Below are 57,671 nucleotides of genomic sequence, written 5' to 3'. Positions count from 1 at the left end.
TAAACAGCGTCAGATTTGACTCGAATCGTCAGCTAACAATCAACTGAGATGATAGCGGGCGTACGCTATACATCTACTGTCGAGTTACCTTGGTGTCGATTAAAAATCAACCGATTAAAATAATTAACATTACACTGGCTTCGCTATGAAACTCTCTCAACTCCAACCAGGTCAGAAGGGTACTATTTCTGGCTTTGGTTCACTGTCTAAAGACATAAGAAAAAAGCTCATGATTATGGGGCTTTTGCCTCAAACAGAGGTAACAATTATCAGACGAGCACCAATGGGTGATCCTATACAGGTAGAAGTTCGTGACGTTTCTTTGGCTGTTAGAGTGAATATTGCTGAATTAATTTCGGTCGAGGTGGCGTAATGGAATATAGAGTACTCACCGTTGGTAATCCCAATAGCGGAAAAACGACTTTATTCAATGGTCTAACTGGTTCGAAGCAACAGGTAGGTAACTGGGCAGGAGTGACTGTTGAGAAAAAAACTGGACGATACACTCATTCAGGGGATCAATTCCTGTTAACAGATTTACCAGGTATCTATGCGTTGGATAGTGGAAATGATGCAAACAGTATTGATGAATCAATAGCATCAAGAGCCGTTTTAACACATCCGACAGATTTGATAGTGAATGTTGTCGATGTAACTTGCCTTGAAAGAAGTCTCTATATGACCTTGCAATTGCGTGAGCTTGGTCGACCAATGATTGTTATTTTGAATAAAATGGATGCTCTGAGACGTGAAGGTCAGAAGATTGATGTGCAAAAGCTTGAGGTCATATTGGGTTGTCCGGTATTTGCAATATCAGCAAACAACAAAGAGCAAGTCCAGTTACTTAAAGAGAAAATTCATAAGTCTCTCATACAAGGCATCGCAGCAAATGAATTGCGTTTGGATTATGGAAAAGATTTAGAAAGTGCGATTAATACTTTACTACCTAGTTTTGGCAAGGAGTCAGAGGTCGTACCCCGCGCGCTGGCGATTCGAGCTCTAGAAAATGATTTATTAGTCATAAATTCGTTGTCGCCTAAAGAGAGAGCCTTGGTTGAGCAAGTTAGAAGTTCACTTACGTTGGATATCGATTTAACTGTTGCAGATGTAAAGTACACATATCTCCATCAGCAGTGTAAAAGAGTCAGGCGCACAGAGGGTAGGCTGAGTCGTAGCTTTACTGAGCGAGTAGACAATATTATTCTCAATAAGTGGGTGGGCATTCCATTCTTCTTTTGCATCATGTATCTGATGTTTATGTTTGCGATTAATGTTGGTAGTGCTTTTATTGATTTTTTTGATATCAGTGTTGGCGCAGTTCTTGTTGATGGTGGACATTACTTATTGGATGAGCATTTACCTATTTGGCTTGTCACTCTTCTTGCCGATGGTATTGGAGGTGGTATACAGACAGTTGCTACCTTTATACCTGTCATCGCATGTTTATATCTGTTTCTCGCGGTACTTGAAAGCTCTGGCTACATGTCTCGGGCTGCGTTTGTGCTAGATAAGGTTATGCAGAAAGTTGGTTTACCTGGTAAGGCTTTTGTGCCTTTGGTCTTGGGTTTCGGCTGTAATGTACCTTCTATCATGGCAACTCGGACTTTAGATCAAGAAAGAGAACGAAAACTCGCGGCCTCTATGGCTCCCTTTATGTCATGTGGGGCCCGTCTGCCTGTATATGCACTCTTTGCAGCAGCGTTCTTCCCCCAAAATGGGCAAAACATAGTATTCGCACTCTACTTATTAGGTATTGTTGCAGCTGTATTTACAGGCCTTATTTTGAAAAAAACCATTTATCCCGGGTCAAGTGACAGTTTAGTCATGGAAATGCCAGACTACGAGTTACCTACGGTTCGTAATGTCATTATTAAGATGTGGCAAAAACTCAAGCGGTTTGTGCTTGGTGCTGGTAAAACCATTGTGCTTGTTGTTACCTTACTGAGCTTTTTCAATTCACTGGGTATTGACGGAACTTTTGGTAATGAAAATAGTGAAAAATCTGTGCTCTCCAAAACTGCTCAAATAGTGACGCCAATTTTTGCGCCGATTGGTATAAAGGAAGATAACTGGCCCGCAACTGTGGGTATAATTACCGGTATTTTTGCAAAAGAGGCCGTCGTTGGTACGCTAAACAGCCTGTATGCTCAGGCAAGTGATGGCGATCAAGACTACGATTTGTGGGGTAGTTTAAAAGATGCTGTGATGTCTATTCCTGAAAACTTAGCTGATTTGAGTTATTCGGACCCACTGGGCATTGAAGTTGGTGATCTGACAGATGCCCAAGCCGTCGCTGAAGACCAAGAAGTAGACACTACAATATTTGGTAATATAAAAAGCTATTTTGTTTCGGGTAATGCGGCATTTGCTTACCTGATATTTATCCTATTGTATACACCGTGTGTTGCTGCAATGGGAGCGTATGTGCGAGAGTTTGGGGCAAGATATGCTCGTTTTATTGCAGTCTGGACAATGGGACTTGCCTATGCCGGAGCAACACTGTACTACCAAGCGACTCATTTTATGCTCTCACCCTTAACCAGTGCTACGTGGATCTTGGGAATTATAGGGCTCGGGATCGCCACATTTTTAGCTCTTCGAGCTGAAGGTAAAAGGCAACAAAATACCTTTCAGGAGCAAGGAATATGATCCTAACTGAGTTAAAACAATACATTGCGAGTAAAGTATGCGTGTCACGCAAAGAACTTGCCCGAGAGTTTGGCCTTAGTGAGGATGGTGTTGATGCTATGATGTCCGTCTGGATAAAGAAAGGCTCGATCTCTCGGCTAGTGGATACTGACCAAAGAGACCGAGTGAAGAGGGTTCGCTATACATTGGTAGCAGATAATGCCATTGCGCTAACCGTCAGTATGTAAACACGCTTGGCATCGCTTTTGGTATACCTATATATCGAGCGATGTCACTCTCCGCCTTGTCCTAGGCCAAGCAGTTTTATACCAATACATAGAAGTAAGATAGCTAAGGGAAGAATAAGTATTTCCCAAGATAATTGGTCGAACTCTATCAATACTAGCTCAAGAAATTTTACGAATAGGATAACGATGATCACTTCGGTTAACTTATTCTTGAGATGCCCCATATTTGGAGTTTTCACCCAACTTAATACGCTCTTAGTGTTATCTTCAGAACCATTTTTTATAAATAAAGTGAAGATGCCATGAGCGAAGATAAATAGAACTAAAGCAACGAGAAAGGTATCTAAAGATTTGGTGATATAACTAATTGCGATGTCGGCACTATCTAAATGTTTAAGTTGTGGCGATGGCGCTTGGTCAAATAGAAAAACAGCGAAGGCTGAGTATGACTTCTCTGCACCAATGACAAATAGGAGTGCTGAGCCTGCGAGAGAACAAATAATTGCAATCCAACTGATGTAACGAAAATAATAAAATGTACTTTGACTCATAAACTTTCCTCTAATTCTAAGCCAGCAATTCTAGGGGAAAATTTGTTGCGTGATAATGGGTATTTTTAAAAAAGACTATTACATTGTCAGGGTATATACCCAAGTAACCTCAAGATGCTAGGTTCAGCGAGACTGGCTTGCTTGACAGGCAAGGCAACGATTTGAAAATCTAGTCATCTAAATTGAAAATCGGTAACGACGTATGTAAAGCAAGACAACTCGCCCTTCGGGAGCGTGCCACAGCGTCGATTTCATCGTCAACTAACTTGGTAAGAATCGACTATTACGCTGCGTTATTTTCCTTGAACTCAACACTGTGGCATCGCTCTGAATACTGCATTTTGAAGTCACTTGGGTATACCCAAGTTAACTAGGAGTTGCTTGAGGAGGATTTCTACATTTAACTCGATTAAGCTGGAGTAAAAATGTTACTGAGAGAGAGTAAGCTAGAAACTTGGGCTTGCATTCTTTTTTGTTCTTCTTCCGTTCTGAATTCCCCTTTTGTATTACCCCAAATAGGTCTAGGCCAGGCCATATCATTAATGTGGCGGGCAATGTGATGGATATGTAGCTGTGGAACTAGGTTGCCGAGTGCCCCTAAATTGATTTTATCCGGCTGAAAGAGAGCTTCTAATGCTTGGCTAATAGCCTGAGATTCAATTAAAAATTGCTGTTGTTCTTGCATGGGCAAGTGATGTAGTTCTTTCATTTCTGAGCGCTTTGGAACCAGAATGATCCAGGGGGCTACATTGTCTCTATGAAGGAGAACCAAACATAATGGGAAATGTCCAATAATCGTTGTATCTTTGGCGAGTTGTGGGTGGAGCTGAAAACTCATAACTGGTCCTCTTTGTATAAAAAAGGTTGGTCTAAAAACCAACCTTTTAGGTAGGATAGTACTATTGGGTTACATACGTTCCAAAGTTTCGATACCGAGTAAATCTAAGCCTTGTTTTATTGTCTTTGCGGTTAAGGCTGCTAGCTTTAAACGACTTTGCTTGATTGACTCATCTTCATTATTGAGTATTGGACAAGCTTCGTAGAAGCTAGAGAACTGCCCTGCCAACTCAAATAAATAGGTACATAAAACGTGAGGTAAGCCTTCACTTGCTACTGCCTTAACGGCTTCCTCAAACTGTAGAAGTTTGGTAATGAGTGCTTTTTCTTTTTCATCCACAATTTTTATGTCGCCTTGCAAAGAGTCCATAGAAATTTCGGCTTTAGCAAAGATTGATGCTACGCGAGTATAGGCATACTGCATGTAAGGTGCTGTATTTCCCTCAAAAGCTAGCATATTGTCCCAATCAAAAACATAGTCCGTTGTTCTATGCTTTGATAGGTCTGCGTATTTAACCGCTGCCATAGCAACCGTGTTTGCGATAGCTGTTTTTTCTTCGGCACTGAGTTGGGGATTTTTTGATTCAATCAGTTTTGCTGCACGCTCTTCTGCTTCATCTAACAGGTCTGTCAGTTTGACTGAGCCGCCAGCACGAGTTTTGAAAGGCTTACCATCTTTACCCAGCATCATACCAAAAGCATGGTGTTCTAATGTTACATTTTCGGGGATATAACCTGCTTTACGCACGATAGTCCAAGCTTGCATTAAATGCTGGTGCTGACGAGAGTCTATGAAATACAGCACTCTATTGGCACCTAATGTCTCATAACGGTATTTCGCACATGCAATATCGGTCGTTGTGTATAGGAACCCACCGTCGCTTTTTTGCACTATGACGCCCATTGGTTCGCCATCTTTGTTTTTGAATTCATCAAGGAAAACAACTTGTGCGCCCTCATCCTCCTCAACTAATCCTTTTTTCTTCAAGTCAGCAACAATACCACCGAGCATGTCGTTATACATACTCTCTCCCATGACATCATCGCGACTGAGAGAAACATTCAGGCGGTCATAGTTACGTTGGTTTTGGATCATGGTGATATCAACCAGCTTTTTCCACATACCAGCGCAGTATTCATCACCACTTTGCAGTTTTACAACATAGTTCCTTGCTTTAGTTGCAAAGGCTTCATCTTCATCAAAGAGTTTTTTTGAATCACGATAGAATGCTTCGAGGTCAGAGAGCTCCATTGAAACTTCACCAGACTCTTGCTGGACACGCTCTAAGTTGGCAATGAGCATGCCAAATTGAGTTCCCCAGTCGCCAATATGATTGGCTCTAATTACTTTGTGCCCTAGAAACTCCAACGTGCGAGTGACAGCGTCTCCAATTACAGTGGAGCGGATATGATGAACCGCCATTTCTTTGGCGACATTAGGTGCTGAATAGTCTGTAACAACCGTCTGCTGTTTCTCTTTGTCAATACCGAGTCTATCATCGCTTAGAGCATAGTCCGCTTGTGTGGCAAGAAACTCCTCACTCAAAAAGATATTAATGAAGCCGGGGCCTGCAATTTCAGTTTTACTTGCAATACCGTCAAGTTTTAGTTCGTCGATGACTTTCTGTGCGAACTCGCGAGGGTTCATTCCCAACTTTTTGGCGACGCCCATTACGCCATTTGCTTGATAATCACCAAACTGAGGCTTTGCTGATTGACGAACAGCAGCAGGGCTGCCTGCAGGTGCACCAGCGGCTTCTAGAGCCTGAGAAACTTTATCGTTGATAAGTGCTTGGATGTTCAAACGTATTTCCTTCAATATCTTTGGAGTCAAAAGCTATGCAGAATTTTGTGCTTGACTCGAAACGTCATAAAGCACCGAGAGTCCAAATAGGAACTTCACGCATACTGTATTGATTTGATAAATTTTCGTACATGATAACAACTTTAGAGCTCGCCTTGTAGAGAGGAGATAATAAATTTTCTACTTTTGGAGTAGCCTGTTGTTAATATACCCAGGCAACCTTAAAATGCGAAGTTCAGCGAGGATGATCGCCCAAACGTGGTAAGAGTACACAATTTCGCTACGTTGTTTTCCTTGCACTCAACGCTGTGGCATCGCTCTGAATCCCGTATCTTGAGGTCACTTGGGTATATGATAGAAAATTCAATATTTTGGAAAAATAAAAATGCAAACTAAGCTGAGTTTAAAGGGGTTGGCCCCCCAACAAATGACGCAAAAGCTAGATGGTTTTATGCAAAAAATTAAGCAGCTTAGCGATTTGATCTCGTTAGATTTGACGACATTTCAGGCTGATCACATTGCTTTACGGATCAATGAACAAGATTTGGCAATCTGTGCTCATCGTGAGTGGCAAAAGCATGGGACAGTTATCTCAAATGCTTGTATAAATGGCCGTCCAATCATTGTACTTTTATTTGATGAGGCCTTGCTCTGGGGCGACTGGCACATTGAGTGCCTTGAGCTTCCTTATCCAATAGAAGGAAAGCACTATCCTGAGCAAACATGGGAACATGTTGAGTTTGTCATCCCCTCATCAGCCCAAACCGCTGATGAATACCTTGAAGACTTACAAACAAAGTTGCCTAATTTTGCAAAACAATACCACTCATTATCGGAGCTTGGAGTGGAGATCAAACTCTCGAGCCCTAAAGCTGAGGGTGAAAGAATATCCAACCCAACCATTGCGTTTAAGTGGGATAATATTTGTATAAAACTTCACCCTCATTCACTTAGAGAGATTATTGAATCTGAACAGTTAGGGTAATTTTGGTATCAATTAGCCGAGCTCAATATCCCTTGGTCTAAGTTGAAACTCGTCTATGGAACCAATTTGAATTCCAATATCGAGATTTTTTTCTTCTTGGTGAGAGTTTCCTTTGCTGTGCATGATAAGTCTGTTGGCTGTTCTTGGTTTCAGTTCATCGATAACAAATCGGATCATATCAGCACGGGAGAGATTCTTGAGTTCTTCCAAAACTTTTTCTTTTTGGTCAAAGAAGTGATCTTTATTTCCGATAGCAACCCACAGCCTTTGAGCTCGACCTCTAAGGGTTTTATCTGGAACTGAAATCTGATTCCAGAGGCCTTTTTTGCTGCTGTGCCACTGATATTCGTCTAACTCCATCAGTACCAGGTGAAATGCGTTGAGAAATTCATCAATGGATGCCATCAAATTAATCGGCGCAACTTTGGGAGACTGCACGTAAAGCACGATACCTGGGTGACGATTGAGAGGGAGGTTACCAGTTCCAACCATATAGCCTAGCTGTTGTTTAGTCCGAATTTCGTGAAAAAATGTCGCAGACATTAAGTGATTGGCTAGTGAGTAAAGTGCAATACTCCGCGGGCTTGTGTCGTCACATTGATAATAAACAACCGTTGCAGAGTCATCTTGTTCACATCGAACTTCATGTTCAAACGTCCCATTTTTACCAAGCATAATAAGAGGCCTTAAAGCTTCTTCATAGCGTTGATTTTTTACTCTCAGCGCATCCTTTATCATTGTGCCCAACGAAAGTGCGTCCGACTGTGTCCAGTCACCGAATACAAACATCTCAACATGAAGGGTTGCGAGTACATTTGACACGAAACTGGCGAGTTCATCAACTTCAATCATTTCCAGTTCCTTTACCAGAGTGGAGTATGGAGGATTGTTGGGCTGTAAAATACCCGTCAATGCGCTGAATAGCTGAGATAGTGGACGGTCTTGAGCTGAGTTTTTCCAGTTCCTCATTAATTGATTTTTTATATTTTCAAAGCGTGTGGGATCAAAGTCTCTTTGATTAAAGCGATCTAATATTGTTTTTATTAATTTTTCCTGCTTTTGAGTAAATCCTGATACCGTCAATGTGACACCACCTTGATGCGTATACATGGTGTATCCCATGCCCGCTATCTCGGCTTGGTAAGTATCTACGGAAAGGCTATCAAGAAACATCTCTACGCATAAGCGAGTTTTTACAATATTACTGGGATTGGAAACTGCATATGGACTATCTATAGCAATATACACGACACCTTTTGGGACTCTAAACTCGTTATCCTGCATATGCCAAAGTTTAAACCCTGGTAACTCATCGATTACTGTCGGGGTTGGGTTTAAAGTCTCAAGAGGTTTTGCCTTTAATACATTGCAAATAAAAGGATTTGCCTCGGGTAATTGTAATTCAAGGTCACTTGAGTGAGTGTAATTCTTAATTTGGGAAGCGGTAATTTTGCTTACTGAATAGGGCGTATCGTACCATTTTGCTTGGTTTGAGTAATGTTGTCCCTTTGAGAGTAAAGTTAGGCGCATGTTGGACGGATTGAAAAAGTCTAGCAGTGAACGAATCTGTTCCTCATCGAATTCCATCATCATGTAATCGCCATAGATTATGTCCTCAGAGCTGTAGTGTTGCATATTGACGACGAGGTGGCTCACCAAATCTAAAGCATTCGCTGGCTCTCTGAATTGAAATGCAGCCTCAAGAACCGACTTTTTTTCTTGGTATCTCCACTCTTCGACTCCAGACGTTTTTATCAGGCTAATAAAGTTAAAAATAGCCTGTACAATGCTGTCAACAAAAGCGAGACCATCTAGAGTGAGTGTGCAATTAATTGTAAACTCGCGGTAATTACTTCCGCTTGTTCCTCCCCCAGCCGACAAAGAGGTGATCCAGCCTTTTTCTTTAAGAGCAAGCATAAGACTTCCTTTACCTTCGTAACCGAGTAGGTGGGCAATATAAGATAACGGCTTAGAGCGATAGTACTTGTCGATGCTCGGTAGTGGGAAAGTAACGATAAGTTTGCGGATTTCTTTTAGTGGTTCAACTGCAACAAATATAGGAGTGGAGTTTGAGTCTTTGTATGGAACCTTGATGACTTTCCCTGCTGCACTTTTATTAGAAATGGCAGAGAAAAGTTCGTCAGCCCATTTCTCAAGCTCATTGAGAGTTTGAGGACCTAATAAAACCAATGTCATAATGTCGGATGAATACTGACTGGAATAAAACTCAACAATTTCTGGTCTGATTGATTCACCGCTTCGATCGCCCAGTGTTTCCATATTACCAACAGAAAATTTGCTGAAAGGATGAGCTGGATTAATCACTTCTTTGTGAACCTGATAAAGCCTGCGAGAGTCCTCTTTGTATTTCAGGCGGTATTCTGACTCAACCGCTTGGCGCTCTTTATCAAGTGCTTCAGGGTTAAACAATGGGGAAATAAAAAATTGGCTAAACCTATCAAGTCCACGATAGAAAGCATTTGGTAATATATCAAAGAAATAGCAAGTATGTTCTGTTCCCGTCCAAGCATTATTCTGTCCCCCATGTTGACTAACGTAATTTTGAAAGTCACCTACTTCGGGGTATTTCTCTGTTCCAAGGAACAGCATATGCTCGAGAAAATGTGACAAACCTTGGCGATCGGTGGGATCGTCAAAGTGGCCAACATTTACGGCCACAGCAGCGGCAGACTTTTTGGCAGTATGGTCATGAACCAGTAACACTCTCAGACCATTAGATAGCGTAATATGTCGGTATTGGTTGGTATCGTTAGGGCTGATGTGCACGGAACATCTCCGAAATTAAGTATGTAGTCAATAGATAATAGTGTAATTATGACGGAGATAGACTCGACATCAAACTATCTATCTGACAAATATGTGAAAAAAATTAAGTATCACGCCAAAATCCTTGATGGAAGCCTTTGAGGGGAGTGCGATTGTGTGATATTTAAGGTTGGTAGGATAGAACCCTCTAAAATAAGTTACGGTTTTTGCTGATAGTTGATTGGTAGATGAATCTAAATAGCCCTGAAGAACCCTCTGACTCATCTTTATTCCAAAGGAACAGTAATGAAAGTTTTTATAATGCGACATGGTGAAGCACAGCAATTTGCCAGTAGCGATTCAGATAGACAACTGACGTTTAAAGGTAGGCAGAGATCCCAAGAGATAGCCAGAGAATGCTCGGAGTTAGGGTACGTACATTTTGACCGAGTCTTGGTTAGTCCTTACATTAGAGCGCAGCAAACTTGGCACGAAATTTCTGCATATTTATCGGTTGGACATTATGAGACATGTGAGGATATCACCCCCTACGGTGATGCCGAGCAAGTCGTGAGTTATATAAGTGCACTCGCTGATTTACATAATGTGCAAACTCTGTTGATCGTATCTCACTTACCACTCGTTGGTTATATCGCTGCTGAACTTATCGCAGATATTTCACCACCGATGTTTTCAACGTCAGGGTTGATGGGTATTGAGTATTGCCCTGACAAACAAAAGGGCCATATCATTGCGGAAATGAATGTCTAATGGGCTCAAGCTATCTCCAAGCGCTTGTCTGAGTTGTCGCCTTGATAAGGCTGATTCTTTGAAATTGTAAATGAGTGATAAAGTCCGAAAAGTGAAAGAGCCTACCCTTTACGATGACATAACTGAGTTAATTCTGTCGTCAACCTCCTAAGAAGAGGTCTAGTCAATATCGTTATTTTTCCTGAACCCAGAATCTGGAAGTCTCTTGGACAGGTATGCCATAAATTTGACGGCTTTGATGGACTGGATATTGCATCTCCGGTCGTCAACGGATTTTGTTAGAAGATTTGAACGCGTATTTGACTATGAAATTCTCCATCCCATTTGCTAATAAATTACCACCCATTCCACAGAGGGCGATGCCAGCTGTAGGCGCGCCCATTATGGTACTGGCGACATTGGCGATGGTTATTTTACCAATCCCAGCGTTCCTACTCGATTTATTCTTCACTTTTAACATCGCATTAGCGATGGTTGTCCTACTTGTCACTGTTTACACAAGAAGACCTCTGGATTTCGCAGCTTTTCCCACTGTGCTACTGATTTCCACGCTACTTCGGCTTGCTTTAAATGTGGCTTCTACTCGTGTTGTTTTACTTTATGGTCATGAAGGCTCAGGTTCAGCCGGTAAGGTTATTGAAGCTTTCGGAAGCGTCGTTATCGGCGGGAATTACGCGGTTGGTTTAGTTGTTTTCTTAATTTTAATGATCATCAACTTTATGGTGGTTACCAAGGGGGCTGGGCGGATTTCAGAGGTCAGTGCACGCTTTACCTTGGATGCGTTACCCGGTAAGCAAATGGCGATAGATGCCGATTTGAATGCCGGCTTAATTGATCAAGATCAAGCTAGGTTACGTCGTCAAGAAGTGACGAAAGAGGCAGACTTTTATGGTTCGATGGATGGTGCATCAAAGTTTGTGAAGGGTGATGCAATTGCTGGTATTTTAATTCTTTTCATCAATATTATCGGTGGTCTATCCATTGGTATGATTCAATATGATTTAGGTTTTAATGAAGCACTAAAAATTTACACACTGCTCACGATAGGAGACGGTCTAGTCGCCCAAATCCCATCTCTTTTACTCTCGATTGGTGCGGCCATCATGGTGACTCGCCAAAATACCGACGAAGATATGGGTCAGCAAGTCGTGTTCCAAATGTTCGATAACCCTAAAGCTCTAATGATAACTGCGGGTATTTTGGGCGTAATGGGCATAGTCCCTGGAATGCCTCACTTTGCTTTTTTGTTACTTGCGCTTATCTCTGCGGGTGGAGCCTACTGGATCCATCGCAAGAATAAGAAAGCAATAGAAGCGAAGAATGTTCCAGCAGAAATTGAGCAAGATACACCTACTCAGAAAGAGCTATCATGGGACGATGTTCAACCTGTCGATGTTGTTGGCTTAGAGGTAGGTTACCGACTCATCCCATTGGTTGATAAAGACCAAGGTGGTGAATTACTTGAGCGCGTGAAGGGTGTACGTAAAAAGTTATCTCAAGACTTTGGTTTCTTGATCCCAGCGGTACACATCAGGGATAACCTTGAATTAACGCCGAACAGCTATCGCATTACTCTGATGGGGGTTGCTGTTGGTGAGGCTGAAATCAAGCCAGATATGGAACTGGCTATCAACCCTGGACAGGTTTATGGGATGATAGAGGGTGAACCTACAATTGATCCTGCATTTGGTCTGGAAGCAACTTGGATCAAAGAAGAGCAACGTGAGCACGCGCAAGCGTTGGGTTACACCGTGGTTGATTCGTCGACTGTGCTTGCCACGCACTTGAGTCAACTATTGACCAATAATGCATCACTCTTGATAGGTCATGAAGAGGTTCAGAATCTACTTGAGATGCTGGGGCGCAGTACACCTAAATTAGTGGAAAGTTTTGTTCCTGATCAACTCCAACTTGGAGTTGTCGTTAAAGTGTTACAAAACTTACTCAATGAGGCTGTTCCTATCCGTGACATCCGAACCATAGTACAAACCTTGTCTGAATATTCGAGTAAAAGTCAAGAAGCCGACATATTGACGGCTGCTGTTCGTATCTCATTGAAACGATTAATTGTCCAAGAAATCAATGGTATAGAGCCTGAACTTCCGGTGATAACCCTTATTCCAGAGCTGGAACAAATATTGCATCAAACAATGCAAGCCTCTGGTGGTGAATCAGCAGGGATCGAACCGGGACTGGCAGAGAGGCTTCAATCTTCTTTGAGTAATGCAACTCAAGAGCAAGAATTGAAAGGAGAGCCTGCCGTTCTATTGACATCTGGAGTGTTACGCTCCACGTTGGCCAAATTTGTGAAAAATACGATTCCTTCTTTAAGAGTGCTTTCTTATCAGGAAATTCCTGACGAGAAACAAATCCGCATTGTTCAAGCTGTAGGGAACTAATGCTAGTACGTTGATAAACGGAATGTAATTTGAAGATTAAACGATTTTTTGCCAAAGACATGCGTGCGGCCTTACTTCAAGTAAAAAGTGAGTTGGGCGATGATGCGGTAATCATGTCGAATAAAAAAGTAGCGGGTGGCGTAGAGCTTGTTGCGGCTATGGATGGTGATGCGGGCTCAAGTCAGGCCAAGACAAAAGCCCAAGAGCCTAGGCAAGCGCCTCAATCAAACGTCCGCCAACTTGATGACGATCGCGTGAGCTTAGGTAGCAAAAATAGTTCTGGTCGTACAATGACAAACCGATTTGCTAATATGCTCAAGCAATACAGTGGTAACCCTCAGGCTGATATCGAAGATATTGCTGACGATAAGACGGATTCGTTGTCTGGCTTGCTAAAGAGACAAAATAGTTATAAAGATCAAAATGAAGGCGTCAAATTAAGGGAAGGTTCTCCTTTGGCGCGTCTCATCGCAGAAGATAATTCGCGTTTTAAATCTCATTCCTCTCCACATGAACATTCTCGACGTGATGATGTCGAAGTAAAGAATAATGATCTTGAGGAAATGAGAGAGGAAATGACGTCGATTCGTCAATTATTAGAGCATCAGGTTTCTGGACTGATGTGGCAAGAAGTCGAACGTAGAGAACCTTTGCGAGCTATGCTCATTAAACGTTTAGAACGTATGGGGGTATCCTCCGATTTAGCTGACCAACTTGCCTGTTATATCCCAGAAGATACTGCTCCTACAAAAGCTTGGCGAGCATTACTAGGTTTGGTTTCAGACCAAATCCCTATCGCCAAGCAAGATATTTTGAAGCGTGGAGGTGTTGTTGCACTTCTGGGACCAACAGGTGTTGGGAAGACAACAACCGTTGCCAAACTTGCCGCTCGAGCGGCTATGGAATTTGGCTCTGATAATGTTGCACTCGTTTCGACTGACACATATCGTATCGGGGCGCATGAACAACTGTCCATTTATGGTCGGATTATGGGGTGCCCAGTAAAAGTAGCTAAAGATTCCAGTGAGTTAGCCGATGTAATATATCAGCTACGAAATCGCCGCTTGGTTCTTGTGGATACCGCTGGAATGGGGCAACGTGATGTGAGGCTTTCAGAGCAACTTGATACGCTTATGCAAGAGAGTGGTGAAATCATCCATAGCTACCTAGTGTTACCTGCAACGGCTCAGAGAAAAGTTCTTCAAGAAACGATAGAACATTTCAAAAGAATTCCTCTCTCAGGCTGTATTATGACAAAGCTTGACGAGTCGCTGAGTTTAGGTGAGTTTGTTAGCGTTGTCGTTCAGAATTCATTACCCGTGGCATACATTGCCAACGGACAACGAGTTCCGGAGGATATCGTGATTGCTAAACCAAAATACATGGTTGCTAAGGCGAACGAATTACTTGAGAAGTCGACAGATGATGAACCACACTATTGGAACAGTGAAGCTGAGGGGTTCTAGGCGGCGGATGATATGACGAAAGATATGATACAAGATCAAGCAAGCGGATTACGCCGCTTAACACAGCCTTCACTGACCAAAGTTATCACTGTTACTGGCGGGAAGGGTGGTGTTGGTAAATCAAATGTAACTTTAGGGATGGCAATTTCAATTGCTCGCCAGGGTAAAAAGGTCATGGTCCTTGATGCTGACCTTGGTCTTGCAAATATTGATGTAATGCTAGGAATACGACCAAAATTAAACCTTGGTCACGTGTTAGCAGGAGAATGTGAGCTTAAAGATACGATTGTAGAGGGACCACATGGTATTCAGATTATTCCTGCCACATCGGGTACTCAGGCTATGACAGAGCTTTCACACGCTCAACATATTGGCTTGATCCGAGCATTTGGGAGCCTTGAGGATGAAACGGACGTTCTTTTAGTCGATACGGCAGCTGGTATATCTGATATGGTTGTCAGCTTCTCTAGAGCTGCTCAAGACGTTGTGGTTGTGGTTTGTGATGAACCGACTTCAATAACTGATGCCTATGCGCTGATCAAACTTTTGAGTAAAGAACATCAAGTACAACGATTTAAAATTGTTGCAAATATGGTCAGGAGCTACCGAGAGGGTAGGGAATTGTTCGCAAAGTTGACCTTGGTCACAGAGCGATTCTTGAATGTGAGTATAGAGCTCGTAGCATGTATTCCTTTAGATGATAAAGTAAGGCAATCGGTTAAGAAACAAAAGATTGTTGTGGATGCGTTCCCAAGATCTCCCGCTGCTTTGGCATTGAGTTCGTTAGCAAATAAAGCGTTAACATGGCCAATTCCTAAAACACCAAGTGGACATCTTGAGTTTTTTGTAGAACGCTTACTTAATAGAACTGAGATGCTAGAGGAACCATTTGGTGAATAAGGCTCTTACTTATGAACAATACACTAAACAAGACAGTCAACGAGACTTTCTAGAAAAGTACTCGGTGCTTGTTCGGCGTATTGCTCACCACTTACTCGGTCGACTTCCTCCTAGTGTTCAAGTTGAGGATCTTATTCAAGCGGGCATGATCGGCTTACTTGAAGCGCAGAAAAACTACGACGGTAATAAAGGTGCCAGTTTTGAAACATATGCTGGTATTCGCATCAGAGGTGCTATGCTTGATGATATACGTCGTGGAGACTGGGTTCCAAGATCTGTTCACAAGCACAATCGTGAAGTCAGTCAGGCAATAGCAACACTAGAAGGAATCTTAAATCGGGACCCAACGGATGCGGAAGTAGCGAAGAAGTTGGGATTAGAGCTTGATCAATACCATAATATTCTTACAGACATAAATTGTTCGCGGCTGATAGGAATAGAAGATTTAGGTGTTTCTGAAGACACGATCACAATGGGTGGTTGTGATGAAGAAAACCTTCCATTTCAAGGGGTTTCGGACGAGTTTTTTCGAAAGGCACTCGTAGATTCGATTAAGTCTCTGCCGGAACGTGAATCATTAGTACTTTCGCTCTACTATGATGAAGAGTTAAACTTAAAGGAAATCGGTGAAGTAATTGGTGTTAGCGAATCTAGAGTAAGCCAAATACTGAGCCAATCTATGCAGCGTCTGCGCACAAAACTAAGTGCATGGACTAATAATGAGTAAACATCACTGATATCGATCTCAGTGGAGGCAATTTTGAATACAAATATGAAGATCCTTATTGTTGACGACTTTTCAACAATGCGCCGTATCGTTAAAAATCTACTTCGTGACCTTGGCTTTAACAATACTCAGGAAGCGGATGACGGCTTAACGGCATTACCAATGCTGAAAAAAGGTGATTTTGAGTTTGTCGTTACAGACTGGAATATGCCTGGGATGCAGGGCATCGATTTGCTCAAGCATATTCGTGCGGATGATGAACTGAAGCATCTACCAGTGTTAATGATTACAGCCGAAGCCAAGCGCGAGCAGATTATTGAAGCCGCTCAAGCTGGAGTGAATGGTTACATAGTTAAACCATTTACCGCGGCGACGCTAAAAGAAAAACTAGATAAAATTTTTGAACGTTTATAGTCAAATATTTGACTGGAAGCTGCGAAGGCCATATTCAATATGATTTCATTAGAGCAGGCAAAACAACTCGTAAATATGCTTGAGGAAGGACAGCAGCATGAAGCTGACCTCCTTGTCAAGGATATTCTTGAGAAAACGTCGAACCCTATGTTTCAAGAAATTGGAACGTTAACTCGTGACTTACATGAATCTATCAAGCATTTTAGCGTCGATGATCGAATGAACACTCTTGCTAATGATGACATTCCTGACGCGAGAGAACGCCTTCAATATGTTATTGAAAAGACTGAAGGTGCAGCCAACAAAACAATGGATGCTGTTGATCGTTGTATGCCAATTGCGGACAACTTACATGAAGGGCTTTTGCAGGTAAGGCCTCAGTGGGACGAGTTAATGCACGGCCGCATTGAGTTAAATGAATTTAAGGCGTTATGCCATAGGATAGATACATTGCTCGGCAAAGTCGAAGGTGATAGCTCTGAGTTGCGTGGACAACTTACTGAAATATTGATGGCTCAAGACTTCCAAGATTTAACTGGGCAAATTATAAGGCGAGTCATTAGTTTGGTTGATGAAGTCGAGGGCCGCTTAGTTGATATACTGACGGCTTTTGGCAAGACGGAAGCTGATTCAGGTGCGCCAAAGGATATTGGGGCAACTGAAGCGGAAGGCCCGATCCTTAACGCTGAAACAAGGGAAGATGCCGTTTCGTCACAAGACGAAGTCGATGACTTGCTCTCAAGTCTTGGGTTTTAGAGGTAATATATGAGCTTTGATTTAGACGAAGACATTCTTCAGGACTTTTTAGTTGAAGCAGGAGAGATTTTAGAACTTCTCTCCGAACAATTGGTTGAACTAGAAAATAATCCTGAAGATACTGATTTGCTTAATGCCATATTCCGTGGTTTCCACACTGTTAAAGGTGGCGCTGGCTTTTTAGCGCTTTCTGAGCTGGTTGATACATGTCATGGTGCGGAGAATGTGTTCGATATTCTTCGCAACGGTCAACGACATGTTACGTCAGGCTTAATGGATACCATGTTACAAGCTTTGGATACTGTAAACGCCCAGTTCCAAGCAGTTCAAGACCGTGAAGATCTACCCAAAGCTGATCAAGCTCTATTGGACGAGTTACATCGTTTGAGTAAACCGGAATCTGAGGATGAGGAAGGCCCTGCTGCATCAACCGAGGTAGCTAGTGATATAGAGCCGGAAATGGAAGATATCGTTATTGATGAACCTGAACCTGAACCTGCTGTTGCTGAGTCCTCTCCAGCTCCTGCTGAAGATTCGGAATCTATCGATGAAATCACGCAAGATGAGTTTGAGAAATTACTCGATGAACTACACGGCGATGGTGGGGGGCCTGCTAACGGTGGAGGTAGCCCAGCAGAGCAAGCGCCAGCAAGTTCACCAGCTCCAGATGCTGGCGCTGATATGAGCGGAGATATTACCGATGATGAATTCGAGAAACTTTTAGACGATCTTCATGGCTCTGGAAAAGGCCCCGGAGAAGAGAGTGAAGCGGCAGCCCCACCACCACCTCCAAAAGCAGAAACGCCCAAAGCTTCAGCATCTGGTGATTCAGATCTTATGACAGATGATGAGTTTGACAAGTTACTTGATGATTTGCACGGTGATGGTAAAGGGCCATCTCCTGAAGAACTCGAGGCTGCAACAAAACCTGTTGAATCTGCTCCTGAGCCCACACCCGAGCCTAAGCCAGAACCTGCGCCTGCTCCAAAAGCGCAGCCTGCAGCTCAGCCTCAAGCCAAAGCTGCAGCACCAAGTGCAGCAGCAAAAGAAGCTCCCAAGCCACCTGCTAAGAAAGAAGCAGCGGCCCCAGCGGCACAAGCTAAGAAACCACAAGCGGAAGCGACGGTTCGTGTAGATACATCGACACTTGATGTGATTATGAACATGGTGGGTGAATTGGTACTAGTGAGAAACCGCTTACTCAGCCTAGGTCTTAATAGTAACGATGAGGAAATGGCCAAAGCTGTATCAAACCTAGACGTCGTCACTGCTGACCTTCAAGGCGCGGTAATGAAGACTCGAATGCAGCCAATCAAAAAGGTATTCGGACGTTTCCCTCGGGTTGTTAGGGATATAGCGAGAAGCTTGCAAAAAGATATCGAGCTAGAAATGCGTGGTGAAGAGACTGATCTAGATAAAAACCTTGTAGAGGCGTTGGCTGATCCATTGATTCACTTAGTACGAAACTCTCTCGACCATGGTATTGAGATGCCAGACGTCCGAGTAGCAGCGGGCAAACCTCGTACGGGTAAAGTGATTCTTTCTGCCTCTCAAGAAGGTGATCATATTGAACTCGCCATCGTCGACGATGGTGGAGGTATGGATCCGGATAAGCTCAGAGGTATTGCTGTCTCCCGAGGTATGATGGATGAGGATGCAGCCTCTAGATTAACCAACAAAGAGTGCTTCAACCTTATATTTATGCCCGGATTTTCCAGTAAGGAAGAAATTTCTGATATTTCAGGTCGTGGTGTAGGTATGGATGTTGTTAAAACAGCAATCAATACGCTCAATGGCTCAATTGATATCGATTCTGAAATGGGTAAAGGTACGACCATTAGAATTAAAGTGCCGTTGACACTCGCAATCCTTCCGACACTTATGGTAGGCGTCGCGAACCATCCGTTTGCTCTACCTCTTGCAAGTGTTAATGAGATTTTCCATCTTGATTTAAGCAGAACCAATGTTGTTGATGGACAGCTCACAATTATTGTTCGTGAAAAATCAATACCACTATTTTATTTACAAGATTGGTTGTCGCCAAAAGCTGACAAATCTAATGAGCGAAAGGGCCATGGTCATGTTGTTATTGTACAACTTGGCAGTGATCGTATCGGTTTTGTGGTGGATACATTGATTGGTCAAGAAGAGGTCGTCATCAAACCTTTGGATGACTTACTAAAAGCTACTCCTGGTATGGCGGGCGCAACCATTACCAGTGACGGACACATTGCACTTATATTAGATGTTCCAGACTTACTTAGAAAGTATGCAGACGTGTCTCGGATCTAAAGAATTGAAGGATAAACATGGCGATCAAAGTATTAGTTGTTGATGATTCGAGTTTTTTTCGTCGTCGAGTTAGTGAAATTATTAACTCGGACACGCGGCTAGAGGTGATCGATGTTGCTACTAATGGCAAGGAAGCGGTAGAGAAAGCAGTAAGAATTAAGCCAGACGTTATTACAATGGACATTGAGATGCCAGTAATGAATGGCATCGCTGCTGTAAAGGAGATTATGGCAAAGAGTCCAGTACCAATCTTAATGTTCTCTTCGTTAACACATGAGGGTGCTCAAGCAACTCTTGATGCCCTAGAAGCTGGCGCGTTAGATTTCTTGCCTAAAAAGTTTGAAGATATTGCACGAAACCGTGATGAGGCAGTTGGGTTACTACAGCAACGTGTGATTCAAATTGCTTCAAAGCGTGCCATAATGCGACGTACTGTCCCTAAGCCTCAGCCAAAGGAAGCACCAAGCAACAGAGCCGCTACCACGCGCTCAACAGCTCCGGCACCTAAAAATAAACCTGCGCCTTCCGGACGATTCAAAGCGACAGGAAAAAAGTACCAAATTACAGCGATCGGAACCTCAACTGGGGGGCCAGTGGCTTTACAGAAAATCCTGACAAAGTTACCACAGAACTATCCACACCCGATCTTATTGATACAGCATATGCCAGCGACATTCACTGCGGCTTTTGCAAATAGGTTAAATTCACTTTGTAAAATTGAAGTGAGAGAAGCCCAAGACGGTGATGCACTTAGGCCGGGGGTCGCATACTTAGCCCCAGGGGGTAAGCAAATGATTATCGAGGGCCGACCTGGTTCGGCAAAGCTCAGAGTCATTGATGGTGGCGAGAGAATGAATTATAAGCCTTGCGTCGATGTTACCTTCGGAAGTGCTGCAAAAATATATTCTCAACAAGTACTTTCCATGGTTCTTACTGGTATGGGTGCTGATGGTCGTGAAGGAGCACGAATGCTAAAGCAAGAGGGTGCCACAATATGGGCGCAGGATGAGGATAGCTGTGTTGTTTATGGAATGCCGCAGGCAGTCGCAAAAGCGGGAATATCGTCTGAGGACTTACCTCTCGAGAGAATTGCTGAGCGAATGCTGGTTGAAGTTGGGCTAGCCTAGAGGTCTGTCATGATTGTATGGAGTATTGCAAACCAGAAAGGTGGAGTTGGTAAGACTACCACGACAATAACACTAGCAGGGTTGCTCAGCAATCGTGGCAAAAGAGTATTGCTAGTGGATACGGATCCACACGCTTCACTCACCACCTACCTAGGCTATGATTCGGACAGTGTTCCTTCAAGTTTGTTCGATCTTTTTCAATTGAGGGAATACAACGAGCAAACTGTAATGCCTCTCATTATGCAGTCTGATATTGAAGGTGTGGATATTGTGCCCGCTCACATGTCATTGGCTACTTTGGATAGAGTTATGGGGAATAGGAGCGGTATGGGTCTTATGCTCAAACGTGCTCTAATGGCAGTCGAAGAGCATTATGATTATGTTTTGATTGATTGTCCGCCGATTTTGGGAGTCATGATGGTGAATGCTCTAGCTGCGAGTGATAGAGTACTCATTCCTGTTCAGACAGAGTTTCTTGCTATGAAAGGTTTGGAGAGAATGGTTCGAACTTTAGCGATTATGCAGAATTCACGTAGTGAGCCTTTTAACGTAACGATTGTACCTACTATGTACGATAAACGCACTCGCGCCTCGCTTCAGACATTGCAGCAACTAAAGAGAGACTACCCAAATCAGGTTTGGACTTCCGCAATTCCAATTGACACTAAGTTCAGAGATGCCAGCTTGAAACACCTTCCTGTATCTCACTTTGCGTCAGGGAGTCGCGGAGTATTCGCATACAAACAATTGTTGATCTACTTAGAGAGACTTGCCATCGATGACTAATCATTCTTTGCTATCAAGTGAACAAGCGTTAGATGATTACTTCTCTTCATTGTTAGAAGAGTCGGGTGACCTCGAAGATAGACAAGCGCTTGAGGAGAGCGCGCGGTTAAAAGTCGTTTCTGAACCTGATCCACAAGCACAACCTGTGGAAGAGAAAAGTTATCTTAAACGTCCCACTGAAGAAATTGAAGTGCCAAACCTCGAGGACGTGGAAAGGTTACTCGAACAACTTGAGACCAGCAATCCCGTTGCAGAGCTTGACTTAGAAGACACAATGGTTCAGAACACGGCAGATATTGCCCCACCTAAATCATTTGACGAGATTGAAGAGATTCAGGAATGGAACATTGTTGAACCAAAGGTTGAAGTTGACGTTCAACCAGAAGCTGAGATTGAGGTCGCCAACTCTTTGAGCGAACCCTCTCATGAGTATGAATCTTTAGCGCCAGAGATTGAGCCTGAAATTGCTGCAAGTGCGAGTTTGGACGACAATGAAGATGGTGATACCGTTTCACAAGCCGACATTGAACTTGAAACCCAAGCTGGTGATGGTGAACTAGGGGCTTGGAAGTCAACCGAAAGGAACTTAGACTTCCAAGTGCTTTATTTTGATGTCAATAGTGTCACTTTTGCTGTCCCACTCGATGAATTAGGTGGGATACACAAAATAGCAGAGTTAAACCATTTAATAGGGCGACCCGATTGGTACTTGGGGTTACAAACTAGCCGTCAATCACAGCTTGATGTTGTTGATACTGCTAAGTGGGTAATGCCAGAAAAGCTCTCTAACGATGAGCACAAAGAAAAGTATCAATACATCGTCATGTTAGGTGAGAGTGCATGGGGGCTCGCATCAACTAAACTGATGGGGACAGAGTCACTCGAACCCGGAATGATCAGATGGCGTAAAACCGCAGGTAAACGCCCATGGCTGGCCGGGATGGTAAAAGAAAAAATGTGCGCTTTGATCCATGTTGAGGCATTGACAGCTATGCTTAATGCAGGACTCGATGTCAAAGCTTTAGATAATTAGAACATTTATGCCGAATTAGGCTTTAGAGAGGATAAGGTATGTCTCAAACTAATGAAGTGGAAGTAAGAAAAGAACAGTCTAACGACGAAGTGCTTCAGTGGGTGACGTTCCAACTAGAAGAAGAAACCTACGGTATCAATGTAATGCAGGTACGAGAAGTACTGCGTTACACTGAAATTGCTCCAGTTCCAGGCGCTCCAGATTACGTGCTTGGTATTATTAATCTTCGTGGTAATGTCGTGACTGTCATTGATACTCGTTCTCGCTTCGGTCTAATGGAAGGGGAAATTACCGACAATACCCGGATTATCGTCATCGAATCGGAGCATCAGGTCATAGGGATACTGGTAGACAGTGTCGCTGAAGTTGTGTACTTACGTTCATCTGAAATCGATACGACACCAAGTGTTGGTACGGATGAGAGTGCTAAGTTTATCCAAGGCGTTAGCAACAGAGACGGCAAGCTGCTGATACTCGTTGATTTGAACAAGCTACTCACTGACGAAGAGTGGAATGAAATAGAGCACATGTAATGTTTGAAAGTGCAGTTACACACACTCCGGTTATTGCCGGAGCTGTTGTTTTTTTTGTTTTATTGTTTTTAATTGTTTTGCTTCGGGTAAAAATGTCTCAATCCGCTTTGATTAGACGCATTCGGCAAGAGCAGCAGCAGTTGGAAAAAGATCTTCTCAAATCTTCCAAGCAAGTACTTGAAGTACGCTCCGTAGTTGTTGGCTTGGGACAAAAGGTGGGTGAGCAGCAAGATATTATTCAGCACCTTAATGAGCGCATCACGGAGCTAGAGCAAGTTGATAATGATGGAAGATTGTATTCTCGAGCTTCCAAGATGGTAAAGTTAGGCGCTGACATCAACGAACTCATTGAAGAATGTGAGTTACCGAAAGCGGAGGCCGAGCTTATGATGTCGTTACAAAACAAGATAGCAGGTAAGGAAAGAGTTCCACCATTGGAAAGCAGTCCCGAGTCACAAAAATATCGCCAGCCAAAACGTGGAAGGGATTGATAACCCCTCCGACGTTCTTATCCTAACGTATTGTCCACATAAGATTAAAATTTAACAAATTGTTGTTTTATTTCGTGAGCCTCACACTTGTATTTGCCTGTTGATAAAACAAGGCTGTGCTAATATATCATTCTCAGAACTATCCAGAGATTCGTATGCTAGAAGTCTCGCAGCTGACAATAACAAAAGGGGAATATACCCTTTTCGATGCTCTGTCCTTCGCTATTTCCCCAGGTGAACTTGTACAAATTGAGGGGAGAAATGGAACAGGAAAAACGACACTACTTAGACTCCTTATTGGTCTGGGGCAGTATGACAAGGGCTTGATTCAGTGGAAGGGAGCCACCATCCGTTCCAATAGAGAGGAGTTCCATCAGGATCTTTTGTATATCGGTCATCAAACCGGCATTAAGCCAGAACTTACGGCTTTTGAGAACTTAGCCTTTTTTTGCTCAATGCAGCGAATAACCAAATTGGGCAATCAAGAAATATACGATGCCCTGCTCAAGGCTGGGTTAGTTGGAAAAGAAGACATCCCAGTGTCCAAGTTATCTGCGGGTCAACAGAGGCGCGCTGCGCTGGCTCGCTTGTGGCTAAGCGAGCAGATACTTTGGATTCTAGATGAGCCTTTAACTGCGATTGACAAGCAAGGTATGCAAATATTGGAGTCCCTTTTTATACAACATACCAGCAAGGGAGGCATTGTGGTGTTAACAACACATCAAGACATGTTTAAAAATCACCCGAAACTCAGAAAAATAAGACTTGGTGATTCATAAATGTTGGGAATAGCGCTAACTATCATTCGTCGAGAACTATTGATTGCCTATCGTAAACAAGCCGATGTGCTCAATCCTTTGTGGTTTTTTATTATTGTCATCACGTTATTTCCTTTGAGTATAGGTCCTGAGCCACAATTACTAGCCCGCATCGCAGCAGGTATTGTATGGGTGGCCGCGTTACTCTCTGCTTTGTTATCCTTGGAGCGATTATTTCGAGATGACTATAGAGATGGCTCCTTGGAACAATTGATGTTGTTACCCGTTCCTTTATTCGTCGTTATTTTGTGTAAGGTAGCCTCTCATTGGTTGTTGACTGGCTTGCCTTTGATCCTAATTAGCCCAATTTTAGCGATTTTATTATCCCTTGATTTTCAGACTTGGTTGGCCATTGCATTAACCTTACTTCTTGGAACGCCAACATTAAGTTTTATTGGTGCCATAGGTGTGGCGTTGACGGTAGGAATACAGAAAGGAGGAGTTTTGTTAAGCCTGTTAACTTTGCCCTTGTATATACCCGTCTTGATTTTTGCAACGTCCGCAATTGATTCGGCATCACTCGGAGTAGCGTATAACGGACAGTTAGCTATTATGGGTGCTATGGGCGTTGCGGCTTTAACTTTTGCACCGTTTGCTATAGGGACAGCACTACGTATCAGCGTTGACTAATGAATAGATTTGACGAGAAGTCAGAGCAAAGAAACTAAATTACATTAATATAACGATAAGTAAAGCGAGAATGACAATGTGGAAATGGCTCCATCCTTATGCAAAGCCAGAAACAGCATACCAGCTATGCAGTCGATTGCTTCCTTGGTTTTTTACACTAGCGCTCATTTTATTATGCACTGGTACCATATGGGGTTTGGCGTTTGCTCCCTCTGATTATCAACAAGGTGATAGCTTTCGAATTATATACATTCATGTTCCATCAGCTATTTGGTCGATGGGCGTCTACATGTCAATGGCAACTTGCGCGTTTATTGGACTCGTTTGGCAAGTAAAACTTTCTGAAATGGCTGTTTGTGCGATGGCGCCAATTGGTGCTGTGTTTACCGTTATTGCACTGTTCACTGGCGCAACTTGGGGAAAGCCTATGTGGGGCGCTTGGTGGGTGTGGGATGCGCGGCTCACTTCCGAGTTGATTTTATTATTCTTATACCTCGGCGTTATTGCGTTGTACAATGCTTTTGATAATCGACAAGTTGCCGCTAAAGCCGCTGGGGTGTTGGCAGTAGTTGGTGTTGTAAACATACCAATCATCCACTTTTCAGTAGAGTGGTGGAATACGCTTCACCAAGGAGCGAGTATCACGAAATTTGAAAAACCTTCCATTGCAAGCAGCATGCTCTGGCCTTTGTTAATAAACATACTGGGTTTTGCGTGCTTTTTTGCCGCAGTCACAATGATACGTCTTCGCAATGAAATAATTAGCAACGAAAGTCACCGCTCTTGGGTTGTTAAACTCGCCATGCAGCTATCGAATAAGGATCGCTAATATGCACTTTGAAACCTTATATGAATTTCTCCTGATGGGTGGATACGCAAGCTATGTTTGGAGTGCATTTGGCCTGACGTTCTTGTCAATGCTGGTTTTGCTGCTAATTAGCTTACGTAAAAAGCGTATCCTTTTGGCTGAGGTTCAGGCAAGAGTAGATCGACAGGCGCGCATCGATGCAGCCAGTGAGCATAAGGATACATTATGAATCCGAGACGTAAGAAAAGATTAGCGGTTATTTTGAGTATTTTGCTCGGGATCAGCGTGACTGTCGGGTTGATGCTCTATGCGCTTAGCCAAAATATGGACCTTTTTTATACCCCGACTGAATTAGTCGATGGTAAACCCAATGGAACAAAACCTGAGATTGGTCAGCGTTTACGCATCGGAGGCATGGTCGTGGCTGGTAGTGTAAAACGTGACCCGGAATCATTGAGAGTATCATTTTCTCTTCGTGATGTTGGACCTGAAGTTACCGTGGTTTACAACGGGATATTACCCGACTTGTTTCGTGAAGGGCAGGGGATCGTTGCGCAAGGTATTTTGAAAAACTCAACCACGGTTGAGGCATTTGAAGTATTGGCCAAACATGACGAGGAATATATGCCACCGGAAATTGCCGAGGCAATGCAAAAGAACCATCAGCCTTTGGAGTATAGTGAAAAACAGTTAAAAGGAAGTTACTAATGGTTGTTGAAATTGGTCACTTTGCACTTATCCTGTCTTTGGCGCTTGCTTTACTACTGAGCGTTTTGCCTCTTTACGGAGCGACAAAAAATAACCTTGTGCTAATGAACAGTGCTAGACCATTATCTTGGGGAATGTTTGTACTTCTAGCTTTATCGTTTAGTGTTTTGTTGTGGGCTTTCTATACCAACGATTTTACGCTCAAATATGTTGCCGCCAATTCTAATAGCCAGCTTCCCTGGTACTACCGCCTAACTGCCGTGTGGGGGGCGCATGAGGGCTCTCTACTACTATGGGTACTTATTCAAGCAGGTTGGACAGTAGCTGTTGCCTCTTTTAGCCGGGGAATGCCTCAGGAATCAGTGGCGCGGGTTTTAGCCATTATGGGCTTGGTCACTGTCGGCTTCTTACTCTTTATTATTATCACGTCTAATCCATTTTTACGTACCTTGCCTAATTTTCCTGTCGATGGTCGAGATCTTAATCCATTACTGCAAGATCCCGGTTTGATTATCCATCCTCCAATGTTGTACATGGGCTACGTTGGATTCTCTGTTGCGTTCTCTTTTGCAATAGCGTCATTAATGACAGGACGTCTCGATACTGCTTGGGCAAGATGGTCAAGGCCGTGGACCATTGCAGCGTGGTCATTCTTAACTCTGGGCATTGCTTTGGGATCATGGTGGGCATATTACGAGCTTGGATGGGGTGGCTGGTGGTTCTGGGATCCAGTAGAAAACGCGTCATTTATGCCATGGCTTGCTGGTACGGCTTTGATGCATTCGCTGGTCGTCACCGAAAAAAGAGGGACCTTTAAAGCTTGGACTGTGCTATTAGCTATTTCTGCATTTTCTCTGAGCTTGTTGGGTACGTTTTTAGTTCGTTCTGGCATATTGGTGTCAGTGCACGCTTTTGCCTCTGATCCTGCACGTGGTATGTTCATTCTGGCGTTTTTAGTGTTTGTTATCGGTGGGTCTTTATTACTCTTTGCTATCAAGGGTAACTCTATTCGTGTTCGTGGCAAGTTTGACCTTGTATCACGAGAAAATGTATTACTGGCCAACAACGTCATACTTATCGCGGCATTAGTCGTTGTTTTGGTAGGTACCTTGCTTCCCCTTGTTCATAAACAAATAGGATTAGGTTCCGTTTCTATAGGTGCGCCTTTTTTTGACCTGCTTTTTGCTTGGCTGATGATGCCGTTCGCGTTTTTGTTGGGTATTGGACCTCTGATTCGTTGGAAAAGAGACAATCTTTCATCGTTGTATAAGCCATTGATAACAACTGCGATCGGTTCTGCGTTGATCGCCGCAATAATGGTTTATGCGCTAGCTGAGCATTTTATTTTCATGGCATATGTAGGCTGGCTTATGGCGATCTGGATTGTTATGTTACACGGTTACGAATTGCATCAACGCTCGACTCATCGACACACTTTCTTGCATGGCCTAAAAAAAATTCATCACGGTCATTGGGCTATGATGTTGGGCCATATCGGTTTGGCTGTTTCAATCATTGGCATCACAATGGTACAAAATTATAGCATTGAGCGAGATGTGCGCTTGGCTCCAGGAGAGCACTACCAAATCGAGGGCTACGACTTCTACTTTAAAGGACTTCGAGATAAAGACGGCCCTAATTATGACGGTTATGTCGCAGATTTTGATGTGACCTACGACGGAGAGTTCATTAACGAGTTACAGGCAGAGAAGCGTTTTTACACAACAGCGCGCTCGATGATGACGGAGGCGGCGATTGATAGTGGTATCACGCGAGACTTGTATATTGCTTTAGGCGAGAGGCTTGAGGATAAGCGGTCTTGGGCAATAAGAATCTACTATAAACCTTTTGTACGTTGGATCTGGGCTGGCGCTATCTTAATGGCATTGGGCGGAATTATTGCCATCAGTGATAAACGTTATCGTTTTAGAAAGAAAATTCAGCATCAGGTGGCCTCATGAACAACAAACTTCTCTTCATTCCGCTCATCATTTTTGTAGGGTTAGTCACTATCTTTGGCACCCAGTTGCTGAAAAATCAGCATGGGGATGATCCGACTAAGCTTGAGTCAGTGCTGATTGGCAAACCTGTTCCTGAATTTCGTCTAGAAGATTTGGCTGAACCCGGAAAGCTCTATGACCAAGCTATTTTTAAAGGAGAGCCGTTACTTTTAAATGTTTGGGCTACTTGGTGTCCAACATGTTATGCCGAGCACCAATACCTTAACCAACTCGCGGGTCGTGGAATTAAAATTGTCGGGATGAACTACAAAGACGATCGGGTAAAAGCCATTGGTTGGCTTACTGATCTGGGCAACCCTTATCTCATTAGTTTGTTTGACGGTGACGGTATGTTGGGTTTGGATTTAGGTGTTTACGGTGCTCCTGAAACCTTTCTTATCGATGCAAATGGCGTTATTCGCTATCGGCATGTCGGTGATGTGAACCCACGTAATTGGCAACAAACACTAGAGCCCATCTATCAATCTTTGGTTGAGGAAATAAAATCATGAGAGCGTTTTTTCTACTCATTTTATCGCTCTTTTTTTCTATAGGCGCCCAAGCTGCGATTGAGGTGTATGAGTTCGACTCTACCGAACAAGAACAGCAATTTAAAGAGCTTGGTAGCCTTTTGCGTTGCCCAAAATGTCAGAATAACACTATTGCAGATTCAAATGCTGAGCTTGCTGTTGATTTGCGAAATAAAGTTTATCAGATGACAAAAGAAGGTCAGTCAAAGCATGAGATTATTGATTACATGACCGCACGTTATGGTAATTTCGTCACTTACAATCCTCCTTTTACCATCGCCACTTCTATTCTTTGGCTTGGACCACTGAGTGTTATTATTATCGGGTTTGGCTTTATTTTTCTACGAAGTCGTCGCGATAAGTCCAGTAATAGCAATCAGGAATGGGGTGCAGTCCAAGAAGCTCGCTTGAATGCTTTGCTGGATGACCAAAAGACGAAACAAGAGGCTCAAGAGGAAGACAGTTAATGACATTATTTTGGATCTCTACTTGTGTGGTTGTTTTGGTGAGTCTGTTTTTTGTGATTTTTCCTATGATTCAGCGCAGTTCATTAGACAGACAACTTCAACGTGATGAATTGAATAAGGCGTTTTATAAAAATCGTCTTTCTGAGCTCGAAGAGGAAAATAACGAAGGTCTGGTTGATAACCAAGAAGAATTGGTTGAAGAGCTTAAACAGTCACTACTGGATGATATTCCGGAAAAAAAAGTCAGTGGTCATGTTATTAGTCGCTCATGGCCGTTTTTTCTGTTGTCTTCTTTATTTGTCATTGCCTTATCTTACGGTTTATACGCTCAGTTTGGTGCCTCTGGTCGTGTCGATGACTGGCAAAAAATCAGTGATCGCTTACCTGAATTATCGAAAAAACTATTGTCACCGGAAAGCCCAGTTCTTACCGATCAAGAAATGCAAGATCTCACTTTAGCACTTCGTACGCGGCTTCACTACAGTCCACAAGATTCGACGGGCTGGCTGCTTCTAGGACGCATTGCGATTGCGAATCGGGATGTTGAAACGGCAATAGGTGCGATGCAAAAGGCTAACAAGCTGAAAAAAAATGATGTAGACATCATGTTGGGTTATGCTCAGGCATTAATGCTATCGGGTGATGATACTGACCGCAATCAGGCAAGAGAACTTCTAATAGCGCTTGTTCAGCGAGATTCAGTTGATTTGCGAGTCTTCTCATTGTTGGCTTACGATGCCTTTGATAGAAAAGACTACACCGGAGCGATAAAATACTGGAGTGCAATGCAAAAAATGGTAGGTGCCTCTGATGACCGTTACATCATGCTTTCACGTAATATTGAAGAGGCAAATAGGCAGTTAGCTCAGATGAAGGGCACCACCGAGGTCGTAAAGGTGAAGGTATTATTGTCTTCAGAGGTAACCCCAAGTGAGAATGCTGCTCTGATTGTATCAATTCACTCGGCGGACGGCGCTTCGATGCCAGTGGCGGCAGCACGATACCCATCTAATGATTTTCCAATTGAGGTCACGTTAAGTGATGTAAACAGCATGCTTCCAGAACGAAAACTATCGTCACTTGATCAATTTTTAGTCCGTGCTCGTCTTGATAGTGATGGTAATGTTGCTACTAAAAGAGGTGACTGGTACGGTGAGAGTAATGTGATTGAAAAGGGTAAAATTGTAGTACTTACAATTAACCAGCAGTACTGATAGAATCTTCAAAAATCTGGTAATAGATGTGATATTACCAACACTGGATTAAGTAATGAACAGCATATTTAATTGGCGAGGATTGTTCCTGATTCTCGCGATATCTTCCCTAGCAGGTTGTGCAAGTGCCCCTGATGGCACTGAGAGCAGTGACTCTGGAGTTTCGGATCCACTCGAGGGGTTTAACCGTTCGATGTGGACCTTAAATCAAGATTATCTGGACCCATATTTTGTGCGGCCAGTTTCCCTGGCGTATGTCAATTATGTACCTACACCAGTCCGCTCTGGATTAGGCAACTTTTTTGCTAACTTAGATGAGCCTGCCAGTATGATCAATAACCTACTTATGGGTAATGGTCGTAAGGCCCTCGATCATTTTAATCGCTTTTGGATTAACTCAACCTTTGGCTTGTTGGGGCTTATAGATGTTGCTACAGAGGCCGGGATCAGCGCTCATAATGATAAATCGTTTGGTGATGCGGTCGGGCATTATGGAGTCGGAAATGGACCCTATGTTATGGTTCCAGGCTACGGCCCTTGGACTGTTAGGGAGTCAGCTGATTTGGTTGATTCTACCTATGTTCCTCTCTCTCTGCTGAATATTTGGGCTGGCTTAGGTAAGTGGGCAATCGAAGGTATGGAGTCACGGGCTGCCTTGGTGAGCCAAGAGCCTCAGCTTGAAAACTCTCCCGATCCATACTCTCTGGTTAGAGATGCGTATATTCAACATCAAGATTTTAAAGCTGAAGTTGAAAAAGACGATTATGATGCGGCTGAAGAAGAGTATCTTGACGAATATCTTGACGATTACTAAAATAAAAAAGGCTTGGGTGACCAAGCCTTTTTTTATCGCTGTTAGAAGATGTAATTGGCTTGAAGTCCAACTAGCCAGATATTACCGCTGACTTCACCAGTGAACTCTCCCGCAAGCGCTTGAGCTGTATTATCAGAGGCATAACCACGAGATTCTCTAATCGATGCATCTCTTGCAATCATATACGTTAGTCCGGCATCGAGAGTGAATTGCTGGGTAACCTCATAGCTAGCACCCAAGCTTAACCAAGTTCGGTCAGTTTCTGGAATCGTCGTTGTACGATTTTTATCGTCAACTGCTGAAGTATCGTAGGCAAGGCCCGAGCGCAGTAGGAGTTTAGGGTCTAGTTGATACGTTGCGCCTATGGCAAAACGGTAGTTATCCTTCCAATGTTCTTCTTTAACAGTTTGGCTTCCTTTGGTATTGAGCTGTGCTTCAAGTTTTTCAAAACTGCTCCAATCTGTCCAGTTGACACTGGCATGGAGGGCAAGCTTATCGTTGATCTGATGATAGCTTGCGAGCTCCGCGGTAGCCGGTAAGGCCAAGTCCATCGAACCATTATCTCGTTGATCGTTAAAAAGACCAAAACCAGCGCCGGTGGCGTAGCCTTCAAGTTTCAGTTTTACCTCGGATTTATAAGTAAAACCCAAGCGGTGGTCAGAATTAATTTGCCAAGCCGTCCCTATTTGCCAACCGAAGGCGTTGTCATCCCCTTCCATATATTTCAGCTTGGTACCTTGAGGAAAAGCAAAAACAGCGCCAGTTAATGGGTTTTGTGCGATGTTCTTTGCGGGTGCAGATGCGCCAAAGCTTCCTTCTCCTTGAACGTAGCGCAGTCCTCCTCCCAAACTCCATTCGGGAGTAAGTTTATAGCCAAGATTGAGATTGGCTTCCATCGTTTTTACACTGGCTTCATTTCCAAAATGGGAAGCCGCAAAATCGTTGCCTAGGTTTGTCTCCATGCCATAGTTAGTACCAAGCGCGAAACCGAGCGCAAGCGCATCTGAGTAGCGGTGTGAGATATACAGATTGGGGATCACAGCCGCATCGGCAAAGTCATGAGCGTTGGCTGGTGTTTGTCCCATTCTAGGGTTTGCACTTTTCGAGCCGTCAACTTGACCTGTTAGATCAATATTTGGATTGACATAGATTGCGCCAGTAGAAATCTGCGTTCCTTCCAGATAGGTGAGCATGGCAGGGTTACGCCATTGTGTACTGGCATTATCTGCGATAGCTGCCTCTCCAGCATAGGCACGGCCAAGACCTGTGGCAGAGTATTCTGCCAGTTGAAATCCAGCGGCACTGACCATAGCTGATGGCGTTATTAAACCACTGATGATGGCCAGAGAAAGAAGCTTTTTGTTGGTTTTCATTGTCATACTCACTTAATGATTTGCGTAGCATGATAATAAAATTAGAGTCATTACTTTAAAAATAAAAAGCACCATAAGGGCGTGATTTAGGATTTTATAAAGGAAATCGACTTTTGGTAGAGAATCATTCGGCAAGAAAAATACGCAGATCACACTTTTAGCGCACGTGTGTAAGATCAAAATGTTAGATTAGGTAACAGTTGTTCGCTCAAGCAAATAAAAAAGCCAGCATGTCGCTGGCTTTTTCGATATAAAATTTAAGCTTAGAATTTGTGCGTGTACTGCAAGCCAAACAACATCGCGGTAGCTTTGGTCGTCGTGTCAAGAGTGATATTACCGTTGGTAGTCTGTATGATATCACTGACTTTTTTGTCTTTACCAACAAGGTAGGTAAAGCCGGCATCTAAAGTTTGGTCTTTACTGATATGGTAAGAAGCACCTATCGAGAACCAATTGCGATCAGAATCTGGTACAGAGACAGAAGTTAGGCTGTCTTGTACACCTTGGTCATACATATAACCTGCGCGTGCTTCCCACTCATCGTTAATATAGTAGGTGCCACCAATGGCGTAGTGGAAAGTATCTTGCCATTTATAATCTTTGAGTTTGACTCCGTTGGTAGTCTCTAAGCGCTCAAATGAGCTCCACTCAATCCATTGCAAGCTGTAGTGCACAGCAAATTGGGTATCTTTAATGCGATGGTAACCAGAGAACTCAGCCATTGAAGGTAGTGGTATTTTTAGGTCGCCGATGTCCTTATTGCCTGCATATTCAACTGTGCCGCTGACTTCTTTTTCTGGGCTGTAGTGGTAGCTTAATCCGAAACGGTTATTTTCGTCCATTTCAAACACGGTACCAAGGTTAAAACCAACTGTGGTAGCTGATGCATCAACGTTAGTGAAAGTAAAGCTTCCATTAGTTCCCGTTGCGCCACCATTGACTAAAGTCGTCATGTTAGTGGACTTTCTTTTCAGCTCTCCTTCGCCATAAATAACGTCAATTCCACCACCGATACTCCATTGCTCATTAATGCGGTAAGAACCGTTTAACGCAAAGTTAGTCGTTTTCACATTAGTAGTACCACCAAAAGCATCAGCGCCCGGGATTGGAGTCGTGCCAGCTGTTGGCCCTGCTGTGATTGTTGAGATCACCCCCGTCCCTTTACCCCAGCTATCATCAAATTCATTGGTGGTGCCAAAATTAGAATAGATACCTAAACCAACCGCAAATTCATCATTAATTGGGTGAACAACATAAAAATTCGGTACAACGGAAGTTGCATCATTGGTTGTTCCGGAGACGGATTGGGAACCAGCAAGAGCATCAAATCCAGCAGGTCTGGTGTAAGTGCCATCTTTAACTTTTACTTTAGAGTCGATGACATTGACACCTAATGATATTTCGGTGCGATCAAATAAAGCCATTGCAGCAGCGTTGCGAGACATAACAGAGGCGTTATCAGCGATAACAGCATCACCAGCAAAAGCACGGCCAAGACCTGTGGCCGATTGAGAATTCAGTTGAAAACCTGCAGCAAGCGTTTGTTGCGACGCAAGAGTAGCGGTGGCAATGGTCACTGCAAGAAGTGATTTTTGAAACAGACGCGTCTTGTTCATTGGTGCTTTCCTTTTCGCTTCGCCTCTATTATTGGGCGATATTAGAAGTAAATAAAAATCCAGAGAAGGCCGAATTTCGCTTTCAATTATACAGGATAGAGCTCTGACCATTAGCGATATGGATGATAAAATTATGGAAATGGAGAATATCTGGCAAGAAAATAGGATAAAATTGCTTTTTTTAGAGTTAAGACTCTATTTTTTGTTTAAAAAAATGGCTTGAAATAGTGCTTCAAGCCATGATGAAAGTCACAAAATGTTATCTTTTTGTTAAATGATAGGTTTGATGATTTTAGATAGATTTTCAGCGATGTTCGCTAGATTTTCGTTCTCATCACCAACAAGTATTAAACTGGTCTCACCCATAGGTTCAATGAATCCAGCCATGCCTTTCTCATTAAAATCACGAGTATTCTCAGAGCTGATACGGGTTAAAAATAGTGTTACCTTACCTTTATCACCCTGAAACACCATGTGCACTGCATTAGTATGACCAAAACCACAATGATTGAGGTAATAAACGTGGTAGGGGAAAGTTTTAGATAGTTGATAAGCGAAGGGCAACATTTTGGCATTAATTTGTGATGAAGGGACCTGCTCGTCAATTGAACTGACAAACGCTTTTTCATTGAGTACGTGGTCCATGGCCGTTGCTTCTAAAGAGGCTTGTGCCGGTTTCACAATAAAGTTGCCCCAATTAACCTGTCCAACAAGTAATCCAACGACAAAAGCGACTGAAGCCGCCATCGCCATTGCGCGGCGAGCAAAGTTTGGCGTTACCAAGTTATCTTCATGGGTTGAGGTGTGAGTAAATAGGATCCGATCGGCCAGATCATCCGGAGCATCGACCGACATGGCTTTGGATATTTTTTTATCCAGTTCCATGACCTCATCAACGAATTGTGCGTTTTTGTCACTGGCATTAATGGCAGCACTCACCTCTGGGTCACGATTTTTTGGATCGGACATAATGCGGCGACGAAATTCTAATTCATCCATTTTGCTGCCCCTTCTGTGTGTTGCTTGAATCCAACATATCTTTGAGTTGATTTCTGGCTCGGAATAAACGTGTCATTACGGTGTTCTTATTTAAATCAAGGATTTCACTGATTTCATCACCACTGAACCCACCAATTACTTGCAAAAATAGTGGCTCTCGATACTCTTCCTCAAGTTTCATTATTTGAGCCTGCACCCATTGGTTTTGATGGTAGGGATCATCGGAGACTCTTGCATCGTGTGCGTGATCATCGATATCCACTAACTCAAATTGTTTACGCTCAAAGCGGCGAGCATTTTCACGGCGTAATATCGTAATTAGCCAAGACTTTGCCGCTTTTTCATCTTGTAGGCTATCGAGTGACTTCCATGCGCGTAGGCAAGTTTCTTGTACCAAGTCTTCTGCAATACTGCCATCTTTACATAGCCAATAGGCGTAGCGATACAGGTCCCTATGATAGGCCCGAACTAGCGCTTCATATTTTCTTTGTCTGTCCATATCCGAGTTGACCGGAGTACTGGACTTTTTCTTTCCAAAAAAGTCAATAATTGACATCTTTCGCCACCTTGATCCGATAGACTCGATTGGTACGATTTACAACACATCATGTGTTATCGATTAGGACTATTAATACCAAAGTTTATCATACCAAGCTTATCTCCTTTACCAAAGAAATAGCCGAGTCAGACAGAGGTAATTTTAGTCACTTTTAGATCCTATACCCAAGTGACATTAAAATGCAGGATTCAGAGCGATGCCACAGTGTTGAGTCCAAAGAAAGTAGCATCGTAAAATAGCGAATTCTCTCTAACTTGTTTGATGATGAATTTCGCTCTTTTAACCTCACGAAGAGATGAGCTGTCTGTAAATCATTGGGTAGTACCAGAATATTATATCCAAGTATGTTGTGGTCGCTCAGGTATAAGGCTTGTTTTTTGTGTATTTGACCGCAATTCATAAAGTATGGGGAGTGGGGAGGTAAAAACAAGTTAGGCTTCTCATTCCTAGTGTGGTTAATTTTGTGCACAGTTTGAGAGTCGAGTGTCTTTCAACTGGGTTTAAGTCACGTTTATTTAAACGAGCGTTTGATTGGCTTAACATTCTCGTTACAATGGTTCTGGTCAGACCTCTATTTATTAAGGAGTAATAATGAGCAAGCAAGAAGTCAAAACTCGCTCAGGTGAACGCGTCGCAATTGTTGCAGGGTTGCGAACCCCGTTTGCACGCCAAAGCACAGAATTTAGTCAGGTGCCCGCCGTCGACTTGGGCAAGATGGTTGTGAGTGACATGCTTGCTCGCACAGACATCGATCCAAAACTAATCGAACAAGTGGTCTTTGGTCAGGTAGTACAAATGCCAGAAGCGCCTAATATCGCACGAGAAATTGTGCTCGGGACGGGGATGAATATCCATACCGATGCTTACAGTGTGACTCGAGCATGTGCAACCAGTTTTCAGTCTGCCGTGAACGTCGCCGAAAGTATTATGGCTGGCACCATTGATGTCGGTATTGCCGGAGGTGCAGACTCCTCGTCAGTATTGCCGATTGGTGTTTCGAAGAAGCTCGCCGCAAATTTACTGGCATTAAGTAAAACCAAAACAATAGGCCAAAAACTTAAAGTGTTAAAAAACCTATCGTTTAAAGATCTGATGCCTGTTCCTCCAGCCGTTGCTGAATACTCAACGGGGTTGTCTATGGGACAAACCGCTGAGCAAATGGCAAAATCACACGGTATCACACGTCAAGCGCAAGACGAGCTTGCTCATCGGTCTCATATGCTAGCTGCTAAAGCATGGCAAGAAGGTAAGATTGAAGGTGAGGTCATGACGGCATTTCCTGAACCTTACAAAAAGTGGATCATGAAGGATAACAATATCCGAGAAGACTCAACGGTTGAGGGCTATGCAAAACTACGCCCGGCATTTGATCGCCAGTATGGTAGCGTTACTGCTGCAAACAGTACTCCGCTAACCGATGGTGCTGCGGCTGTTATGTTGATGCGCGAAGGGCGAGCGAAAGAACTTGGCCTTGAGATCATGGGTTATATCCGTTCTTATGCATTTTCAGCGATTGGTGTTGAACAAGATATGCTGATGGGGCCATCTTACGCAACACCGATTGCTCTTGACCGTGCTGGTATTACGCTTGCCGATCTGACTTTAATTGATATGCATGAGGCATTTGCTGCTCAAGCATTGTCCAACGTTAAAATGTTTGCTAGTGAAACTTTTGCCAGAGAAAAATTGGGTCGCTCCAGCGCCATTGGTGAAATTGATATGGATAAATTTAACGTGCTTGGCGGGTCTATTGCCTACGGGCATCCGTTTGCCGCAACCGGCGCACGCATGATGACACAAACATTGAGAGAACTAAAACGTCGTGGCGGCGGTCTGGCATTGAATACAGCTTGTGCTGCTGGTGGCTTGGGTGCTGCTATGATTTTGGAGGTAGAATAATGACTGAGCAAACTGCATTTAAACTATCAATTGATGAGCAAAATATTGCTTGGTTATCTATCGATGTCGTTGGCGAGAAGATGAATACCCTGCAAGCGGCTTTCGCTCAGGAGATGGAGGCGATTTTTGCTCAGTTAAGTGAAGCAGGGAAGGGTATTAAGGGCTTGGTGATCCATTCACTTAAGCCCGATAACTTTATTGCGGGTGCCGATGTTCGCATGCTTGAAGCGTGCAAAAGTGCAGAAGAAGCACAGGCCTTGGCTGAAAAAGGCCAACAAATGTTCCAACAACTTTCTGATTTACCGTATCCAGTGGTCGCCGCTATACATGGCCCCTGTTTGGGTGGCGGACTGGAACTCGCACTCGCTTGTGACTATCGAATCAGTACTGATTCTGGGAAGACTAAGCTTGGTCTTCCTGAAGTTCAACTCGGCTTACTTCCAGGCTCAGGTGGTACACAACGCCTGCCTCGTTTAATTGGTTTGCTTCCCTCTTTAGATCTGATCTTAACCGGTAAGCAGCTTCGAGCAAAAAAAGCGAAAAAGCTGGGTATTGTTGATGCTGTTGTTCCTGAGACTATTTTGTTAGAAGTTGCGAAAAGCTTTGTTGAAAAAAATACAGGTAAAAATAAAGCTAAACAAAAAGTCTCTACTAAAGAGAAGCTTATTGCCAATACAGGTCTTGGTCGTAAGGTGATTTTTGAGCAAGCGACCAAAAAGACCCATGAGAAAACACGGGGTAACTACCCAGCGGCTGATGCTATTTTAGAAGTGATTCGGTTTGGTCTCGAAAAAGGCTTTGAACAGGGACAAAAGAAAGAAGCGCAGAGATTTGGTGAGTTAGTCATGACCCCAGAATCGAAAGCACTACGTTCTATTTTCTTTGCTACGACCGAAATGAAAAAAGATCTTGGTAGCGAGGCGTCACCCACAAAGATAGAGCGCGCAGCCGTATTAGGCGGTGGTCTTATGGGCGCTGGAATTAGCCACGTGAGCGTTGCTAAAGCAAAGGTGCCTGTACGCATTAAAGATGTCTCTAATGATGGCGTACTGAATGCCATGCAATACAACTACAAGTTGTTCGAGAAACAAAAGAAACGTCGCATCATTTCGAAAGCTCAATTGCAAAGTCAAATGTTGCAGTTGTCGGGTGGTGTTGATTTTACGCGTTTTAAACACACCGATATTGTTATCGAAGCAGTGTTCGAAGATCTAGAGCTCAAGCAAACTATGGTGTCGGATGTTGAGCAAAACGCAAAGCCCACCGCTATTTTTGCTACTAACACGTCATCATTACCGATCAAGCAGATCGCAGAGAAAGCGGCCAGACCCGAGAACGTTGTTGGTCTTCACTATTTCAGCCCAGTTGAAAAAATGCCTTTAGTCGAAGTTATCCCTCATGAAGGAACTTCCGCTGAGACAGTGGCGACTGTGGTTGAGTTTGCACGCAAGCAAGGTAAAACGCCGATTGTGGTCAAAGATTGTGCGGGCTTCTACGTCAACCGTATCCTTGCGCCGTATATGAATGAGGCGGCTCAGGTGCTTATGGCGAACGAGCCAATCGAATCACTCGATAAAGCATTATTAAACTTCGGTTTCCCCGTTGGTCCTATTACTCTTCTTGATGAAGTGGGCGTCGATATTGGAGCGAAGATTATCCCGATTTTGGTTAATGAACTCGGTGAGCGATTCAAAGGCCCTGACGTATTCGATAAGTTACTCAATGATAACCGTAAGGGTCGTAAGAGCGGTAAAGGCTTTTATACCTACAAGGGTAAAAAGAAAGAAGTCGATAAGTCTGTCTATAAATTGTTAGGTCTCAACCCAGAAGCCAAACAAAGCGAGAAAGATATGGCTCTTCGATGTGTGCTACCAATGCTAAATGAAGCGGTTCGCTGTCTGGATGAAGGAATTATCCGCAGTCCAAGGGATGGGGATATCGGAGCGATATTCGGCATCGGTTTCCCTCCATTCTTAGGTGGTCCCTTCCGATACATGGATCAGATTGGTTTAGCCAAATTAGTTGAAATAATGAATGATCATGCGACTCAATACGGTGACCGCTTCGCGCCATGCGATGGTCTATTGACTCGTGCGGGCTTAGAGCAATCATTTTACCCATAACATTATAATGAGAGATTAGGCGAGCCATTAGGTTCGCCTTTTTTTGCTCAGCCAGTTATCATCTGTGTCAAATTCAAACATGCATAAAAGGATCTCAAATGGACGCATTAGAGCTATTGCTTAATCGTCGTTCGATTGCCAAATTATCTGCCCCCGCGCCAACAGGGCAAGTATTAGAAAATATTCTGCGAGCAGGTTTACGTGCGCCCGACCACGCCAACCTGACACCTTGGCGCTTCGTTGTTGCAGAGGGCGAGGGGTTAAATACCTTGTCATCGATATTGGTCAAAGCGGCTGAAACTGAAGAGAGTGACGCATCTGTTATCGAGAAGCTAAAAAATGCTCCCTTCCGCGCTCCTATGGTGATCACAGTTATTGCTAAAGTGACCCCGCATGATAACGTTCCCGCGATTGAGCAGCATATATCTGCAGGTTGCGCAGCTCAAGCGATGCAAATGGCCGCTGTTGCACAGGGCTTTCAGGGCTTTTGGCGATCAGGAAAGTGGATGTTTCACGAAGAGGTGCGCCAAGCATTTGGTCTTACTGGTGACGATGAGATTGTCGGGTTCTTATATATTGGTACGCCAGGCTGCTCACCAATGAAGATACCTGAGCGTGATTTGCAGCAGTTTGTTGAATATCTATAACTATACCCAAGTGACTTCAAAATGCAGGATTCAGAGCGACGCCACAGTGTTGAGTTCAAGGAAAATAACGCAGCGTAATAGTCGACTCTTACCAAGTTGTTTGACGATGAAATCAGCACTGTGGCACGCTCCCAGAGGGCGAGTTGTCTTGCTTTACATGCATCGTTACCGATTTTCAATTTAGATGACTAGATTTTCAAATCGTTGCCTTGCCTGTAAAGCAAGCTATTCTCGCTGAACCTAGCATCTTGAGGTTACTTGGGTATAAGTGACTTCAAAATGCAGGTTTCAGAGCGGTGACATTGCGTCGAGTTCTAGAAAAAAGCTTGGCTTATGCCAAGCTTTTTATTTTTCAGCTTTTGCCAAAGGCAATGGCAAAATCAATGAATAAGCGAACCTTTTCTGGGAGGTGATCTTTATGATTGTAAAGCATGTAGACTTCCCGAGGGTTGGCACTCCAGTCCTCTAATACTCGGACAAGGCTGCCATCGTCGGTATACTCTTTCAGCATAACGTCTGGCATCAGAGTAATACCCAGCCCTGCAGAACAAGCCAATCTTACGACATCAAGAGTATCCGCCTGTATCCGGCCTTTGTCATTATTGACAATACTTTCACCAGTTTTATTCGAGAGTTGCCATTTTAATAATGGTGAGCCCTTCAGCAAAGAGTGTTGATGTAATTCTTCTGCATGTTTAGGTGCAGGGCAGCGGCTTAAATACTCTGGGCTTGCCACTAAGATATCAGCCACAGAGCCTATTTTCCGAGCAATCAGGCTAGAGTCCCGCTGTGGGCCAACACGGAAAATAACGTCCCACTCTGTTGGATCTAACTGCTCAGCATGATTACTGGTTGTCAGTTCAATATTGATGTCTGGGTATTGTGCCATAAACCCATTAAAAATCGGCATTAACAGGCGTTTAGTCAGATTTGAAGGTGCGATAATACGAATTTTACCTGCAGCTCCACGACATTCGTCTGTTAGTTCTTCGGTCGCTGAAGTCAGTCGATTGAGTAATGGAGAACACTCTTGGTAAAACCGTTCTCCAGCTTCTGTTAATGAAAGTTTACGAGCATGGCGGTTGAGTAGACGAAGATTAAGAGAGTCCTCCAACGCCTGAATGCGTCGGGTTATTGTCGCAACAGGAATCATTGTCTTTCTGGAAGTCGCAGTGTAACTGCCATTTTCTACCACTAGTCTAAACAGGTTGAGATCATCGAGTTTCATTTTATCAGACACACATTTCGGTAGTGAGGATCGAGTTATCTTTATATCAAATGTGTGAGCTTGAGTCACACCAATTACGCTGCTTTAGTTCAATATTCAATACATATAGTATGCAACACGACTTAAACGTGGCAGATTTGTATAAATAGTCTTTCGAGGCTACTTTTTAATAAGCGTTTAATATTGTCAACTATAAAAAATATAACGTATCGCAAACCTGTTGTAGTGAGGTAAGGTTTATGCACAATTCAATTGACGTTGGAGCCAGTCCGACCACCTCGGTGGTAGCCAACCAAAAAGTCGTTATGCTGGTAGATGATGACCCGATATTTCGTCGTTTAACCTCTGGGTTTCTTGAGTCACAAGGCTACCGCGTGATAGAAGCGGAAAATGGGCTCGATGGCTTACAACAGCTACGAACAGAAGAGCCCGATGTTATCTTATGTGACCTATCCATGCCGATTTTGGACGGGATAGAGTTTGTTGAAGAAGTGAGCCTTGAATATCCCTCCTTACCTCTCATCGTTGTGTCGGCCACCGATGAAATATCAGACGTTGCGAAAGCCTTGCGCTTTGGCATAAAAGATTTCCTCGCTAAGCCGATCGGTAATTACGAACACTTGGCCAGAGCCATAGAAAGCACCATTGATGATACCGATAACCATTTGTGTGACCAGAGAGACTTTGCAAGTCAATGGTTTAGGGTGGACAGTGGTGATATTCCAGAGGAGCAAGAGCTTCATTGGCACCTAAGATATCTGGAAGATAATCCAAGTGCAGCAAAAGACCTGTTGCATGCTTTGCTGCCTGAAATCGACACTGCTCAAGGTGACTGGAAATGCAGCTATCGTCTCCTTCAGTCAACAGAAGTAATGCCCTTGGTATTCGATTACGCATGGCTAATGAATGGTCAATTTGCCTTTTATCTTGTTGATTCAAACTGCGAAGGGGAGCACGGAGCTGCCACGACATTGTTGATTCGTGCGCTATTCCACGACTACTTACGCAATCTCAAGTGCTTCAATGCCGATTTAAAAGACATTTCTTTAATGCTTGAAGAAGGGATGCGTTGCTCAAATTGTAGCTCACCTGTGAATGCAATTTTCGGTATTGCAGATTTATCTGAAGGTACTTTATCTGTGCTACCTGCTGGTATCGATGCGCAGTGGTCCAATATTTCAGATACAAAGCACTTATCCGCCGGTTCACGCCTTGGTGAAGGGTGCAGCGCAAACTTGATGACCAAAGATTTACCTATACTCTCGACTTGCCATTTGTCAGTGAGCTGTCTTGGCTCAAGCAGTTTTAGTTTAGATATTATTAATGGGGCAAGCGATTAAATTAGGGTGTGTGGGCGTGGTAATAACCTCGATTGGAATAGGTGTTTTTCACAACACCAATGAGGTATAGTATTACCGATTTGGATGAGCCAATCTAATCGAGATTGGCTCGTTGTGAGGGCTTTATATAGGACGTGAGAAGTAAAAAATGGACAAAGACTTTAAAGAACCTTTTAACATTTATTATGCTCTTGGCGTACTCGGGGCACTAGTCATTGCAACTCTTCCAGCAACTTTGACTTGGCTCAGAGTTCTCAACGGTTACATGACATTTTAAAACCACCTTTTTGGAGCATACCATTATCGTTCGGCAATTTTTACTCAATACGTTTGGTGTGCTTTGCGTGATACTTGGTGTTGCGGGGATTTTTTTGCCCCTGCTACCTACTACCCCTTTTATTCTACTGGCGAGTGCGTGCTTCATGCGTGGGAGCCCACGTTTTCATCGCTGGCTTAACGAGCACAAAACATTTGGTCCAATCTTATCAAACTGGCACCAACATCGCTCAGTGTCTTCAAAAGTGAAAAAGCGCGGGGCATTATGTATACTAGCTAGCTTTGCCTTTTCCATCTGGATTGTGCCACATTTTTGGTTAAAAATTGCACTGGTTCTCATGTTAATCTTGCTTTTACAGTGGTTCTTGCGTTTGCCCACGGTTGAGTACCTTGCCGATAAGCCAGAAAATCACTAAGATTGCGGTTTAGAAAAATGGCAATGACCTGAGCGGTGAAATTGACACACAAGATTACACTAATGCCATCAATCTCATGGATATAATAGAACAAAGCCCGCAGGGTATGTTCTCCGATACAGGCAGTTCATATGTCCACCAACGGAACGAGTAAAGTTATCAATGACATCTATTGAAATGATTTCCCAAATTAAGTCAAGCATAAAGAGTATCCCTGATTACCCCAAACCTGGCATCTTGTTTCGAGACGTAACCAGTCTGATGGAGGACGCGTCAGCATATAAGGCATGTATTCAAGTCTTGGTTGAGCAATATAAAGACGCAGGTTTTACCAAGATTGTTGGTACAGAAGCGCGAGGCTTTTTATTCGGAGCCCCACTTGCGCTGGAACTCGGCGTTGGTTTCGTACCAGTGCGTAAGCCAGGTAAGCTTCCTCGTACCACGATTTCTCAGTCTTACGAGCTTGAATATGGTACCGATACGCTAGAAATACATACTGATGCGATAACCAATCAAGATAAGGTTCTGGTTGTCGACGATTTATTGGCGACAGGGGGCACGGTTGAAGCAACGGTCAAGTTGATTCGCCAGCTTGGTGGAGACGTTAAGCATGCCGCTTTTGTGATTAACTTACCGGACATCGGTGGAGAGCAACGCCTAAAATCTTTGGGTATTGATGTTTACAGTATTTGTGAGTTTGAAGGACATTAATCTTCCATGAGCTATCTTGCCTTAGCCCGAAAATGGCGACCGACTCAATTTAACCAAGTTGTTGGTCAAAGACATGTTTTAACCGCATTAGAGAATGCACTGGCACAGAACCGCCTTCATCATGCTTATTTATTAAGTGGCACAAGAGGTGTGGGGAAGACTACGATTGGTCGACTATTCGCCAAAGGTCTAAATTGCGAGACAGGGATCACGGCTCAACCTTGTGGTCAGTGCTCGACGTGTCAAGAAATCGATCAAGGTCGTTTTGTTGATTTATTAGAAATTGATGCGGCGTCAAGAACTAAGGTAGAAGATACTCGGGATCTTCTCGATAATGTGCAATATAAGCCTGCTCGTGGCCGCTTTAAAGTTTACTTAATTGATGAAGTGCATATGCTGTCTCGTCACAGTTTCAATGCCCTTCTGAAAACGCTCGAGGAACCGCCAGAATACGTCAAGTTTATTTTGGCAACAACCGATCCACAAAAGCTTCCGGTGACGATACTGTCTCGTTGCTTACAGTTTGATTTAAAGCCGATTGAAAGCGAAGAGATCCAGCAGCAGCTCACCTATATATTAGGGCAAGAGCAGGTAGAATCAGAAACACGAGCGCTAAGTTTACTTGCGCATGCAGCAGATGGCAGCATGCGAGATGCATTGAGTTTAACCGATCAAGCCATTGCACTGGGCAATGGGCGTGTGATGACAGACTCTGTGACTTACATGCTAGGTACACTCGATACGGATCATGCGCTTCGTTTGCTTGCTGCGATAGGAACCCAGCAACCTCAAGAAGCGATGGACTGTGTCAGCTTCTTGGCAAAAAATGGGGTTGATTGGGATGGATTGTTGGATCAACTAGCAACGCAACTTCATCGCATTGCAATGTGTCAGGTTTTGCCCGAGTCTCTTGACCCTCAGCATGCAGATGCGGAAAAAGTAAGACAGCTTTCGCAAGCGCTGGACCCGCAAGATGTGCAGTTATACTACCAAATGGCATTAAAGGGGAGAAGAGACCTCCCACTTGCGCCCTCACAAAGAATCGAAGTCGAAATGGTGGTGTTGCGGATGATAGCCTTCAGACCTGCTACGATATCGCCACTCAATGTGATTGCTCCGCAGACTCAACCCGTTTCACCAAATACCTCTAGTGAGAACGTTTCAGCCGTTCAACCCGCAGTTGCCGCTGACCCGAGTCCATCGATACCGAGCTCACAGACAGTCGATGAATCAAAGCAGGCTACTTACGCGCAGCCCCCGTCAGTATCGGATCCTACACCAACACCGCCAGTCGAAGACGTTAAGCCAGTGAAAGCCAGTGGCCTTCGTCATCAGTTGCGCTCACAAAGAAAAGGGCTGAGCTCCAACCAAGGTGGTGAAACAAAAAAGACTGAAGCGACATCGGTAAAATCGGTTTCTGTGCTTGAGCGCCTTGCGCAAAAGCACGACACCCTTGCGCCGGTGTCGCCTGCTCAATCTGACGTTGAGGTGCTGCCAGCGACAGAGAAGGATGAACCTTATCAGTGGAAACCAAGTCGGGTTATCGCTACTGAAGAAAAAGTGAATCCGATAACTCCGAGTTTATTAAAGAAAGCGCTCGAACACGAAAAGACGCCAGAAATGACGGACAAGCTGCTCGAAGAGAGTCTGGCCCTTTGTCCTTGGTCACAAGTGATCAGTCAGCTTTCGACGGCAAAAATGACCGAGCAATTGGCGCTCAATTCAGCATTTGAACAGCAGGGCTCAACCATACTTCTCACTCTTAGACCTTCTCAAGCGCATTTGAATACCGATCGTGCCCAGAGTGAGTTACTTGCTGAATTAAATCGTGTAATGAAACAAGACAGCCAATTGAGCGTAGAAGTGGGTGACCGTGGTGAGACGCCACTTGAACTGAGAGAGAAACTCTATCAAGCGCGGCTTGAAAACGCATTCGCCAGTTTAGCCAATGATGCTAACATTCAGTTTATCGAGCAGCGTTTTGCTGCTGAGCTAGACAGAGAAAGCGTAAGACCTATTTGATTTTTTGGGGTTGAAATTTTATCGCTTAGCCCCATTATTAACGTAACAAGCTAACGAACCAGAGAGATTAACATGTTTGGTAAAGGCGGTATGGGCAACCTGATGAAGCAGGCCCAGCAAATGCAAGATCGCATGCAAAAGCTTCAAGAAGAAATTGCGAATATGGAAGTAACCGGCGAATCCGGTGCTGGCCTAGTAAAAGTGACCATCACAGGTAGTCACAGCGTGCGTCGCGTTGAGATTGATGAGAGCTTGATGGAAGACGATAAGGAAATGCTTGAAGATCTTATCGCCGCGGCTTTTAATGACGCTGCACGTCGTGTTGAAGAAACACAAAAAGAAAAAATGGCGTCAGTGACAGGTGGAATGCAACTACCACCTGGCATGAAAATGCCATTTTAATCGGTGATATCTGATTTAGCGGATTCTTAATGCGTACCAGTCATATGCTGGAACAATTAATGGAGGCCTTGCGGTGCCTGCCTGGGGTTGGTCCCAAGTCAGCACAGCGTATGGCCTTTCATTTGTTACAGCGCGATAGAAAAGGCGGTCTGCAATTGGCCGATGCCTTAAGTCAAGCAATGACAGAAATCGGTCATTGCAGTGAGTGCCGAACCTTTACAGAACAAGAAATATGTCACATTTGTACCAATCCTAAGCGTCAGGAAAATGGCCAGATATGTGTGGTTGAAAGCCCTGCTGATATTGCAGCGGTGGAAGCAACAGGCCAATTTTCAGGGCGCTATTTTGTGCTTATGGGCCACTTATCTCCATTAGATGGTATTGGTCCAAGCGATATTGGTTTGGACGTTCTCGATTATCGATTGAGGCGTGGAGATGTGTCTGAGGTAATCCTCGCTACCAATCCAACCGTTGAGGGAGAAGCGACAGCACATTACATTGCAGAGCTTTGCCGCGAGCATAGTGTTGAGGCTAGCCGCATCGCTCATGGTGTACCTGTGGGAGGGGAGCTTGAGCTGGTGGATGGTACCACCTTGTCACATTCGCTTTTAGGGCGACACAAAATCTAATATGAAGCCGCTGCTTGTCAGCGGTTTTTTATTTCCTTGATCAATACTTCAAAATGCACTTGGTGATAGCAGTCAAGTCAGATGCTCTAACTCAGTAATATTTGCCAGGGCTTGCTGAGTGGTGCTGCCACAGATCACTGGGCATGGCTTAAATTGAAGGCATACCTTTGGTCGCTCGGGCTTGCCAAATAACCGACATAGGTTTTCATTGTTTAATTGAATGCAGCGTTCACCAGCGGGTTTACCATTTGGCATCCCAGGGATAGGGGAAGAAATACTCGGTGCTATACAGCAAGCTCCGCAGCCCAATCGGCAGTCCATCATAGTTCACCTGAATGATTATTTGCGCGAATGGTAGCAAAAACAGTTAAAGATAAAAAGATCAATAATGCTCACGAAAAAAAGTCACACTTTTGCAACTGGTAGCGTTATTTGTCCCTTATCTAGGTTGAATAGGTTATTGTTCAAGGCGTTGAGCCGAGCCCTCAAGTGCTGCGATAAGGCGGCTTTTGTGTTTCTGCGCTGCCAGCAAAATAGGGGTGTTGATTTGAGTATTTTGCTGCTTCATAAAGGTGAGGTAATCAACCGGAGAGTCATTGACCCATACTTCAATGTGTAAGTGAGCGCCCGTAGTTCGGCCACTGTTGCCGGACAGTCCAATGGCTTGGCCTTGAGTAATACGATCGCCCACCTTGACCTTACGTTTTGACAAATGTAGGTAGCGTGACACCACATTATTGTTGTGGCGAACATTGACATAATGGCCCGCAAAACGATTGTAGCGTGATTTAATGACGATACCATCGGCAATACTGAGTACTTTAGTACCAGTAGGAACTGCAAAATCGGTTCCCAAATGTGGTGTAATACGGTGAGTTACTGGGTGAAAACGTTCCATATTAAAACCAGAGCTGATGCGGTATTGTTGTGTTAAAGGGGGCTTATATTGTGTATTGTCTAGGCTATCTCCGTATTCATCATAAACGGTATCGCCGTCTTGGCTAATAAAGAAAAAGTGCTTTTCTCTACCCTGATAGTAAAAAGCACTAATGTAACTTTCATTATCACTATTAATATCCTTCATTATAGAAAATTTATCTCCTTTTTTAGCTTGATTAATAATGTCAAACTTATTTTCTATTCTCGATATTAAAGTCGTAATTTCATGTTGCTCTAGCCCAGCCTTTATTAATGTTGTGATAAAAGAGTAGTGAATTTTTCCGGTAATAATTTCTGGGCTTGGTGCTTCTGCATTTAATGAATCAATCTTTACTGACGCCTCGACAATGTTAGGCTCAGGAAGCAGTTGCTCAATCTCTTTGTGCTCTGAATTGCGAATGCTGTTGGCACTAATCACTGCAAGAGTAATGATGCCTGCGAAGCCGCATAAAATAAGATTAGGGCTTGGCATGTATTGTTTAAGTATCAGAGTTGTCATTATTAAAGAGTGTAGTAATGAGGAAAAATTCTGGCTCAGTATAATATTTTAAAAAAAATCTTACACCCAATGAAGTCAAATTCCCTCCTTTTACCTAACTAAATATTAATTGATGTCAAGTTAAGGTGAACTTACCCCTATTAAATAACTATTTTTACCGTCATTATGTGTTATTTAGTGGTGAATTCGCAATGTTGAGAAAAATTTAATCAATAATATAATCGCGAAAAATTGACTCTTTTTTCTGATTATGTTGACACAAAAATTACTGAAATTATTCCTAAGCATACTTATTATTTTGCCTTTTTTGAACGCGTGCGGCGGCGGTGGTGGCGGCGGTGGCAAAGACAATAGTCCACCTTCTCGTCAATCAGGCACAATTTCCGGAGTGGTTTTTGATGCGCCTGTTGATGGTGCAACGATCAGTGTCTGGGAATATCAGGCAGGGAAAATAGGCAGGAAGCTTGGTCAGAGTGTCACTGATAAGCATGGAAACTATACCGTCAACATTAACGGTGCGGCATCAACTCCCATCATTGTTTATGCCGAGGGTGGTAAATATTTTGATCCTTTCACCAAGGCTGATGTGGCTATGAACGCTGCCCTAAGAGGTGTTGCTATGTATGGTGAGGGCGAAACCCAGACTTTGATGATTACACCATTGACGAATTTAGTCGCCGGTCTCGCTCATCACAAAATTAAAGATGAATCAAAAAGTGTCGACTCTGCAATTTCGGAGTCTTTGAGCACATTTACAGAAATGTATGGATTTGATGTCAATCACCTTGTTCCTTTTGATATTTCTGATAATCGAAGCACCACGCCAAGGACGGCTGAAAATTATCAATATGGTAGCCTATTGACCGCCATGTCTGCGATGGGAGCCGATTGTTTGGCAAAAAATAGCGGTGATGTTGCGAATTGCTCATCTATCCATCTTGCTGAACTGGGTTATCAAGATATTGCTAATGACGGCAAATTAGATGGCCAGAGTGGTAGAGCCGAACTTGTCATTAATGGCTATAAATTATCAAGTTCAACATTTACTGATGATCTTGCTAATTACCTCTTAGTTGCTCTAAGTGGTCCGATAAACGCGACAACCCAAACAGCGGATGCTTATGTTGATTATGCTGAACGGCTTCGTTTTTACGGAGCTGATACAGCCTCGGTTATTTTTCCAGAAGATTCACGTAACAGAGAGAATATTGAGGGTAAGAAAGACAAAACAGCACCTAAAATTGCTCGCTTGAATCGAGACATTTTGTTTGGTGATAGTGCACAGCTAGAGCTTGAAGTTAGCGATGCAACTGGAGTTGGACTTCTGAGCGATATAGAGCTTAACATTTCGTATCAGGACAAAGATGGGAATTGGACATCACCCCAGCAGTGCAGTGATTTGTCAGGCATCTGTTTTATCGCTAAACCTGATGAGTATCAACCGGGTCTCAGAAGCACCAAATTAGTGGTGGGCATCAACACAAAAGAATTGAATAAATCGGCTCCAGATGGTGGTCCTTTTAATGGCCGCTTGTCTGCTTTTCTTAGCGATTCTATCGGCAATCGTAATATATCAAAAGAGCAAATGATTACCTTTAACTGGGATAACTCAGGCCCTGCAATTAATGTGACATCAGATCTATATTTTAATAAAGGTCAAGAAGAATACACACTAGAGGGTTCAATTAATTCCAAACCGAGTGAGTTAATAAATAAGAGTGTCCAACTTATTAAAACTAATAATGAGGATACAGATGCTAATGAGTTGTCGTGCAAAGCTGGTATTGACGATAAATGTCAATTTAGTCAGACTTTTGCATTAAGTAATAGTCATAGTGTTACTAAATACACGTTCAAAATCACTGCAACAGATAAAGACCATCGCTCTAAGAATACTAGTTTTGATATTTTCCCCGATACAAATAAGCCAATAATAGCATCAGTTTCTTTCCCTAAAATGGATATGCGTTTCTATGACAATAGTAAGGATACAGTCTCCTTTGGAAAGTATAACGCAGATACTTACACGAGCCAAAATATTGATATTACAACAAACTTGCTCAAAATCTCAACAGTTGATGCTGTTATTGACGACGATAAATTTATTCCGAGCAACAACCCCTTCATGCCTTATATAAAAGTTAAAGTGCAGTGGCCAAAGATTGAACAAGAGAACGGGCAAAATATTAAACAAGAGTTAATGCTTAAATACTCTTGCTCTGGCTCTGGCTCTTGCTCTGGCTCTGGTAAAGACGCAATATCCGTTCCAGGACAATATAAGATTTCTTCGAGCGAGGAGAATTCAGCGGAATACTACATACCTTACGTGAAACAGTTATTGAAAAAGGCTTTTGAAGATAAACTAAACAAACCATTAACTATTCACAAGCTAGAAATTTACGCTGAAACTAAGACGGGTTTGACAAGTGCCTCAGAAGTTTCGACAAGTGCCTTAAAAGTTTCGACAAGTGATTCAAAAGAGGTGGTCTTTAGAGCCTTTCGACCAGAGAAGCTTAATATTACTTCGACGGTAACAGACACACTTAACCTTAAAGGCTATGGTGATGGCAAATTTTCTCAATCCATTAACTCTACTGCTGAAACACCGTATATATTACCTGCCAATTTTGAAGCAGAGCAGATTGCAAAGTTAATTTTTCAGAAAAAATACTGGATCGGTACCTACATTGATGAAAAGGAAATCAATTATAAAGGTGAAAATCGATACTATCTTACTGAATTGTCCTCCTACGCTATGGGATTATTTGATTATCACTGGGGAAAGGAAAAAGATAAAACAGCCGATAAAGCGCTGAAGTTACTTAATGAGATAAAAACAACGATGGTAGATTGGTTTGGCTTTGATCCAGCGACCACTCCTTACTTTTTAACGATGGATGACCCTCAGTTAACTTTCAATGAGGCGACCAAAGCGAAAATTCGCCACACCTTGCTCCTAGAAGCTTTTAAGAGCCTCTCAGCAAGTGATTTATATACAGATGCCATTGATGATGGTCTCTTGGACGAAAAATATAGATTTAACCTGGCGCAGAAATATCGTGACTTATTGGAGAATCATTTAAACCTATCCTCAAGTGAGGTGCTGGCAGAAGCGAACCGAATTGCTCTGCATATACCCAAAATTAATGATGTGTCTCTTTTCAAAGGTGACCCAACAAACGTCGACCAATCACCACCATCGGCTATTCTTACCATAGATAAGGATGTTAACCATTGTTGTGAGCAAAAAATCGATCATGGGCTTTCAGACCACAATGGACACACTTTTAAGGGTTTGGTTAAGGGGAAAATAACGTTTATCGACCCGTCAGGATTAATGAGCAAAGAATTGAGTGACAACTTACAAGCCATTTTGAAAAAAAATGATGGCAACGATACGGTTATTGTTATTACAGATAAACTGAGCCTCAAATCTAATGATGATAGTGATGGTAAAGAGAAATACGAATACTCCTTTACTATACCAAGTTCAATTATTATACCGAGTTCAACGGGAGGCAATGGCGATGAGGTTAAGTTTGAAATATTGAATGGCGATAGAATTGAATTTAAACTATTGGCCAAAGATACGTTGGGTAATGTTTGCCAGGAGACGGTCACCGATCCCTGCTCATTGGTGCTAACCAAAGATACACAATTCCCTGATGCAAAGCTTTCAGTTAAAGCGACAGTAGGTAATGAAACAAAATCCTATTCCCCAGAAAATTACTACTTTAATGCTTCGCCCGGTGCAAACCTAAAGCTGCATTTTGAATTAACGGATAGTACAGGTATTGCAGACTTCTCCGATACTCTCCCTTCGGTGATTTTCAGTAAAAAGCTTGATGGCTCGGAGAAAACGGTAACGTACAACATAGACAGTTTTTCAGATATCGAGGCGGCTAGCTTTGATTTGTTATTATGCAATGGTAGTGATGAACTATGTAGCGGCGCAATCTATCCAAAGATAGAGAATGTATCAGATGGTAACGAGAATTGGACGGTCTATGTTAAAAGTGCAGATAGATTGGGATCAGAAGGCCCATCAGAACTGTCGGTCAAACTTGACTCCCGATTACCTGAACTAAAAGGGTTTAAGTGGGAAAAACTAAATGAGCTCTGGATCCCCGATATCGATTGGAATGCGAGTGAGGATCTTGAGAAAGAGATACAGATAGCATATAAACAGCAGGATAAATGGCTGGCCCTTAAAGCTTGTGGCGATGGTAATTTTCCTTGTTTGGAAAATGAGTCAGAAGGCAGTGTTAAGCTTATTGAAAACGTCGCTAATTATCAATTCAAAGTCACGGCAACTAAAAAGACGATACCAGCGATCACGGTACAGTCCATCATCGAGGTCAATAAAGACAAGACTGGACCAAACATTAAGTTGGGCGATCCTCAGGTTAATAGTGGCAAAGAATCATATGTGGTTGGTAAAGAATTCACAATCAATATTGCCTCGATTACAGATGCGTCAGGCATCGAGAGCGTGGGCGTCTATCAGGGCAACAGCCTAATTAAAAACGTTACCACAGAGGATTTCTCAAAGCCTTTTTCTGTCAAGATCTCTACATCAGAGAGTAATAACATTACTCTGGATGAGAACAAGCTGGCCACATTAACTATTCAGGCCACAGATAAAAGTGCCCAAACAACGAGTAAAAGCCTTTCCCCCATTTTACTCGACAGAGAAGGGCCATCCTTTAATAGTGGTGATGTAACTTTGCCTCTCTCTGCTTTGTATGTGGATAACAACATTAAGAAAGTTTTTTTCTCACTAGAGTTTAACGACATATCTGGCTTGTCAGACGAGCACAAGCCTTCGCTGAAGAGCAACACTTTAGATGAAATTATTGAACCCTCTAGTGAATGTACATCGCTTGATGCCCAAAAATGGAAGTGTACCTATCGGATTAGTTATGCAGACTTATTCGACGGAGATGCACCAGAAAAGGCACTTACTATCCAGAACTTAGTGGATAGAGCTGATAATAAAGCTGGCGATATTATATTCACGGTAAAAAAACCTAAGGATGGAATTGGTTTAACATTGATAAATCCTGCGGATAATAGTAGCTCCAATTCAGCAAATCTCAACATGGAGCTAAGCTATATCACGCAAACTCTGGAAAGCATTGAGGTGAGTTTTGATGGCCAGACATATGGAAAGGACCAATTTGACAGCAGTCTCTACTGTTCGATAGATAAAGATAAGCTGTGTAGAAAGGCAAGCTTTCCTCTAACCCCAGCCCAAAGAAACACCATGCTTGAAATTGTTGTTAAGGCTACAAACTTGTGGGGATTCTCTGAAGTAATACAGCGTAAATTCATAACAGACAATACGCCTTCTACTATTGGTGACCAAGTGACAGTAGCAAGTACTCCGGGTACTGACTCTAAGTCGTGGCGCTTTAAATTTGTAGTCAGTGATACAGGAAGTGGCGTGCAAAAGGTAATCTACAAATTTCTCGATAAAACTATCGAGAAAACAACGGATACCGAGCCAAATGCATTTAGTTATCTAGATATCAAGAGCGATAGTTTAAAAGACATCGAGACATTGCGGTTTGAAGTGACTGCCTTCGATAAGGCCGGCAACCAAGCCTCGAAAAATATCGATGTTGATCTTAGTACCGCTAAGATCATGTTGAGTATCGGTGAATTTGCTACTGGGGAAGAAAATGGCTCTTTGCTGCTTAAAAATAAGAAACAGTCTTTCAAGGTAAAACAAGCGTCGGGCGTAGAGGTTGAGAACTTCAGTTTACTCTTTATACAAGATAACCAAGAGAAGATGAGATTTACCGGGCGCCTTGAGGATATAGCAAGGGAGATTGACTTTGATGAATCGCAACAAGGAGAATATCAGCTGAAGTTAATTGCCAAAGATGTGATTGGCCGAGATCTCACTAGCTTTGCTCTTTCGGATGGTGAAAAAACGGGTGATGAAAAAACAGAAGTCGATGTTGTTGTCGACTTTGAAGCTCCATCCGCGAAATTCGTCACTGAGACTCTCAAGGTAGAGAAAGTTCTCCCGGATGCTGAATACAACGTGAAAGTCGAGATAGAAGCAAAAGACACAAATTTAGAGTCGGTAACATCAACGCTAAGTCGGACTGATCAGCTCACAATATACGAGCCAGAAACAGTAAAAACAGATGGGGACCATTCTATTTTTACTTTTAAGGTTCCGAACGGTGAGTACCTGGCTCAGTATGAAGTGAAAGACTTAGCAGACCACTCGGTTCAAAACAGTTTTAGTGATGTTTTATCAGTGCCTAAGGTTATTACCATTTCGAGTGACAATAAAGTTCTCGGAGGTAATAAAGAGACCTACATTAATTTTAAATTCTCAGAAGCCATCGAAGGATTTACCATCGATGACATCAAACTGACTTCAGATAGCAGTTCATCGACGTCCAATGGCGAACTCACGAATTTTGAAGAAATCTCAAACCTTGAATGGCGGGTTAAGTACACCAGTCCTTCTAGTGAAGATAAAGAAGTAAAAATATCGGTTGATGATGGCCAGTTCACCAATAATAAAGGCATACCGGGCAAAGGTGCGAGTCTAATTTTGGATGTCAAAGGAGCCTTGCCTACGGTTAAGTCTGTCAGCTTCACTGAGCAACTTGCCCCCGGAAATTCTCTCGATATAGCCGCTGAGTTTAGTACTGAGGTTGAACCAGATTTTTCGGTGACGCTGGGTGATGCAAAGATTAGCATGGAACAAGACGGTAGTAACAAAAAAGTATGGGAAGGCAAAATAGAGGTGCCTGATACTTCAGAGCAAAGTCTACCGATTAAAATCGAGGGATACCAAGACAGCCTAGGAAACACGGGTAAGTTAGTTGAAAGAACCTTGACCATATTGCCTTCATTGACGGTTAAAGTGATTGACCCTGAGTGGGTCAATGTAGAGAGAGCAAAAAGTCTTGAAGTTTCTGGCACAACCGAGCGTTTTGAAGACGGCGCCTTATTGCTTTTGAGTATTGGTGATCAAAAGGTGCAGGTAAAAGTAAAAGACAATGAATGGAAGAAGACGATAGATGCCTCAACGCTCCCTGACGGGGAAGTGACCTTCACTGTCTCGGGGAGGAATAGCTTGGGTGCTACGGCGCAAGCGCAAGGGAGCTTTAAACTTGATAAGGCTTTACCTGTCTTAAATCCCGCAACTGACCTTAATTATCAGTTAACTGGGGATAAGCTAACGGTGACGGCGAGCTTTAATGAGCCAGTGACAATTCCTACTGTCTCAGTGTCGAATGGGTTACAGCTGACTTGGGACACTAATGGAGAACTTGTCAAAAAGGAGTGGGTCAGTGAGCCGTTATCTTTAGCTTCTCATAACAACGTCGAATCATTATCTTTCACCTTCACAGGCTTTCAAGATAAAGCGGGCAATCCAGGTGCAGAGTTAACAAGCACTTATACGCTGAATCCAAAGCTGACGTTAGATGATATTAATGGTGGTAATAATGTTGGGATAACGCCGGATGCCAAGTTAGCTTTAAGCGGCACTTATCAATTTCTTGAAAACATCACCTTAGTGGTGACCGACAGCAGTAATGCAAAGGTCGAAAAGACGCTGAATCTGGATAATTCAGGGATTTGGACGTACGAGCTTGATCTGTCCTCGATAGCGGCTGGCGAGGTTACGGTTACGGTTAAAGGTCATGGCGTTGATGATGTGAAGAGCTCGTTCATTTACGATAATCAAGCGCCTACCCTTGATGCCCCTAATGATGTTAGTTACCAGTTAGAGGACGATGCTTTAACGGTGACGGCGAGCTTCAGTAAGCCAGTGACAAAGCCGACTGTCTCAGTGTCGAGTGGGTTACAGTTGACTTGGAAAACGGATGGAGCCCCCCTCAAAAAAGAGTGGGTCAGTGAGCCGTTATCGTTAGCTTCTGTAAATAAAAACGTCGAATCATTAGCTTTCACCTTCACTGGCTTTCAAGATAAAGCGGGCAATCCAGGCGCAGAGGTAAAAAGCACCTCTACGCTGATGCCAAAGCTAACGCTTAATAAGATTGATGGCGTGATAACTCAGGGCGCGACGTTAGACTTGAGCGGCACTTATCAGGCTCTTGCCAGCACCACCTTAGTGGTCACTGACAGTAAAGGATTACAGGTCAGTGAGCCGCCGACCATGGGTAAGAGTGGGATTTGGACGTATGAACTTAATCTATCTTCTATAGCGGTTGGTAAAGTTGATGTTACGGTTAAAGGTAATGGCGTTCCTCCTGTGAAGAGCTCGTTCACTTACGATAATCAAGCGCCTACCCTTGATGCCTCTAAGGATGTTAGTTACCAGTTAGAGGATGATGCTTTAACGTTGGCGGCGAGCTTTAGTGAGCCGGTGACAAAGCCGACTGTCTCAGTGTCGAGTGGGTTACAGCTGACTTGGAAAACGGATGGAGACCCCCTCAAAAAGGAGTGGGTCAGTGAGCCGTTATCTTTAGCTTCTCATAAAACGTCGAATCATTA

At 43.3% G+C, this 57,671-nt stretch carries 50 protein-coding genes; 39 read left to right on the top strand and 11 right to left on the bottom strand.

Going from position 1 to position 57,671, the window contains the following annotated elements; genetic code table 11:
• The first annotated feature begins 145 nt into the window (after positions 1 to 145).
• From RH40_RS04550 to RH40_RS04540, 3 genes are read left to right on the top strand one after another with little or no spacing between them, the layout of a single operon-like run.
• A complete protein-coding gene (locus RH40_RS04550; protein WP_009600193.1) occupies positions 146 to 373 on the top strand; it encodes a FeoA family protein in 228 nt (75 codons plus the stop codon).
• A complete protein-coding gene (gene feoB, locus RH40_RS04545) occupies positions 373 to 2,649 on the top strand; it encodes a Fe(2+) transporter permease subunit FeoB (RefSeq protein ID WP_009600192.1) in 2,277 nt (758 codons plus the stop codon). The genes RH40_RS04550 and feoB overlap by 1 nt, the downstream gene beginning before the upstream one ends.
• On the top strand, positions 2,646 to 2,876 hold the full coding sequence (locus RH40_RS04540; protein WP_009600191.1) for a FeoC-like transcriptional regulator: 231 nt from the start codon (positions 2,646 to 2,648) through the stop codon (positions 2,874 to 2,876). Before feoB ends, RH40_RS04540 begins: the two co-directional genes overlap by 4 nt.
• A 44-nt stretch (positions 2,877 to 2,920) precedes the next feature.
• Here RH40_RS04540 and RH40_RS04535 read toward each other — a convergent pair whose 3' ends face one another.
• The gene (locus RH40_RS04535) at positions 2,921 to 3,427 is read right to left on the bottom strand and encodes a YqhA family protein (protein ID WP_009600190.1); all 507 of its coding nucleotides are present in this window, start codon (positions 3,425 to 3,427) and stop codon (positions 2,921 to 2,923) included.
• A 182-nt stretch (positions 3,428 to 3,609) separates the two neighbouring features.
• Here RH40_RS04535 and RH40_RS20250 point away from each other — a divergent pair, with 182 nt between their 5' ends.
• Complete coding sequence (locus tag RH40_RS20250; RefSeq protein WP_081454969.1) at positions 3,610 to 3,801, top strand: hypothetical protein; 192 nt, start codon at positions 3,610 to 3,612, stop codon at positions 3,799 to 3,801.
• A 35-nt stretch (positions 3,802 to 3,836) separates the two neighbouring features.
• Here the strand turns inward: RH40_RS20250 and RH40_RS04530 are convergent, their stop codons facing one another.
• Entirely contained in the window at positions 3,837 to 4,265 is a 429-nt protein-coding gene (locus RH40_RS04530; protein ID WP_009600189.1) for an HIT domain-containing protein, read from the bottom strand.
• A gap of 69 nt (positions 4,266 to 4,334) precedes the next feature.
• On the bottom strand, positions 4,335 to 6,068 hold the full coding sequence (argS, locus tag RH40_RS04525; RefSeq protein WP_009600188.1) for an arginine--tRNA ligase: 1,734 nt from the start codon (positions 6,066 to 6,068) through the stop codon (positions 4,335 to 4,337).
• Between the two features lie 385 nt (positions 6,069 to 6,453).
• Between argS and RH40_RS04520 the strand changes: the two genes are divergently transcribed.
• Positions 6,454 to 7,053, top strand: coding sequence for a VOC family protein (locus RH40_RS04520; RefSeq protein ID WP_009600187.1), 600 nt, complete (start codon positions 6,454 to 6,456; stop codon positions 7,051 to 7,053).
• 12 nt (positions 7,054 to 7,065) lie between these two features.
• Here the strand turns inward: RH40_RS04520 and RH40_RS04515 are convergent, their stop codons facing one another.
• A complete protein-coding gene (locus RH40_RS04515; protein ID WP_009600186.1) occupies positions 7,066 to 9,840 on the bottom strand; it encodes an insulinase family protein in 2,775 nt (924 codons plus the stop codon).
• 285 nt (positions 9,841 to 10,125) lie between these two features.
• Between RH40_RS04515 and sixA the strand changes: the two genes are divergently transcribed.
• From sixA to RH40_RS04400, 23 genes are all read left to right on the top strand, one after another.
• Positions 10,126 to 10,590, top strand: a complete 465-nt coding sequence (sixA, locus tag RH40_RS04510; RefSeq protein ID WP_009600185.1) for a phosphohistidine phosphatase SixA — start codon at positions 10,126 to 10,128, stop codon at positions 10,588 to 10,590.
• A gap of 305 nt (positions 10,591 to 10,895) precedes the next feature.
• Positions 10,896 to 12,989, top strand: a complete 2,094-nt coding sequence (gene flhA / locus RH40_RS04505; protein ID WP_009600184.1) for a flagellar biosynthesis protein FlhA — start codon at positions 10,896 to 10,898, stop codon at positions 12,987 to 12,989.
• Positions 12,990 to 13,018: 29 nt separating this feature from the next.
• Positions 13,019 to 14,455: a flagellar biosynthesis GTPase FlhF gene (gene flhF, locus RH40_RS04500; RefSeq protein ID WP_009600183.1), complete on the top strand. Its 1,437-nt coding sequence runs from the start codon at positions 13,019 to 13,021 to the stop codon at positions 14,453 to 14,455.
• Between the two features lie 12 nt (positions 14,456 to 14,467).
• Positions 14,468 to 15,355 carry a MinD/ParA family protein gene (locus RH40_RS04495; protein ID WP_009600182.1) on the top strand — a complete coding sequence of 296 codons (888 nt, stop codon included), beginning with the start codon at positions 14,468 to 14,470 and terminating at the stop codon, positions 15,353 to 15,355.
• A complete protein-coding gene (locus tag RH40_RS04490) occupies positions 15,348 to 16,082 on the top strand; it encodes an RNA polymerase sigma factor FliA (protein WP_009600179.1) in 735 nt (244 codons plus the stop codon). Before RH40_RS04495 ends, RH40_RS04490 begins: the two co-directional genes overlap by 8 nt.
• Positions 16,083 to 16,127: 45 nt before the next feature.
• Positions 16,128 to 16,496, top strand: a complete 369-nt coding sequence (cheY, locus tag RH40_RS04485) for a chemotaxis response regulator CheY (protein ID WP_009600177.1) — start codon at positions 16,128 to 16,130, stop codon at positions 16,494 to 16,496.
• A gap of 39 nt (positions 16,497 to 16,535) precedes the next feature.
• On the top strand, positions 16,536 to 17,252 hold the full coding sequence (locus RH40_RS04480; protein ID WP_009600176.1) for a protein phosphatase CheZ: 717 nt from the start codon (positions 16,536 to 16,538) through the stop codon (positions 17,250 to 17,252).
• Between the two features lie 9 nt (positions 17,253 to 17,261).
• Positions 17,262 to 19,544, top strand: a complete 2,283-nt coding sequence (locus RH40_RS04475) for a chemotaxis protein CheA (RefSeq protein WP_009600175.1) — start codon at positions 17,262 to 17,264, stop codon at positions 19,542 to 19,544.
• Positions 19,545 to 19,561: 17 nt separating this feature from the next.
• Positions 19,562 to 20,671, top strand: coding sequence for a protein-glutamate methylesterase/protein-glutamine glutaminase (locus RH40_RS04470; protein ID WP_009600174.1), 1,110 nt, complete (start codon positions 19,562 to 19,564; stop codon positions 20,669 to 20,671).
• Between the two features lie 9 nt (positions 20,672 to 20,680).
• Positions 20,681 to 21,457 (top strand): ParA family protein, encoded by a 777-nt coding sequence (locus RH40_RS04465; RefSeq protein WP_009600173.1) that lies wholly within the window; start codon positions 20,681 to 20,683, stop codon positions 21,455 to 21,457.
• On the top strand, positions 21,450 to 22,490 hold the full coding sequence (locus RH40_RS04460; RefSeq protein ID WP_009600172.1) for a chemotaxis protein CheW: 1,041 nt from the start codon (positions 21,450 to 21,452) through the stop codon (positions 22,488 to 22,490). Before RH40_RS04465 ends, RH40_RS04460 begins: the two co-directional genes overlap by 8 nt.
• A 38-nt stretch (positions 22,491 to 22,528) precedes the next feature.
• Positions 22,529 to 23,023, top strand: a complete 495-nt coding sequence (locus RH40_RS04455) for a chemotaxis protein CheW (RefSeq protein ID WP_009600171.1) — start codon at positions 22,529 to 22,531, stop codon at positions 23,021 to 23,023.
• Positions 23,023 to 23,514 (top strand): DUF2802 domain-containing protein, encoded by a 492-nt coding sequence (locus RH40_RS04450; RefSeq protein WP_009600170.1) that lies wholly within the window; start codon positions 23,023 to 23,025, stop codon positions 23,512 to 23,514. Before RH40_RS04455 ends, RH40_RS04450 begins: the two co-directional genes overlap by 1 nt.
• Positions 23,515 to 23,669: 155 nt before the next feature.
• Positions 23,670 to 24,293: a cytochrome c biogenesis heme-transporting ATPase CcmA gene (ccmA, locus tag RH40_RS04445; protein ID WP_009600169.1), complete on the top strand. Its 624-nt coding sequence runs from the start codon at positions 23,670 to 23,672 to the stop codon at positions 24,291 to 24,293.
• Entirely contained in the window at positions 24,294 to 24,962 is a 669-nt protein-coding gene (ccmB, locus tag RH40_RS04440; protein WP_009600168.1) for a heme exporter protein CcmB, read from the top strand.
• A gap of 76 nt (positions 24,963 to 25,038) precedes the next feature.
• Positions 25,039 to 25,791: a heme ABC transporter permease gene (locus tag RH40_RS04435; RefSeq protein WP_009600167.1), complete on the top strand. Its 753-nt coding sequence runs from the start codon at positions 25,039 to 25,041 to the stop codon at positions 25,789 to 25,791.
• A gap of 1 nt (position 25,792) precedes the next feature.
• On the top strand, positions 25,793 to 25,999 hold the full coding sequence (ccmD, locus tag RH40_RS04430) for a heme exporter protein CcmD (protein WP_009600166.1): 207 nt from the start codon (positions 25,793 to 25,795) through the stop codon (positions 25,997 to 25,999).
• Positions 25,996 to 26,478 (top strand): cytochrome c maturation protein CcmE, encoded by a 483-nt coding sequence (gene ccmE / locus RH40_RS04425; protein ID WP_009600165.1) that lies wholly within the window; start codon positions 25,996 to 25,998, stop codon positions 26,476 to 26,478. Before ccmD ends, ccmE begins: the two co-directional genes overlap by 4 nt.
• The gene (locus RH40_RS04420) at positions 26,478 to 28,439 is read left to right on the top strand and encodes a heme lyase CcmF/NrfE family subunit (RefSeq protein WP_009600164.1); all 1,962 of its coding nucleotides are present in this window, start codon (positions 26,478 to 26,480) and stop codon (positions 28,437 to 28,439) included. Before ccmE ends, RH40_RS04420 begins: the two co-directional genes overlap by 1 nt.
• Positions 28,436 to 28,990 (top strand): DsbE family thiol:disulfide interchange protein, encoded by a 555-nt coding sequence (locus RH40_RS04415; protein WP_009600163.1) that lies wholly within the window; start codon positions 28,436 to 28,438, stop codon positions 28,988 to 28,990. The genes RH40_RS04420 and RH40_RS04415 overlap by 4 nt, the downstream gene beginning before the upstream one ends.
• A complete protein-coding gene (locus tag RH40_RS04410) occupies positions 28,987 to 29,475 on the top strand; it encodes a cytochrome c-type biogenesis protein (protein ID WP_009600162.1) in 489 nt (162 codons plus the stop codon). The genes RH40_RS04415 and RH40_RS04410 overlap by 4 nt, the downstream gene beginning before the upstream one ends.
• Positions 29,475 to 30,689 carry a c-type cytochrome biogenesis protein CcmI gene (gene ccmI, locus RH40_RS04405; protein WP_009600161.1) on the top strand — a complete coding sequence of 405 codons (1,215 nt, stop codon included), beginning with the start codon at positions 29,475 to 29,477 and terminating at the stop codon, positions 30,687 to 30,689. The genes RH40_RS04410 and ccmI overlap by 1 nt, the downstream gene beginning before the upstream one ends.
• 55 nt (positions 30,690 to 30,744) lie before the next feature.
• On the top strand, positions 30,745 to 31,503 hold the full coding sequence (locus RH40_RS04400; protein WP_009600160.1) for an MlaA family lipoprotein: 759 nt from the start codon (positions 30,745 to 30,747) through the stop codon (positions 31,501 to 31,503).
• Between the two features lie 41 nt (positions 31,504 to 31,544).
• Here the strand turns inward: RH40_RS04400 and RH40_RS04395 are convergent, their stop codons facing one another.
• The 4 genes from RH40_RS04395 to RH40_RS04380 all read right to left on the bottom strand — a co-directional run bounded on the left by RH40_RS04395 (position 31,545) and on the right by RH40_RS04380 (position 36,047).
• Positions 31,545 to 32,876 carry an outer membrane protein transport protein gene (locus tag RH40_RS04395; protein ID WP_009600159.1) on the bottom strand — a complete coding sequence of 444 codons (1,332 nt, stop codon included), beginning with the start codon at positions 32,874 to 32,876 and terminating at the stop codon, positions 31,545 to 31,547.
• A 263-nt stretch (positions 32,877 to 33,139) separates the two neighbouring features.
• Positions 33,140 to 34,492, bottom strand: a complete 1,353-nt coding sequence (locus RH40_RS04390) for an outer membrane protein transport protein (RefSeq protein ID WP_009600158.1) — start codon at positions 34,490 to 34,492, stop codon at positions 33,140 to 33,142.
• A 270-nt stretch (positions 34,493 to 34,762) separates the two neighbouring features.
• Positions 34,763 to 35,491 carry a DUF3379 domain-containing protein gene (locus RH40_RS04385; RefSeq protein ID WP_009600156.1) on the bottom strand — a complete coding sequence of 243 codons (729 nt, stop codon included), beginning with the start codon at positions 35,489 to 35,491 and terminating at the stop codon, positions 34,763 to 34,765.
• Positions 35,484 to 36,047 carry a sigma-70 family RNA polymerase sigma factor gene (locus tag RH40_RS04380; RefSeq protein WP_009600155.1) on the bottom strand — a complete coding sequence of 188 codons (564 nt, stop codon included), beginning with the start codon at positions 36,045 to 36,047 and terminating at the stop codon, positions 35,484 to 35,486. The genes RH40_RS04385 and RH40_RS04380 overlap by 8 nt, the downstream gene beginning before the upstream one ends.
• A 594-nt stretch (positions 36,048 to 36,641) precedes the next feature.
• On the opposite strand from RH40_RS04380, the gene fadI reads away from it, so the two are divergent.
• The 3 genes from fadI to RH40_RS04365 all read left to right on the top strand — a co-directional run bounded on the left by fadI (position 36,642) and on the right by RH40_RS04365 (position 40,719).
• A complete protein-coding gene (gene fadI / locus RH40_RS04375; protein ID WP_009600154.1) occupies positions 36,642 to 37,949 on the top strand; it encodes an acetyl-CoA C-acyltransferase FadI in 1,308 nt (435 codons plus the stop codon).
• Positions 37,949 to 40,072: a fatty acid oxidation complex subunit alpha FadJ gene (fadJ, locus tag RH40_RS04370; protein ID WP_009600153.1), complete on the top strand. Its 2,124-nt coding sequence runs from the start codon at positions 37,949 to 37,951 to the stop codon at positions 40,070 to 40,072. Before fadI ends, fadJ begins: the two co-directional genes overlap by 1 nt.
• Before the next feature lie 98 nt (positions 40,073 to 40,170).
• On the top strand, positions 40,171 to 40,719 hold the full coding sequence (locus RH40_RS04365) for an NAD(P)H nitroreductase (protein WP_009600152.1): 549 nt from the start codon (positions 40,171 to 40,173) through the stop codon (positions 40,717 to 40,719).
• A 352-nt stretch (positions 40,720 to 41,071) separates the two neighbouring features.
• Here RH40_RS04365 and RH40_RS04360 read toward each other — a convergent pair whose 3' ends face one another.
• Positions 41,072 to 41,947, bottom strand: coding sequence for a LysR family transcriptional regulator (locus RH40_RS04360; RefSeq protein WP_009600151.1), 876 nt, complete (start codon positions 41,945 to 41,947; stop codon positions 41,072 to 41,074).
• A 239-nt stretch (positions 41,948 to 42,186) separates the two neighbouring features.
• Between RH40_RS04360 and RH40_RS04355 the strand changes: the two genes are divergently transcribed.
• The 7 genes from RH40_RS04355 (at position 42,187) to recR (ending at position 47,743) form a co-directional block, all read left to right on the top strand.
• Complete coding sequence (locus tag RH40_RS04355) at positions 42,187 to 43,287, top strand: response regulator (RefSeq protein ID WP_009600150.1); 1,101 nt, start codon at positions 42,187 to 42,189, stop codon at positions 43,285 to 43,287.
• 148 nt (positions 43,288 to 43,435) lie between these two features.
• Positions 43,436 to 43,564 carry a hypothetical protein gene (locus tag RH40_RS21145; RefSeq protein WP_009600149.1) on the top strand — a complete coding sequence of 43 codons (129 nt, stop codon included), beginning with the start codon at positions 43,436 to 43,438 and terminating at the stop codon, positions 43,562 to 43,564.
• Between the two features lie 10 nt (positions 43,565 to 43,574).
• Complete coding sequence (locus RH40_RS04345; protein WP_050790425.1) at positions 43,575 to 43,979, top strand: YbaN family protein; 405 nt, start codon at positions 43,575 to 43,577, stop codon at positions 43,977 to 43,979.
• Between the two features lie 162 nt (positions 43,980 to 44,141).
• On the top strand, positions 44,142 to 44,690 hold the full coding sequence (apt, locus tag RH40_RS04340) for an adenine phosphoribosyltransferase (RefSeq protein ID WP_009600147.1): 549 nt from the start codon (positions 44,142 to 44,144) through the stop codon (positions 44,688 to 44,690).
• Positions 44,691 to 44,696: 6 nt separating this feature from the next.
• Positions 44,697 to 46,712 (top strand): DNA polymerase III subunit gamma/tau, encoded by a 2,016-nt coding sequence (dnaX, locus tag RH40_RS04335; protein ID WP_009600146.1) that lies wholly within the window; start codon positions 44,697 to 44,699, stop codon positions 46,710 to 46,712.
• A 72-nt stretch (positions 46,713 to 46,784) separates the two neighbouring features.
• Positions 46,785 to 47,114, top strand: coding sequence for a YbaB/EbfC family nucleoid-associated protein (locus tag RH40_RS04330; protein ID WP_005432961.1), 330 nt, complete (start codon positions 46,785 to 46,787; stop codon positions 47,112 to 47,114).
• Between the two features lie 29 nt (positions 47,115 to 47,143).
• Positions 47,144 to 47,743 carry a recombination mediator RecR gene (recR, locus tag RH40_RS04325; protein ID WP_039954234.1) on the top strand — a complete coding sequence of 200 codons (600 nt, stop codon included), beginning with the start codon at positions 47,144 to 47,146 and terminating at the stop codon, positions 47,741 to 47,743.
• A gap of 72 nt (positions 47,744 to 47,815) precedes the next feature.
• On the opposite strand, the gene RH40_RS20245 is transcribed toward recR, so the two are convergent.
• Both RH40_RS20245 and RH40_RS04320 read right to left on the bottom strand, forming a co-directional pair.
• Positions 47,816 to 48,064, bottom strand: coding sequence for a YkgJ family cysteine cluster protein (locus RH40_RS20245; protein WP_081454968.1), 249 nt, complete (start codon positions 48,062 to 48,064; stop codon positions 47,816 to 47,818).
• A 136-nt stretch (positions 48,065 to 48,200) separates the two neighbouring features.
• Positions 48,201 to 49,181, bottom strand: a complete 981-nt coding sequence (locus RH40_RS04320; protein ID WP_039954232.1) for a peptidoglycan DD-metalloendopeptidase family protein — start codon at positions 49,179 to 49,181, stop codon at positions 48,201 to 48,203.
• A 298-nt stretch (positions 49,182 to 49,479) separates the two neighbouring features.
• Here RH40_RS04320 and RH40_RS04315 point away from each other — a divergent pair.
• A partial coding sequence (locus tag RH40_RS04315) for an Ig-like domain-containing protein (protein WP_139056848.1) occupies positions 49,480 to 57,671 on the top strand: 8,192 nt, incomplete at its 3' end.

Origin of the sequence: Vibrio caribbeanicus ATCC BAA-2122 (assembly GCF_000165125.1) — a bacterium.
GTDB lineage: Bacteria > Pseudomonadota > Gammaproteobacteria > Enterobacterales > Vibrionaceae > Vibrio > Vibrio caribbeanicus.
This window is presented reverse-complemented; position numbering and strand designations above follow the sequence as displayed.

What these genes read in the sequence shown, in the direction of transcription:
- RH40_RS04540 (WP_009600191.1), top strand. Translation starts at nt 2,646, where the DNA reads ATGATCCTAACTGAGTTAAAACAATACATTGCGAGTAAAGTATGCGTG.
- RH40_RS04410 (WP_009600162.1), top strand. Translation starts at nt 28,987, where the DNA reads ATGAGAGCGTTTTTTCTACTCATTTTATCGCTCTTTTTTTCTATAGGC.
- RH40_RS04420 (WP_009600164.1), top strand. Translation starts at nt 26,478, where the DNA reads ATGGTTGTTGAAATTGGTCACTTTGCACTTATCCTGTCTTTGGCGCTT.
- feoB (WP_009600192.1), top strand. Translation starts at nt 373, where the DNA reads ATGGAATATAGAGTACTCACCGTTGGTAATCCCAATAGCGGAAAAACG.
- RH40_RS04435 (WP_009600167.1), top strand. Translation starts at nt 25,039, where the DNA reads ATGTGGAAATGGCTCCATCCTTATGCAAAGCCAGAAACAGCATACCAG.
- RH40_RS04330 (WP_005432961.1), top strand. Translation starts at nt 46,785, where the DNA reads ATGTTTGGTAAAGGCGGTATGGGCAACCTGATGAAGCAGGCCCAGCAA.
- apt (WP_009600147.1), top strand. Translation starts at nt 44,142, where the DNA reads ATGACATCTATTGAAATGATTTCCCAAATTAAGTCAAGCATAAAGAGT.
- RH40_RS04480 (WP_009600176.1), top strand. Translation starts at nt 16,536, where the DNA reads ATGATTTCATTAGAGCAGGCAAAACAACTCGTAAATATGCTTGAGGAA.
- RH40_RS04455 (WP_009600171.1), top strand. Translation starts at nt 22,529, where the DNA reads ATGTCTCAAACTAATGAAGTGGAAGTAAGAAAAGAACAGTCTAACGAC.
- RH40_RS21145 (WP_009600149.1), top strand. Translation starts at nt 43,436, where the DNA reads ATGGACAAAGACTTTAAAGAACCTTTTAACATTTATTATGCTCTTGGC.
- RH40_RS04535 (WP_009600190.1), bottom strand. Translation starts at nt 3,427, where the DNA reads ATGAGTCAAAGTACATTTTATTATTTTCGTTACATCAGTTGGATTGCA.
- RH40_RS04320 (WP_039954232.1), bottom strand. Translation starts at nt 49,181, where the DNA reads ATGACAACTCTGATACTTAAACAATACATGCCAAGCCCTAATCTTATT.
- ccmI (WP_009600161.1), top strand. Translation starts at nt 29,475, where the DNA reads ATGACATTATTTTGGATCTCTACTTGTGTGGTTGTTTTGGTGAGTCTG.
- RH40_RS04385 (WP_009600156.1), bottom strand. Translation starts at nt 35,491, where the DNA reads ATGGATGAATTAGAATTTCGTCGCCGCATTATGTCCGATCCAAAAAAT.
- RH40_RS04400 (WP_009600160.1), top strand. Translation starts at nt 30,745, where the DNA reads ATGAACAGCATATTTAATTGGCGAGGATTGTTCCTGATTCTCGCGATA.
- flhA (WP_009600184.1), top strand. Translation starts at nt 10,896, where the DNA reads ATGAAATTCTCCATCCCATTTGCTAATAAATTACCACCCATTCCACAG.
- RH40_RS04530 (WP_009600189.1), bottom strand. Translation starts at nt 4,265, where the DNA reads ATGAGTTTTCAGCTCCACCCACAACTCGCCAAAGATACAACGATTATT.
- RH40_RS04470 (WP_009600174.1), top strand. Translation starts at nt 19,562, where the DNA reads ATGGCGATCAAAGTATTAGTTGTTGATGATTCGAGTTTTTTTCGTCGT.
- RH40_RS04460 (WP_009600172.1), top strand. Translation starts at nt 21,450, where the DNA reads ATGACTAATCATTCTTTGCTATCAAGTGAACAAGCGTTAGATGATTAC.
- RH40_RS04550 (WP_009600193.1), top strand. Translation starts at nt 146, where the DNA reads ATGAAACTCTCTCAACTCCAACCAGGTCAGAAGGGTACTATTTCTGGC.
- RH40_RS20245 (WP_081454968.1), bottom strand. Translation starts at nt 48,064, where the DNA reads ATGGACTGCCGATTGGGCTGCGGAGCTTGCTGTATAGCACCGAGTATT.
- ccmA (WP_009600169.1), top strand. Translation starts at nt 23,670, where the DNA reads ATGCTAGAAGTCTCGCAGCTGACAATAACAAAAGGGGAATATACCCTT.
- fadJ (WP_009600153.1), top strand. Translation starts at nt 37,949, where the DNA reads ATGACTGAGCAAACTGCATTTAAACTATCAATTGATGAGCAAAATATT.
- cheY (WP_009600177.1), top strand. Translation starts at nt 16,128, where the DNA reads ATGAAGATCCTTATTGTTGACGACTTTTCAACAATGCGCCGTATCGTT.
- RH40_RS04390 (WP_009600158.1), bottom strand. Translation starts at nt 34,492, where the DNA reads ATGAACAAGACGCGTCTGTTTCAAAAATCACTTCTTGCAGTGACCATT.
- fadI (WP_009600154.1), top strand. Translation starts at nt 36,642, where the DNA reads ATGAGCAAGCAAGAAGTCAAAACTCGCTCAGGTGAACGCGTCGCAATT.
- RH40_RS04465 (WP_009600173.1), top strand. Translation starts at nt 20,681, where the DNA reads ATGATTGTATGGAGTATTGCAAACCAGAAAGGTGGAGTTGGTAAGACT.
- RH40_RS04450 (WP_009600170.1), top strand. Translation starts at nt 23,023, where the DNA reads ATGTTTGAAAGTGCAGTTACACACACTCCGGTTATTGCCGGAGCTGTT.
- dnaX (WP_009600146.1), top strand. Translation starts at nt 44,697, where the DNA reads ATGAGCTATCTTGCCTTAGCCCGAAAATGGCGACCGACTCAATTTAAC.
- RH40_RS04365 (WP_009600152.1), top strand. Translation starts at nt 40,171, where the DNA reads ATGGACGCATTAGAGCTATTGCTTAATCGTCGTTCGATTGCCAAATTA.
- RH40_RS04395 (WP_009600159.1), bottom strand. Translation starts at nt 32,876, where the DNA reads ATGAAAACCAACAAAAAGCTTCTTTCTCTGGCCATCATCAGTGGTTTA.
- ccmE (WP_009600165.1), top strand. Translation starts at nt 25,996, where the DNA reads ATGAATCCGAGACGTAAGAAAAGATTAGCGGTTATTTTGAGTATTTTG.
- RH40_RS04355 (WP_009600150.1), top strand. Translation starts at nt 42,187, where the DNA reads ATGCACAATTCAATTGACGTTGGAGCCAGTCCGACCACCTCGGTGGTA.
- RH40_RS04475 (WP_009600175.1), top strand. Translation starts at nt 17,262, where the DNA reads ATGAGCTTTGATTTAGACGAAGACATTCTTCAGGACTTTTTAGTTGAA.
- RH40_RS04360 (WP_009600151.1), bottom strand. Translation starts at nt 41,947, where the DNA reads ATGAAACTCGATGATCTCAACCTGTTTAGACTAGTGGTAGAAAATGGC.
- RH40_RS04415 (WP_009600163.1), top strand. Translation starts at nt 28,436, where the DNA reads ATGAACAACAAACTTCTCTTCATTCCGCTCATCATTTTTGTAGGGTTA.
- ccmB (WP_009600168.1), top strand. Translation starts at nt 24,294, where the DNA reads ATGTTGGGAATAGCGCTAACTATCATTCGTCGAGAACTATTGATTGCC.
- RH40_RS04520 (WP_009600187.1), top strand. Translation starts at nt 6,454, where the DNA reads ATGCAAACTAAGCTGAGTTTAAAGGGGTTGGCCCCCCAACAAATGACG.
- sixA (WP_009600185.1), top strand. Translation starts at nt 10,126, where the DNA reads ATGAAAGTTTTTATAATGCGACATGGTGAAGCACAGCAATTTGCCAGT.
- RH40_RS04495 (WP_009600182.1), top strand. Translation starts at nt 14,468, where the DNA reads ATGACGAAAGATATGATACAAGATCAAGCAAGCGGATTACGCCGCTTA.
- recR (WP_039954234.1), top strand. Translation starts at nt 47,144, where the DNA reads ATGCGTACCAGTCATATGCTGGAACAATTAATGGAGGCCTTGCGGTGC.
- ccmD (WP_009600166.1), top strand. Translation starts at nt 25,793, where the DNA reads ATGCACTTTGAAACCTTATATGAATTTCTCCTGATGGGTGGATACGCA.
- RH40_RS04380 (WP_009600155.1), bottom strand. Translation starts at nt 36,047, where the DNA reads ATGTCAATTATTGACTTTTTTGGAAAGAAAAAGTCCAGTACTCCGGTC.